General features: G+C 47.8%; 53 protein-coding genes (1 of these 53 running past the window's edge). 31 read left to right on the forward strand and 22 right to left on the reverse strand.

Annotated elements, in window-relative coordinates:
• Positions 1-78 precede the first annotated feature (78 nt).
• Positions 79-777, forward strand: a complete 699-nt coding sequence (locus CMM32_10490; GenBank protein ID MBT07320.1) for a DNA-binding response regulator — start codon at positions 79-81, stop codon at positions 775-777.
• Between the two features lie 36 nt (positions 778-813).
• Positions 814-2,100: a two-component sensor histidine kinase gene (locus CMM32_10495; GenBank protein ID MBT07321.1), complete on the forward strand. Its 1,287-nt coding sequence runs from the start codon at positions 814-816 to the stop codon at positions 2,098-2,100.
• Between the two features lie 58 nt (positions 2,101-2,158).
• Here the strand turns inward: CMM32_10495 and CMM32_10500 are convergent, their stop codons facing one another.
• Genes CMM32_10500 through CMM32_10510 form a run of 3 tightly spaced genes read right to left on the reverse strand, consistent with a single transcriptional unit; the run spans position 2,159 to position 3,974 of the window.
• A complete protein-coding gene (locus CMM32_10500; protein ID MBT07322.1) occupies positions 2,159-2,764 on the reverse strand; it encodes a hypothetical protein in 606 nt (201 codons plus the stop codon).
• Between the two features lie 37 nt (positions 2,765-2,801).
• Positions 2,802-3,638, reverse strand: a complete 837-nt coding sequence (locus CMM32_10505; GenBank protein MBT07323.1) for a pyrroline-5-carboxylate reductase — start codon at positions 3,636-3,638, stop codon at positions 2,802-2,804.
• Positions 3,639-3,974, reverse strand: a complete 336-nt coding sequence (locus CMM32_10510) for a hypothetical protein (GenBank protein MBT07324.1) — start codon at positions 3,972-3,974, stop codon at positions 3,639-3,641. It abuts the gene before it with no gap.
• 101 nt (positions 3,975-4,075) lie between these two features.
• Between CMM32_10510 and rfaD the strand changes: the two genes are divergently transcribed.
• The 5 genes from rfaD (at position 4,076) to CMM32_10535 (ending at position 8,718) form a co-directional block, all read left to right on the forward strand.
• Positions 4,076-5,077 carry an ADP-glyceromanno-heptose 6-epimerase gene (gene rfaD / locus CMM32_10515; protein ID MBT07325.1) on the forward strand — a complete coding sequence of 334 codons (1,002 nt, stop codon included), beginning with the start codon at positions 4,076-4,078 and terminating at the stop codon, positions 5,075-5,077.
• A gap of 108 nt (positions 5,078-5,185) precedes the next feature.
• A complete protein-coding gene (locus CMM32_10520; protein MBT07326.1) occupies positions 5,186-5,977 on the forward strand; it encodes a prolipoprotein diacylglyceryl transferase in 792 nt (263 codons plus the stop codon).
• Complete coding sequence (locus CMM32_10525; protein ID MBT07327.1) at positions 5,964-7,067, forward strand: methyltransferase; 1,104 nt, start codon at positions 5,964-5,966, stop codon at positions 7,065-7,067. The genes CMM32_10520 and CMM32_10525 overlap by 14 nt, the downstream gene beginning before the upstream one ends.
• A complete protein-coding gene (locus CMM32_10530; GenBank protein MBT07328.1) occupies positions 7,064-7,825 on the forward strand; it encodes a polyphenol oxidase in 762 nt (253 codons plus the stop codon). Before CMM32_10525 ends, CMM32_10530 begins: the two co-directional genes overlap by 4 nt.
• A gap of 71 nt (positions 7,826-7,896) precedes the next feature.
• Positions 7,897-8,718, forward strand: a complete 822-nt coding sequence (locus CMM32_10535; protein MBT07329.1) for a hypothetical protein — start codon at positions 7,897-7,899, stop codon at positions 8,716-8,718.
• Positions 8,719-8,724: 6 nt separating this feature from the next.
• On the opposite strand, the gene CMM32_10540 is transcribed toward CMM32_10535, so the two are convergent.
• The 4 genes from CMM32_10540 to CMM32_10555 all read right to left on the reverse strand — a co-directional run bounded on the left by CMM32_10540 (position 8,725) and on the right by CMM32_10555 (position 11,393).
• On the reverse strand, positions 8,725-9,984 hold the full coding sequence (locus tag CMM32_10540) for a hypothetical protein (GenBank protein ID MBT07330.1): 1,260 nt from the start codon (positions 9,982-9,984) through the stop codon (positions 8,725-8,727).
• Positions 9,981-10,256, reverse strand: a complete 276-nt coding sequence (locus CMM32_10545; GenBank protein MBT07331.1) for a hypothetical protein — start codon at positions 10,254-10,256, stop codon at positions 9,981-9,983. Before CMM32_10545 ends, CMM32_10540 begins: the two co-directional genes overlap by 4 nt.
• Positions 10,253-10,861 (reverse strand): CoA pyrophosphatase, encoded by a 609-nt coding sequence (locus tag CMM32_10550; protein MBT07332.1) that lies wholly within the window; start codon positions 10,859-10,861, stop codon positions 10,253-10,255. The genes CMM32_10545 and CMM32_10550 overlap by 4 nt, the downstream gene beginning before the upstream one ends.
• Positions 10,854-11,393 carry a proteophosphoglycan precursor gene (locus CMM32_10555; protein ID MBT07333.1) on the reverse strand — a complete coding sequence of 180 codons (540 nt, stop codon included), beginning with the start codon at positions 11,391-11,393 and terminating at the stop codon, positions 10,854-10,856. The genes CMM32_10550 and CMM32_10555 overlap by 8 nt, the downstream gene beginning before the upstream one ends.
• Positions 11,394-11,533: 140 nt before the next feature.
• Between CMM32_10555 and CMM32_10560 the strand changes: the two genes are divergently transcribed.
• The 4 genes from CMM32_10560 (at position 11,534) to CMM32_10575 (ending at position 18,410) form a co-directional block, all read left to right on the forward strand.
• Positions 11,534-12,544, forward strand: coding sequence for an AAA family ATPase (locus tag CMM32_10560; protein MBT07334.1), 1,011 nt, complete (start codon positions 11,534-11,536; stop codon positions 12,542-12,544).
• Positions 12,545-12,584: 40 nt separating this feature from the next.
• Positions 12,585-13,469 carry a DUF58 domain-containing protein gene (locus CMM32_10565; protein MBT07335.1) on the forward strand — a complete coding sequence of 295 codons (885 nt, stop codon included), beginning with the start codon at positions 12,585-12,587 and terminating at the stop codon, positions 13,467-13,469.
• 24 nt (positions 13,470-13,493) lie between these two features.
• The gene (locus CMM32_10570; GenBank protein ID MBT07336.1) at positions 13,494-16,328 is read left to right on the forward strand and encodes a hypothetical protein; all 2,835 of its coding nucleotides are present in this window, start codon (positions 13,494-13,496) and stop codon (positions 16,326-16,328) included.
• Between the two features lie 18 nt (positions 16,329-16,346).
• Positions 16,347-18,410 (forward strand): hypothetical protein, encoded by a 2,064-nt coding sequence (locus CMM32_10575; GenBank protein ID MBT07337.1) that lies wholly within the window; start codon positions 16,347-16,349, stop codon positions 18,408-18,410.
• Here the strand turns inward: CMM32_10575 and CMM32_10580 are convergent, their stop codons facing one another.
• Positions 18,411-19,364: a 5,10-methylenetetrahydrofolate reductase gene (locus tag CMM32_10580; protein MBT07338.1), complete on the reverse strand. Its 954-nt coding sequence runs from the start codon at positions 19,362-19,364 to the stop codon at positions 18,411-18,413. It lies immediately after the preceding gene.
• A gap of 177 nt (positions 19,365-19,541) precedes the next feature.
• Here CMM32_10580 and CMM32_10585 point away from each other — a divergent pair, with 177 nt between their 5' ends.
• The 8 genes from CMM32_10585 to CMM32_10620 all read left to right on the forward strand — a co-directional run bounded on the left by CMM32_10585 (position 19,542) and on the right by CMM32_10620 (position 30,473).
• On the forward strand, positions 19,542-20,756 hold the full coding sequence (locus CMM32_10585; GenBank protein ID MBT07339.1) for an iron-regulated protein: 1,215 nt from the start codon (positions 19,542-19,544) through the stop codon (positions 20,754-20,756).
• A 196-nt stretch (positions 20,757-20,952) separates the two neighbouring features.
• On the forward strand, positions 20,953-22,320 hold the full coding sequence (locus CMM32_10590; protein MBT07340.1) for a thiol oxidoreductase: 1,368 nt from the start codon (positions 20,953-20,955) through the stop codon (positions 22,318-22,320).
• Between the two features lie 96 nt (positions 22,321-22,416).
• Positions 22,417-23,373, forward strand: coding sequence for a riboflavin biosynthesis protein RibF (locus CMM32_10595; protein ID MBT07341.1), 957 nt, complete (start codon positions 22,417-22,419; stop codon positions 23,371-23,373).
• 81 nt (positions 23,374-23,454) lie between these two features.
• Positions 23,455-26,280, forward strand: coding sequence for an isoleucine--tRNA ligase (locus tag CMM32_10600; GenBank protein ID MBT07342.1), 2,826 nt, complete (start codon positions 23,455-23,457; stop codon positions 26,278-26,280).
• 22 nt (positions 26,281-26,302) lie between these two features.
• Positions 26,303-26,782 carry a signal peptidase II gene (gene lspA, locus CMM32_10605; GenBank protein ID MBT07343.1) on the forward strand — a complete coding sequence of 160 codons (480 nt, stop codon included), beginning with the start codon at positions 26,303-26,305 and terminating at the stop codon, positions 26,780-26,782.
• Entirely contained in the window at positions 26,779-27,324 is a 546-nt protein-coding gene (locus CMM32_10610) for a hypothetical protein (GenBank protein ID MBT07344.1), read from the forward strand. The genes lspA and CMM32_10610 overlap by 4 nt, the downstream gene beginning before the upstream one ends.
• Positions 27,325-27,349: 25 nt before the next feature.
• Positions 27,350-28,684, forward strand: coding sequence for a glucose-6-phosphate isomerase (locus CMM32_10615; protein ID MBT07345.1), 1,335 nt, complete (start codon positions 27,350-27,352; stop codon positions 28,682-28,684).
• Positions 28,674-30,473, forward strand: a complete 1,800-nt coding sequence (locus CMM32_10620; protein MBT07346.1) for a DNA mismatch repair endonuclease MutL — start codon at positions 28,674-28,676, stop codon at positions 30,471-30,473. The genes CMM32_10615 and CMM32_10620 overlap by 11 nt, the downstream gene beginning before the upstream one ends.
• 9 nt (positions 30,474-30,482) lie before the next feature.
• On the opposite strand, the gene rsmD is transcribed toward CMM32_10620, so the two are convergent.
• The 3 genes from rsmD to CMM32_10635 are packed head-to-tail and all read right to left on the reverse strand — an operon-like array spanning position 30,483 to position 32,489.
• Entirely contained in the window at positions 30,483-31,046 is a 564-nt protein-coding gene (gene rsmD, locus CMM32_10625) for a 16S rRNA (guanine(966)-N(2))-methyltransferase RsmD (GenBank protein ID MBT07347.1), read from the reverse strand.
• Positions 31,043-31,786: a pseudouridine synthase gene (locus CMM32_10630; protein ID MBT07348.1), complete on the reverse strand. Its 744-nt coding sequence runs from the start codon at positions 31,784-31,786 to the stop codon at positions 31,043-31,045. The genes rsmD and CMM32_10630 overlap by 4 nt, the downstream gene beginning before the upstream one ends.
• Entirely contained in the window at positions 31,758-32,489 is a 732-nt protein-coding gene (locus CMM32_10635) for a gamma-glutamyl-gamma-aminobutyrate hydrolase (GenBank protein MBT07349.1), read from the reverse strand. The genes CMM32_10630 and CMM32_10635 overlap by 29 nt, the downstream gene beginning before the upstream one ends.
• Positions 32,490-32,587: 98 nt before the next feature.
• On the opposite strand from CMM32_10635, the gene CMM32_10640 reads away from it, so the two are divergent.
• Entirely contained in the window at positions 32,588-33,019 is a 432-nt protein-coding gene (locus CMM32_10640) for a tRNA-specific adenosine deaminase (protein ID MBT07350.1), read from the forward strand.
• 43 nt (positions 33,020-33,062) lie between these two features.
• On the opposite strand, the gene CMM32_10645 is transcribed toward CMM32_10640, so the two are convergent.
• Positions 33,063-34,295 carry an AMP-dependent synthetase gene (locus tag CMM32_10645; protein MBT07351.1) on the reverse strand — a complete coding sequence of 411 codons (1,233 nt, stop codon included), beginning with the start codon at positions 34,293-34,295 and terminating at the stop codon, positions 33,063-33,065.
• Between the two features lie 124 nt (positions 34,296-34,419).
• Between CMM32_10645 and CMM32_10650 the strand changes: the two genes are divergently transcribed.
• Positions 34,420-36,099, forward strand: a complete 1,680-nt coding sequence (locus tag CMM32_10650; protein ID MBT07352.1) for a benzoyl-CoA-dihydrodiol lyase — start codon at positions 34,420-34,422, stop codon at positions 36,097-36,099.
• Between the two features lie 6 nt (positions 36,100-36,105).
• Positions 36,106-37,518 carry a benzoyl-CoA 2,3-epoxidase subunit BoxB gene (gene boxB, locus CMM32_10655; GenBank protein ID MBT07353.1) on the forward strand — a complete coding sequence of 471 codons (1,413 nt, stop codon included), beginning with the start codon at positions 36,106-36,108 and terminating at the stop codon, positions 37,516-37,518.
• A 41-nt stretch (positions 37,519-37,559) separates the two neighbouring features.
• Here the strand turns inward: boxB and CMM32_10660 are convergent, their stop codons facing one another.
• The 3 genes from CMM32_10660 to CMM32_10670 are packed head-to-tail and all read right to left on the reverse strand — an operon-like array spanning position 37,560 to position 41,465.
• Entirely contained in the window at positions 37,560-38,516 is a 957-nt protein-coding gene (locus CMM32_10660) for an acetyl-CoA carboxylase carboxyl transferase subunit alpha (GenBank protein MBT07354.1), read from the reverse strand.
• Positions 38,517-38,570: 54 nt separating this feature from the next.
• Positions 38,571-39,497 (reverse strand): recombinase XerD, encoded by a 927-nt coding sequence (locus CMM32_10665; GenBank protein ID MBT07355.1) that lies wholly within the window; start codon positions 39,495-39,497, stop codon positions 38,571-38,573.
• A complete protein-coding gene (locus CMM32_10670; protein MBT07356.1) occupies positions 39,498-41,465 on the reverse strand; it encodes a hypothetical protein in 1,968 nt (655 codons plus the stop codon).
• 295 nt (positions 41,466-41,760) lie between these two features.
• Here CMM32_10670 and CMM32_10675 point away from each other — a divergent pair, with 295 nt between their 5' ends.
• The 3 genes from CMM32_10675 to CMM32_10685 all read left to right on the forward strand — a co-directional run bounded on the left by CMM32_10675 (position 41,761) and on the right by CMM32_10685 (position 44,849).
• A complete protein-coding gene (locus tag CMM32_10675; GenBank protein ID MBT07357.1) occupies positions 41,761-42,333 on the forward strand; it encodes a shikimate kinase in 573 nt (190 codons plus the stop codon).
• The gene (locus CMM32_10680) at positions 42,330-43,448 is read left to right on the forward strand and encodes a 3-dehydroquinate synthase (protein ID MBT07358.1); all 1,119 of its coding nucleotides are present in this window, start codon (positions 42,330-42,332) and stop codon (positions 43,446-43,448) included. The genes CMM32_10675 and CMM32_10680 overlap by 4 nt, the downstream gene beginning before the upstream one ends.
• 108 nt (positions 43,449-43,556) lie before the next feature.
• Entirely contained in the window at positions 43,557-44,849 is a 1,293-nt protein-coding gene (locus CMM32_10685) for a hypothetical protein (protein MBT07359.1), read from the forward strand.
• Between the two features lie 19 nt (positions 44,850-44,868).
• Here the strand turns inward: CMM32_10685 and CMM32_10690 are convergent, their stop codons facing one another.
• Positions 44,869-45,120, reverse strand: a complete 252-nt coding sequence (locus CMM32_10690) for a BolA family transcriptional regulator (GenBank protein MBT07360.1) — start codon at positions 45,118-45,120, stop codon at positions 44,869-44,871.
• A gap of 141 nt (positions 45,121-45,261) precedes the next feature.
• On the opposite strand from CMM32_10690, the gene CMM32_10695 reads away from it, so the two are divergent.
• From CMM32_10695 to CMM32_10710, 4 genes are read left to right on the forward strand one after another with little or no spacing between them, the layout of a single operon-like run.
• Positions 45,262-45,807 carry a molecular chaperone DnaJ gene (locus CMM32_10695; protein MBT07361.1) on the forward strand — a complete coding sequence of 182 codons (546 nt, stop codon included), beginning with the start codon at positions 45,262-45,264 and terminating at the stop codon, positions 45,805-45,807.
• A 36-nt stretch (positions 45,808-45,843) separates the two neighbouring features.
• A complete protein-coding gene (gene cobS / locus CMM32_10700; GenBank protein ID MBT07362.1) occupies positions 45,844-46,848 on the forward strand; it encodes a cobaltochelatase subunit CobS in 1,005 nt (334 codons plus the stop codon).
• Between the two features lie 9 nt (positions 46,849-46,857).
• Positions 46,858-48,729: a cobaltochelatase subunit CobT gene (cobT, locus tag CMM32_10705; protein MBT07363.1), complete on the forward strand. Its 1,872-nt coding sequence runs from the start codon at positions 46,858-46,860 to the stop codon at positions 48,727-48,729.
• Positions 48,671-49,717 carry a hypothetical protein gene (locus CMM32_10710; protein ID MBT07364.1) on the forward strand — a complete coding sequence of 349 codons (1,047 nt, stop codon included), beginning with the start codon at positions 48,671-48,673 and terminating at the stop codon, positions 49,715-49,717. Before cobT ends, CMM32_10710 begins: the two co-directional genes overlap by 59 nt.
• Before the next feature lie 19 nt (positions 49,718-49,736).
• On the opposite strand, the gene CMM32_10715 is transcribed toward CMM32_10710, so the two are convergent.
• The 3 genes from CMM32_10715 to CMM32_10725 form a co-directional block, all read right to left on the reverse strand.
• Positions 49,737-50,021, reverse strand: a complete 285-nt coding sequence (locus CMM32_10715; protein ID MBT07365.1) for a 50S ribosomal protein L28 — start codon at positions 50,019-50,021, stop codon at positions 49,737-49,739.
• Positions 50,022-50,100: 79 nt separating this feature from the next.
• Entirely contained in the window at positions 50,101-51,090 is a 990-nt protein-coding gene (locus tag CMM32_10720; GenBank protein ID MBT07366.1) for a methylmalonyl Co-A mutase-associated GTPase MeaB, read from the reverse strand.
• Between the two features lie 56 nt (positions 51,091-51,146).
• Positions 51,147-53,300, reverse strand: coding sequence for a methylmalonyl-CoA mutase (locus CMM32_10725; GenBank protein ID MBT07367.1), 2,154 nt, complete (start codon positions 53,298-53,300; stop codon positions 51,147-51,149).
• A 112-nt stretch (positions 53,301-53,412) separates the two neighbouring features.
• Here CMM32_10725 and CMM32_10730 point away from each other — a divergent pair, with 112 nt between their 5' ends.
• Positions 53,413-54,345 (forward strand): lipase, encoded by a 933-nt coding sequence (locus tag CMM32_10730; GenBank protein ID MBT07368.1) that lies wholly within the window; start codon positions 53,413-53,415, stop codon positions 54,343-54,345.
• Positions 54,346-54,482: 137 nt separating this feature from the next.
• Here CMM32_10730 and CMM32_10735 read toward each other — a convergent pair whose 3' ends face one another.
• Together CMM32_10735 and CMM32_10740 are read right to left on the reverse strand one after the other, a co-directional pair.
• Complete coding sequence (locus CMM32_10735) at positions 54,483-55,409, reverse strand: TIGR01459 family HAD-type hydrolase (protein MBT07369.1); 927 nt, start codon at positions 55,407-55,409, stop codon at positions 54,483-54,485.
• A 23-nt stretch (positions 55,410-55,432) separates the two neighbouring features.
• Positions 55,433-56,503, reverse strand: a complete 1,071-nt coding sequence (locus CMM32_10740; protein ID MBT07370.1) for a dihydroorotate dehydrogenase (quinone) — start codon at positions 56,501-56,503, stop codon at positions 55,433-55,435.
• Between the two features lie 106 nt (positions 56,504-56,609).
• On the opposite strand from CMM32_10740, the gene CMM32_10745 reads away from it, so the two are divergent.
• Complete coding sequence (locus CMM32_10745) at positions 56,610-57,635, forward strand: hypothetical protein (protein ID MBT07371.1); 1,026 nt, start codon at positions 56,610-56,612, stop codon at positions 57,633-57,635.
• Positions 57,636-57,640: 5 nt separating this feature from the next.
• Here the strand turns inward: CMM32_10745 and CMM32_10750 are convergent, their stop codons facing one another.
• Positions 57,641-57,671, reverse strand: the 3' portion of a protein-coding gene (locus CMM32_10750; GenBank protein ID MBT07372.1) for a cyclohexadienyl dehydrogenase. 860 nt of this gene lie beyond the right edge of the window; only the last 31 of its 891 coding nucleotides appear in the window; its start codon lies off the right edge, out of view; the stop codon is at positions 57,641-57,643.

Raw genomic sequence — 57,671 nt, forward strand, 5'->3', positions numbered from 1 at the left:
AGCAGGGCGCTATACGCCCCAAGCTTCTGTGTTGCGTTTTTCATATCAGGCTGTGTGATATGGTATGGGAGTTTGTAGATGAACAATGACCTTACGCGATTGTCTGAAATGCCCCACGTTTTAGTTGTGGATGATGATCGTAGACTCAGGTCCTTGCTAAAAGATTATTTGAGTGAAAACGGATTCTTGGTGTCAGCCGCCGAGAGTGCAGGTGACGCTCGAGTAAAAATGGAATATTTTGATTTTGATATACTTGTCGTGGATGTAATGATGGAAGGCGAGACGGGAATAGAATTTATGCAAACTCTTCGATCGTGTGATGATATACCGATCCTTCTTTTGACTGCAATGGGGGAGTCCGAGGATAGAATACGTGGTTTAGCGAGCGGTGCCGACGATTACTTGGCTAAACCATTTGAGCCACAAGAGTTAGTGCTACGTCTTCAGGCCATCCTAAGGCGATCGAGTGCCTCTAAAGGTTTGTTCTCCGGAAAAATTATTTTTGGTGACTTTGTTTTTGACGATAAGCAGGGTGAGTTGCGTAAACGAGACGAGCTTATAAGTTTAACATCAGGGGAGCTCGGTCTTTTGAGAGTATTCACAAAAAATGTTGGGGTAGTGGTATCTCGGGAGACTTTAGCCTCCCGTGCCGGAATAGAGGCGCGAACAGTGGATGTGCAAATAGCGAGGCTGCGGCGCAAGATAGAACAAAACCCTCGTCTTCCGCAGTTTTTAAGCACTGTCAGGGGGGAGGGATATGTCCTTCGAGAGGGGTAGAATGAGGTGACTATCCAGAACCAACGAAAACGGATAATGCCAACTTCCCTATTCGGAAGGTCGCTGCTCATTGTAGTACTGCCGCTACTTTTGTTGCAGACGGTTTCCATGTTTATTTTTTATAATAGCCATTGGGAGGATGTGGGCCGGCGATTGGCTCTCGGACTTGGCGGTGAGATAGCCATGTTGGCTGAGGCGATAGCAAGGTATCCAGATGGCGCACAACGCGATTGGATATTATATAGAGCCCAGGCCGACTTATCTATGAGGGTTCGTGTTCTTGAGAGTGATCAAATGCCCGAAGGGAAGGGAAACTATTTTGGCGCTTTGGATAAAACGCTACGACGGGTATTGCCCGAACAAATTTCGGGGCCATTTAGCTTTGATACCTCTAAGGGGGATACCGTCACGATTTGGGTTCAGTTAAAAGAGAACGTGTTGGAAGTTCGTGTTCCCAGAAAGCGGTTATTTAGTTCTACAACATATGTTTTCTTGGCGTGGATGGTGGGAACTTCATTAATTCTTTTGACTATCGCGGTGTATTTCCTGCGACGCCAAATTCGTCCTATCCGCCGTTTGGCACAGGCGGCAGATAGTTTCGGTAAGGCTATGCAAGTTATTTCGTTTAAGCCTGAAGGTGCTAGGGAGGTGCGCCAGGCGGCGAACGCCTTTTTGCTAATGCGTGAACGAATCCGACGTCAAATTACCCAGCGTACCGAGATGCTGGCGGGGGTAAGCCATGACCTTCGAACGCCTTTGACACGGATGAAGCTTCAACTGGCGATGCTACCGGAAAGTGACTATTCCGCGGGGTTACGTAACGATGTGTTGGAGATGGAGAAAATGGTGGATGGTTATCTGGCCTTTGCACGAGGGGAGGGGAGCGAAGTGGTGGTGCCAGTTTATATAGACACCATGCTGAATGATGTTGTGGAGGAGGCTCGCCGTGGGGGAGCTGATGTGACCTTCAATGAGTTTTCTGGCGTCCAACTTATGGGTCGGCCCAACGCGTTAAAGCGAGCGGTAACTAACCTAATTGATAACGCAGTTCGATACAGCTACGAGGTCACCTTGGTAGCCCGAAAGAAGGCAGAAGCGCTTGAAATCACCGTAGATGACAATGGGCCTGGTATCCCCGAAAGTCAGAGAGATTCCGTATTCAAACCGTTTTTTCGCATGGATCAGTCCCGGAATGCAGAAACGGGGGGTGTGGGTTTGGGGCTTACAATAGCGCGCGATGTCGTTCGTAATCATGGCGGCGATTTGGTGCTGTCGGAGTCGCCTCGGGGTGGGGTAAGTGCGTTAATTCGCCTGCCTCTCTAGTTTTGTGGCCTTCCTATTTTAGCGGGATTGAGCTAGAAGGTATTGGTTCACAGTTAGCTTACTTTGTGCTGCCGCAGACACGTGCCAAGAAACGATCAGCTTCAATGAGTTTTTCATTGAGCTCTGCCATGGTTGGCCCGAGGTCGTCGCTATCGTCGGAGAACCAACGGCGGAGAACCAGCAAGTAAATAGCAGTTAAGCCGTGTGCTTGCCATGGCACTCTGGCAGTGCCTCTCCGTATTTGTGCGTAATCAAGCATGGTGGCCATAGATTTATTCAGACCAACGCAAAGTTTGAAACCTTGGATAGGTTGTTTTATGCCATAACTTGCCACAGAAGCTAGCCCAGGCTTCCATGGTTCAATGACGTCGATGCGCTCCATTAGCACTTCAAATAACCTTTCTTTAGGCGCACCCTCCGACCAATTTGGGGTTTGCCTGTCTGCAATCTGTAGGTCCGTGCGGGTTCGGAAGGCCTCCAAAATATTCCACTCAGAGGGGAAAATAGCTTTCACCTCCTGTTCCGGGAGGTCGGTTTCCCTCCCAATCTTCTGAAGGGTGACGTTGGCCCAGCCAACCTCGCCGGCCAGTGAGAGGGCGGTATCTATGATAAGGGTTTGTAGATTGCCATCTGTTTGGCGGTCTTTTCTCTTCTGATTATTCATTCAAATGTTCCTGTCCACCAAAACTGAATCGCACTTGCTAACCTGCCAACTCCCTGCTGCGGGTTACTGCTTTATTGACGGCCTGTAAAAACAGTTCTGAAAGCCGATCATTCGACATCAATACTGTCAGGGCGGCTTCTGTAGTTCCCCCAGGGCTTGTTACGTTCTGGCGTAATATACTGGGGGAAAGTGCGCTTTCTTCCGCGAGAGCTGCAGCGCCTGCTACTGTGGTGACCGCCAATTCGTTTGCTAAATCTTGATCTAAGCCCGCTTTAAGCCCAGCTTCCGCTAACACCTCTATCAATAGGAAGACATAGGCTGGTCCACTTCCGGAGACAGCTGTTACCGGATCCATCAATTCCTCATTATTAACCCAACGAACTTTTCCCACCGCACTCACAAGCGCTTGGCAGAGAGTTTTCTGTTTACTGTTTACATGATCATTGGAACAAAGAACTGTCATACCTTTCCCGATAGACGCTGGAGTATTTGGCATAGCACGAACTATGGGTGAGTTAGCTCCTAAGATTCCTTCAAAATAATCAAGCGTCTTGCCAGCAGCAATTGAGAGTATCAAAGAGCCCTGCTGAGCCAGATCTCTGTAAAGGGGTACAACGGCATCCATTGCCTGTGGTTTGATAGCAAATACCACGATAGGTTGGCCAACCCCAGTGTTGATTGCTTCTAAGGTCTCAAACGTTTGTAGAGAATACGTTTCTCTAAAATGTTTGGCACGAGCTATGTCTGGCTCAATCAGCACAAGGTCACTGGATTGAATAATTTTTCGCGTTAGCCAGGCGTCTACGAGGGCTCCACCCATCTTTCCTGCTCCGACGAGTAGGATGCGACTATTGTCTCCGGTTTGTCTGGCCATTTAATCTTCCTTAGGGCTTGGGTCGCCTTTGACAGCCGTCCTTTGTTTTTGCTGTTTTGGTCTCTTTTTTGTAGCTCTGTCTGCTAGTTGCCCTCTTAGCTGAGCCTTGAGCTCCTCAAGTTGTGTTGCCAGCGCTTCATTTTCTTTGCGAGCCCTGATCGCCATGGCTTGAACCGCCTCAAATTCATCCCGTTTCACTAAATCCATACGGACTAATATCTTTTCCAGTTTTTCATGCAGCCTGGCCTCTGCCTCATCTTTAAGAGTGGAAAAAGATGAGAATGCTCCACCCGCGATCTTTGCCAAGTCATCCAACAAACGATTTTCACTTTGCATTTCCTTCGCTCCTGAAAGGTGTCAGTGTGTTTAAGCCATTCCATGCTACTATCTGAGGCAATAGCTTGCTAGGACAAACAAGCAGCTCTATAACCCGATGAATGATTATAGTTACCGGTGGCGCAGGATTCATAGGTTCTAATGTAATAGCAGGTCTCAATGAGCGAGGCAGGCAAGACATTATTTTGTGCGATTCACTAGGGTCCGATGATAAGTGGCGTAATTTGAACGGCAAAAGTATTATAGATGTTCTCTCTCCGGGAGATTTATCGTCTTTGATGCGAAGTGGGTCGTTAGGTAGCTATGAGGGGAAAATAGAGGCAGTCTTTCATTTGGGTGCTAATTCGTCCACGGTTGAGACTGATATCGATGCTCTTTTGACAGAGAACTTTCGCTACAGTTGTGATCTATGGAGGACATGTGCGTCGAAAGGTATTCGCCTGATTTACGCTTCTTCTGCTGCTACTTATGGCAATGGAAGTGCTGGATTTACGGATGGGCTAGACGAAGAACTGTTGGCCACTTTAAGGCCGCTGAATGCCTACGGGTGGACTAAACACTTGTTTGATCAAAATGTGGCCCGCTGGGTTCAAGACCCGGGTACCCGGCCTCCACAGTATGCGGGCCTAAAGTTTTTTAATGTTTACGGGCCAAATGAATATCATAAAGGCTTTATGAAGAGTGTTGTGTGTGAAAAATACACGATGGCACACCGAGACGAGCCTATTACATTATTTAAGTCGTACAATGAAGGGTACACAGATGGAGGCCAGCTTCGTGACTTTATTTATGTTAAAGATTGTGTCGATGTTATGCTCTGGCTGTTTGATACACCAACCGTAAACGGGCTTTTTAATGTGGGGACAGGCCAGGCGCGAAGTTTTGCCGAGTTAGCGGGGGCCTTGTTCAGCGCATTAGGTAAGGAGCCAAAAATAAAATATATCGACATGCCTGAGGGTGTTCGCGAACATTATCAGTACTTTACACAGGCAGATATTACCAGTTTGCGATTAGCAGGTTTTGGGGCACCGTTTACTACTTTGGAAGACGGTATAGCAGACTATGTGCAGAGGTTTTTGCTGCAGCAAGACCCCTATAGATAAGGCTGGGTGTGATATTCACATAGGCTGTGGCCCTGGCCTGCTGTGGTAGAGTTGTTAAAAATAGGTGACAGGATTCCCTATGAGTTCAAATGAGCATAGTAAATAGGAATGACGTTCCCAGAAATAGATCCAGTTGCATTTGAATTAGGCCCGTTCGTAGTTCGTTGGTATGCGCTTGCTTACGTGGCGGGAGTTTTGGCCGGATGGCAACATGCGGCCTACTTAAGTAGAAGTGGCCGTGTTGTCATTCCGCTGAAGGCTATTGATGATCTGTTTTTGTGGGCATTGTTGGGGATAATATTAGGAGGNCGCCTTGGTTATGTGGTTTTCTATCAGGGTGTTTATTACCTGGATGAACCTCTAAAAATATTTGCTGTGTGGGAAGGGGGAATGTCTTTCCATGGAGCCTTGATTGGGGTCGGCATTGCCGTCGCCATGGTAGCCCGCAGTAACAACATTAAAGTAGCGGCTTTGGCAGACTCTATAGCGCCAATGGCTCCTCTTGGTTTGATGCTTGGGAGATTGGCAAATTTTATTAATGGTGAACTGTATGGTCGAGTTTCTGAGGTTTACTGGAGTTTGCCCTTCTCTCGCGGTGGAGATGTAAACCGTCACCCTAGTCAGTTGTACGAGGCATTTCTCGAGGGGTTTTTGCTTCTCGTAATTATGCTTTGGTTCACTTATGTGGGAAATACTCACAAGAAAGTGGGCTGCTTAACTGGAATTTTTCTGATTGGATACGGATGCGCTAGAATTTTTTCTGAGTGTTTTCGGGAGCCAGATCAACAAATTGGTCTGTTTTTGGGAGTGGCAACACTAGGCCAAATTTTATCTATTCCCATAATAGTGTTAGGAGTGGTTTTTGTTCAAAATTCCAAGGTGAGAGATGGTCGTGCATAGTGTCCGTAATCTTTCTGACTATATCGCGGCACTTATTCGGACCGGTGGACCACTGACGGTTGCTCGTTATATGAGTGAGGCTCTTAATCATCCAAAATGGGGATACTACGCTAGGAGGAATCCCCTGGGAAGTTCTGGTGATTTTATTACTGCGCCGGAAATTAGTCAGATGTTTGGGGAACTTGTTACGGCATGGTTAATAGACTGTTGGGTGAAGATGGGCCGGCCTGATCCAGCGATTGTGGTTGAATTGGGGCCAGGGAGAGGAACTTTTATTTCCGATTTGTGGCGCGTTGCACGGATGGTTCCNAGCTTTTCAAGAGCAATTAAGCTTTGTTTGGTAGAAACAAGCCCTGTGCTTCGGGAGCAACAACGACAAAAGTTGGAATTAATAGGGTGTTCTGGTGAAGTGACATGGGTCGAGAGTTTCGAGGAAGTGCCCGAGATGCCCATGCTGTTAATCGCCAACGAATTTTTCGACGCTTTGCCTGTCCATCAATATGTTCGGTTTCGCGGTAAGTGGAGAGAGCGGTTGGTGGACATAGATCCCAAATCAGACCATAGTTTTCGTTATATTCTTAACTTGCAAACTACATCGATTCCCTCGATGGGGGATGATGAGCGTTGTTTTCTTGATGCATTGGAGGTATGTCCGATCGGAGTGTTATTAGCTAGTAGAATTGGGGAGAGATTGAGCCGCTTCCCTGGTGCGGCCCTGATCATAGATTATGCGTCTGCTCATCCCGGCCTCAGCTTTCAGGCAGTCAGAGCCCATTCGTCAGTCAATCCACTCATTAGCCCCGGAGACTCCGATTTGTCGTGCGCTGTTGATTTTAAGGTGTTGGGCCAGGCGGCCGGTGTTGCCGGAGCGAAGGTTTATGGGCCGGTTCCACAAGGAAGCTTTTTAAGGTCATTAGGTATAGAGCAGCGCGCTGCAACGCTAATTAAGGAAGCAAACCCGAAAACGGCCTGTGCGGTATCACAAAGCAAGAATCGACTGATAGAACCTGAGTTTATGGGCCAATCATTTAATTCCCTGGCTATCAGTTCTCCAGATATCCGAATGGTTGAAGGATTTGATGTTAAATGATCATTTCTAGCCAATTATTGAGTGATCATGCGCATGGCTTTTTTACTCGCAATGGTGGTGTTTCAGAAGGTATTTACAGCTCACTCAATTGTGGATTGGGCAGTGGCGACAATCACGAACTGGTTGCTGAGAACCGCAAGCGGGCCATGGGGAGACTGGGACTCCAAAGCCTAAAATTGATAACCTGCTCCCAGGTGCATGGCGCTGGGGTACTCACTATCGCGAATAATGGGGTNTTGGGTAATCCAGAAAAATCAGATGCGTTAGTGTCTGGCCAAGTTGGCGTAGCAGTAGGAGTATTAACGGCAGATTGTGCGCCTGTTTTAATGGCCGACCACAACTCTGGTGTTGTTGGGGCCGTCCATGCTGGGTGGAAAGGTGCTTTGACAGGGGTCTTGGAGGCTGCTGTTAGCTCAATGGAGCGACTAGGCAGCCATATAAGCGATATAAGAGCGGTGATTGGCCCCTGTATTAGCCAAAGTTCCTATGAAGTTGGCCCAGAGTTTAGGGCGCGATTTGAGGCTTCTGGATGTAACGCAGATCTTTTCTTCAAAAGGTCATCAAATAAAAACCATTATATGTTTGATTTAGAGGGTTATATCGTAGTCCGTATGGAGGGTCTTGGCATTGGCCAAATAGAACGGAGTGGTCTAGACACATACGAAGATGTTGATAATTTTTTTAGTTACCGGCGGAGCCAACATCTTCTGGAAGGTGGTTATGGACGGAGCCTTTCATTAATTTCAGTTCATTCCTGATATGCCTTATATGGTTTTCTTCTGTGTNGCTTGTGTTGCTGGAGGCCTAGTGAGTTGTGTTCTTTTATAGGGTGTCTAATAAAGTCATATTCCTGTCTCTAATAGTATGCATGTCGTCCTGTCAGCCTGTCCCTCGGCCCTTTCAACCACTAGATAAAGCCCTATATTCGGACAGGTCTGCAATAGACCGAAACTTTAGCCTATCTCTTAGGCAGATAGAGGGCGCANGGGTTGATGTGGAGCAGCGGATTATTGCCCGATTAGGAGAGGAGCTTGCTAAGTTAAATATTCTTGCAAGCCATTCGAGCTCAAGTACTGGAAATTTTTTGCTGTACGGAAAATTGGTTATATCGGACAATAATGGCGGCCATATTTATTGGAGAATTCTTGATCCATCCGGAGATGTTGTGGCCATGTTTGAGCAAAAGGGTTATTCTCGCTGGGAAAATATAGATTGGCTTGCTGGTAACGCAGCGTTACGCATTCAATCCTTATTACGGGATCAACCAAAAAAACCCGCTGAAGTAGTTGTGTTTGTTCCTCCGGTTGATGGTGCTCCAGGCGACGGGAGGACTTCGCTGACCAATGCTGTCAGAAGTTCATTAGTTGCCTTAAATATAACTGTGGCGACGGAGCTCAAAACGGATTCTCTGAGCCTCCTGGGTAGTGTTGTTGCTACTAAGCGCGATGATAGCCAGCTGGTGGAGATACATTGGTCGCTTGTAAGTAATGACGGGCAGGAGATTGCCATGGTAACCCAAAGTAATTTGGTCCCGGCGGGTGTTCTTGATGGTGCCTGGGGCGAGCTTGCAGAGATTATAGCAAAAGCAGCGTCGGAGAGCTTGGCTTTATTGATTAGGGATCACAGGAGAAATGTAGAAGAAAGCCCATGATATTTTCTATTTCCATTGTTTACTTAAAGCCNTTAAATGGGCGAGTGTTTCTCGCCGTGAAGCTTTGAAGTTGGTGTCGACCCACCAAGTNTCTGCCTGGGTAACCATTTGCCCCACTAAAGGGCCTTCTGGGATGCCCAAGGCTAGCACATCTGCCCCAGATATGGGGCACCGCGGCGGCACCCAAGTATGGGCCATTTTGACTAAACTAATCCAATTTGAGGGCATCCTTTCAGGAAAGTTGGCGCTGGTGGTTAATAAGTTATCAAGGAACAATTGTTTCCCATTCTTATACAATATTTTGTATAAATCATGCTCTTTCGANGCCGTAGGAAATAGGTTTGAGGTTGAATTAATTCGTTTTAACCTCGTTTCAGTTGTTTTGGAGAGTTTCAACCTGCGGGCAAATTTACGCAGATCCTTATTTCCTTGGAAGAAAATGAATAGTCTCCTTATGGGGTCGTGATCCCCACATTCTTTTTCGTATTCGATTAGGTTCTTCAAGGCCGCTAATTTAGCATCGGAGGGTGCTGATCCAAACAGGTGATCAATGACCTTACAGTCTCGGCACTGGGTAAGGGAAGGGATTGGATCGCGGCTTGCCAATAATTTTAATAGTTCTGAGTATATTCGCTCTCCCGATAATTTTTGTAGGTGTGGGGCAAATTTTCTGCAGGCCGCCAATGTAGTATTATCGCTTTCAACATTGTTGAAAACAGCCTTAAACCGAAAATATCTGAGAATTCTGAGCAAGTCTTCTGAGATCCTTTTCTCAGGATCTCCGATAAATCGAATTTTATTATTTTTTAGGTCGTCAATCCCTCCCATAGGGTCGAACAAGTTTCCGCGCGGATCGCAATAAATTGAGTTGATCGTAAAGTCTCGCCGTTGCGCATCAAGTTCCCAACTATCAGTGTATTTAACTACAGCATGTCGCCCGTCGGTTTGAGTGTCCGCTCTTAGAGTGGTGATCTCAAACACTTCACCATCAACCACGGCTGTGATTGTGCCATGTTCGATGCCTGTTGGGATTTGTGTGAGTCCAGAATNTTTGAGTAGCCTCTGGANATCTTGCGGCCTGATTGGTGTGGCTATGTCTATATTTTCGGGCTCCACTTTGCCTACTAAAGTATCTCGAACGCATCCCCCAACAAATCGGGCCTCATCTCCCATGCGGGTAAGAGCCTCGATTACCTCCGACGTGGATTTCTTAGTCATCCATTTTTGAATGGGCAGAGGTGGTACGTCATTTTTGACCATGCTCATCNGTCTATTCTACCCTTCACTACTTCGCCATTCTCAAGGTGGGATGGTATATAATTGCCTCCAATTTCCTCCCCGGTAAACAACCCAATCACTATCATTCCAAAAATTAGGATGGTTAGGCTGGAAAGTATTATAGGGAGCCATGGTGCATCGGTTAGTTGATTAACTTGCGTGCCGCGCTTCCGGGCACGTTTGTGGGCGTATAATAACCACACTAGATAAATCAGAATCGGAAGCGCTAGGGGTAGAATTTTTGTCAAAAGTAGTTTCATAGGTTACTCTGTAGCAGGTTTCGAAGGTTTACTAACATTCTTGCAGTTGCCCCCCAAATATGTCTTTCTGGATAGTCGAAAATATAAAATTTTCTGGCTTTCCCATTGGGGAGCTTTACGCATTCGGTTCGATATCGGTTGTTATCCAGTAACAAGGGAAGAGGAACNTCAAAGATTTCGGAAACTTCGTCTAGNGCAAGTTTCAGAGCCAAGGGTTCCTTGACCAGGCCAACAATGGGTGTGACCTTATAACCAGTGCCGGTTAAGCATGTTTCAAGCTGACCCAAGATGTTCACTCTTTCCGGCAGAAGTCCAATCTCTTCGTGAGACTCTCTGAGTGCGGTAGCTATTGCGTCCTGGTCATTTATTTCTGCACGCCCACCCGGGAAACTTACTTGGCCTGGGTGATTTTTTAAGTTTTGGCTACGCTGAGTGAACAATATAGACAAGCCTTTTGGGCGATCGATAATAGGAATTAGCACTGAGGCGTCGATTAAATCCTTCTCGGCGGAGTTGAGAATGTCGTTATNTTGCTTTTCGTTTTTGTAGTGCCTTGAGGAGCGGGAGACAGGGAAATCGAAACATTTTAACAAGCGGTCACGCATGATTTAGCTCATGATCGTTATCTATTTGTCCTAGAATAAATTTTTGATTCGCGCTTCTTACAAAGCACTCGCCACTATTCCAGTCCTGTTCGGACCAGAGAACTAGATCATAAAATACAGGTCGTGCTATCAATCCCGTCAACCCATGGCTTAATTTAACATATGGGGAAGGTTCTCCCGTTTCTGGATTTGTTTTCACATATATGGGATGTTCAATGCCGACGGTTAGCTCTTCGCCAATATTTGTCTGGAGCCGCAGAATTTGTCTAGGGCCGGTTCCAATCCGATTTGCGTTGACGATCACAAATGGTGCATCTGCGACCGAGACGGCCACTCGCTCTACGGGGGTCACCAGCCAAAAACTTCCATCCTTCTCTCGNACTAAGATCGAGGCAAATAATTTTACCAGAGATTTGCGGTGAACTGGGGAACCGCGATAGAGCCATGTTCCATCGCGGTTGATGAAAAAGGGGGCATCAACATCACCCTCGTTGCTCTTTATCTTCTCTGTCATTAGAGTAGAAGTTGTCATGATAATAAAACCCAATCGCAGGTATAGGTAGCACTTCCACGATAAAATCAACTACTAAAGCCACCAGTCTCCGCTGTCGCCAGGACGCCAGCTCGATCTTCGTATAACGATAGTAAACGAAAAACTGGGGAAGGAACAGAATGTCTAATATGCCCCCTGAAACCGAATTGTCTGAGCAGGCCGCAGTCGCGGAAATAGAGTTAGCTGCCGATAAAATGTCGCGAGTGCGTGGTCATGTCGGAAAGTTAATCTTTGGCCAACAGGATGTATTGGATCAGGCTCTCATATCTCTGATGTCGGGTGGCAACGTTTTGTTAGTAGGGGTCCCGGGTCTTGCGAAGACAAGATTAACTGAAATTTTGGGAATTGTGCTTGGTTTGTCGGAGCAGAGGGTCCAGTTCACTCCCGACCTGATGCCAGCCGATATTCTTGGGTCGGAGGTTCTGGAGGAGAGCGATACAGGGCAACGTAGTTTTAGGTTTATCAAAGGCCCAGTTTTTAGCCAGCTTTTGATGGCTGATGAGATTAATCGTGCTAGCCCGAGAACTCAATCAGCCTTACTGCAGGCCATGCAGGAGCAGGAGGTAACTGTTGCGGGGAAGACCCACCTGCTGCCGAAACCATTTCATGTTATCGCTACTCAGAACCCAATTGAACAAGAGGGAACATATCCCCTCCCAGAAGCTCAGTTGGATCGGTTTATTATGCAGGTCAATATCGATTACCCCGACTTAGGTGATGAGAAAACCATGTTGTTGGAAACCACCGCTGCTGATAGTAAAGAGGCAGAGCCTGCCATGACCTCAGNTGACCTTCAGAAAATCCAAAGATTGGTCCGCTCAATTCCCGTGGGTGATAACGTAGTCAACTCGATTCTGCGACTAGTCCGCTCGGGACGTCCTAGTATCAGTGAGATACCATTGGTGGTTGAGAATGTTTCATGGGGTCCCGGCCCAAGGGCAGGCCAGTCCCTCATGTTGGNTACCCGTGCCCGGGCTCTTCTCGATGGTCGTTTTTCGCCGTCCATGGATGATATTTTAGCACTTGCTGCTCCAGTTCTTAGGCACAGGATGCATGTGAGCTTTGCCGCGCGAGCAGAGGGTATTGGGTTAGACCAAGTGATTGAGGAAATGTGTTCAGGGCTTATCTAAAAAACAGTATTGATAGATTAGAACGTGAGATTAGAGGGCTGTGGTTGAAATAAGTCAAAGATTACAGCAGAAGTCGGAGGCGCTCGCTCGGAAATTCCCACCCCTCTTGGTTGCGGCTTATCGGGTTGCTGATTCTGTGATGATGGGTCTTCATGGACGCAGGAGGCCAGGCAGTGGAGAGACTTTTTGGCAATTTCGACGCTATGAACCGAGTGATTCTGCTAGTCTGATCGATTGGCGCCAGTCCGCTAAGTCAGACCCTATCTATGTTAGGGAGCAGGAGTGGGAAACTTCGCAAAGTATTTGGATATGGTGCGATCACTCTAAGTCAATGGAATTTAACTCAAGTCCTGATATAGAGACAAAACGGGATAGGGCGAGATTGCTTGCGCTGTCTTTTGCTGTTCTGCTTTTGAGAGGTGGCGAGAGAGTGGGATTGTTGGGGGCNGATGCCATGATGCTGAAGGGCCTAGGTGCCCTTCCAAGGATGGTTCAAATGTTGGTATCAGGTCTTGTTAATGATGAGCGGGTGAGCCTTCCCGAACTAAGGGTTCTGCCTCGAGGCTCGCAGGTGGTTTTCATCAGTGATTTTATTGAACCCATAGAGCGTTTGGAGGATCGAATTAAATGGTACTCGAGCCGAGGGCAGCGGGGCTTGTTACTGCAAGTGTTGGATCCAGCAGAAGTCAGTTTGCCATATAAAGGGAGAGCTAGGTTCACGGGTCTAGAAGGAGAAGATGACACAGTGGTTGGGCATGTAGAGAATGTTCGGGGGGATTACGAAATGCGTGTTTCGCGTCATGTCGAAAATTTAAGGGGTTTGGCCCATCGGTTTGGTTGGTCATTCATTCCACATGGGTCGGATAGCCCCCCTGAGAGAGCATTATCAGAGTTGTATCTGTCGTTATCCCAAGAGGTCGAATAAAAACATGCTATTAAGGGGTTGTCCATGATATCGGCCGCCGGAGTGTTTACGTTTACGGCGCCATGGGCCCTTATGGGTTTCCTAGTCATTCCAGCTATATGGTGGTTGGTTCGGGTTTATCCCCCAGTGCCATCAAAAATAACCTTTCCGGCAATACGATTTCTTGTTGGTCTGGGAGGTGATGAAGCGAGCCCAAGCACGGCGCCCTGGTGGTTGTTACTATTGCGTTGCTTTATAGGCGTTTTTATTGTCCTTTCCGTGGCGGGCCCTATTGTAAACAACTCCGCTCGGTTAGACGGAACTGGTCCCCTGCTTTTGATAATCGATGATACGTGGGCTGCCGCGGAAAGTTGGGAGCTTCGTAAGCAGANAATGGTTGAGTTAATCGATACAGCGGGAAGAGAGGAACGATCAATTTTCTTGGCTTTTACTGCCCCCATCCTTTCTGCAACAGGGGACCTGGAGTTTAATATAAGCCAGGGTTTGTCGCCAACCGAAGCATTGCAAGATCTTGAGTTAGCTGTTCCTAAGCCTTGGAAGGCTGATCGCACACAACTGGTGGAGGCATTGGGAGAGCCCGAGATGAGGGCTGTTATTGGAGAAAACGCGGCCGTTAATTGGATAAGCGATGGTTTGTATATAGGTTCGCCGGGGAGTTTGAAAGATTTTGCAAATGATTTGAGGCGTTTCGGCAGTCTTACCATTTACAGTGAGGATCCTTCTGATAGAGCTCCATTGTTATTGAAACCTTTGTTGGTAGGGGATGATTTGATTGTTAGAGTGTTGAGGCCTGATGTCACTGGTACAAGGGAAATTTGGGTGCGAGCCTCGGCAGAAGAGGGACAACTCCTGGGCCGAGTGCTCTTAGCCTTTAATCCGGGTGAACGAGTGGGGACCGGCGTTCTGGCCTTGCCTGAAGAGATTAGAAAAGAAATCTTCTGCTTGGAGATAGAGGGCAGAGCTTCGGCAGGATCTATTGTGTTGTTGGATGAGCGTTGGAAACGTCGTTCTGTTGGAATATTTTCCGGCGGTGATTTCGAGAGCCGTCAACCACTTCTATCTGACCTATATTTTGTCGAGCGCGCTCTCAATCCATACAATGAAGTTCACTCGGGGGATTTTGATGTGCTGATGGAAGGTGACCTATCGGTGTTGGTGCTTACTGATACAGGGAGGTTGCCGGAGCCAAGGCGTTCAGAAGTCGAAAGCTGGGTAGAGGGTGGCGGAATTTTGATCCGTTTCGCTGGTCCAAGGTTGGCGGCCGCGGAGAATGTATTAGCTCCGGTAACTCTTCGCGGGGGTGCTGAGGCTCGGTCCATGGGCGGGGCAATGTCTTGGGAACAGCCAATGGGTTTGGGATCCCTGTCGGAGAATTCACCATTTGCTCAACTTGAAATCTCCGATGATATCGCAGTGAAACGGCAGGTGTTGGCTGAGCCATCCAGTGAAGTNATTGATAGAACATGGGCCAGACTAGCTGATGGNACACCCTTGGTCACGGGCGTACAGCGCGGCCTAGGCTGGATTGTTTTATTCCATGTTACGGCCAATACGGAATGGTCGAACTTACCACTTTCTGGACTATTTGTTGATATGCTTCAGGGGGTAGTCAAATTGGGTAAGGGCACTAACGCGACTGGCATCCCTGTCATGTTGTCGCCGCTAAAGCTAGTCGATGGCTTTGGTTCGGTAAGGGATACGGACTTGGGCATTGCACCTCTTCCTGTGGCGGCCGATGGTGGGGTCACGAGCATACCTGGTCCCAGCCACCCTCCAGGATTATATGGCGGTAGTTCCTACCGGCATGCCCTTAACTTAGGAGATTATTTTGAAGAATATCGTCCCATAGATCCCTTGTCAGGTAAGAGCCGAGAAACCCTTCTGGGAGGTAGTGGCCAGACCAAGNTGCGCCATTGGCTTCTAACAGTTGCGATGCTTCTTTTCCTAATAGACACGTTGTATGCATGGAGGTTAAGAAGTTTTCCTGGTCTACTGAGGCGGCAAGGTGGGGGAATTGCATTCGGTTTTTTGATTTCTTTTTCGGTTTTGTTGTTTCCTACGCCATCAATTAGCCAAGTGCTGGATCTAACCCCTATCCNGTCAGAGGTCACTTATGTGCAAAGCGACGAGTTTATCGTCGAGTCCACTCGTGACGTCCGCTTGGCTTACGTCCTGACAGACGANCCGGAAATAGATGTTGTCAGTCGTGCCGGCCTAATTGGCCTAAGTTGGACCCTTAGGCAACGAACAGCAATTGAGCNTTCGTTGCCTGTTGGGATCCGCTTGGATGACAGCAGCATATTGCTCTATCCCCTTGTATACTGGCCAGTGACTGGTAAAGAACTATTGCTTACAAACAAGGCATTGGAAAACCTAGATAATTATTTGAAGGTCGGGGGAATGGTGCTGTTAGATACCAGAGATCATGGTAATGGGGCCGTCGCGGTTGGGTCAGCTTCTGGTGTGAGCTTGTTTAGTCAACTGCTTAAGAGTCTAAATCCCCCAGCGCTAGTACCAATCCCGGATGGGCATGCCCTGCGTCAAGCGTTTTATCTAATTAGCAGCTTTCCGGGAAGGTGGGAAGGGGATGATGTATGGGTTGAGAGTTATGAGGGTGACGTAAACGATGGGGTCTCTTCCTTAATAATTGGTGGACACGATTGGGCGAGGGCATGGGCGTTGTCCCCCAGNGGGAATCCTTTATTTCCACTTGTTCCTGGCGGCGAGCCGCAGAGAGAAATGGCATTCCGTTTTGGGGTTAACTTGGTGATGTACGCATTAACAGGAAATTATAAGGCTGATCAAGTCCATATACCGTCCATATTGGGACGCTTGCAACGCGATGGCACGGGTCGGTAAGGGTAGGATGCACCGGGTATGTTGAGTTTAGAAATTAATCCAGTTCTACAGTGGTGGGGATTGAGTGGCATTGGTTTTTTGGTATTACTAGTCCTAGCATACGGGATAATTGTAAGGGCGCCCAGTACTTGGCCAAGAGTGATATTTCTAACAATTGGTTTTGTTGCGTTGTTAAATCCTACTGTAATACGGCAAGAGCGGGCGTATCTTCCTGACGTGGTTGCTGTCTTGGTGGATGAATCCCTAAGCCAAAGTGCAACTGGGAGATTGAACCAAGTTAGAGATGTATCCGAGGAATTGCAGCAGTTGCTCCTGGAAGAGGACGATCTCGATCTTCGCCTGAGCATTATTGGTGATCCGGACCGACAAGATGGAACCTTTTTTGTAGAGGCTCTTTCAAAAATGTTTTCAGATGTCCCCCCTGACAGGGTTGCCGGGGCATTTATTATTACTGATGGACAGCTCCATGATGATCCAAGTGACTTCATACACATTGACTATCCACTGAATTTTTTGTTGGTCGGTGATCCAGAAAAAAATGATCGGCATTTAGTTATAGAAGAGGCCCCGAGCTACGCGATCGTTGGGGAGGAGGCTATAATCCGGGTTCGTGTAGCGGGAGATTCACAGGCAGGTGCGATCGTGCCTGTAAGGCTTAGCATAAATGGACAGGTCGTGAGTGAGAGTAACGCTTCATCGGATACTCCCATTGAACTTCCAATAATTTTTGATAAGGAGGGAGTCAGTGCAGTTGAACTTCAAATCGACGAAGGAGAACAGGAGCTGACTCTTGAGAATAATCGCCTATTATTAGCAATTAACGCGGTTCGTAGTCGGTTAAGTGTTATGCTTGTTTCAGGNGCGCCGGGTCCCGGCCTGCGGAGTGTGCGTAATCTACTTAAGGCGGATCCGGCCGTTGATTTGGTGCATTTCACGGTTCTGCGGCCACCCAATAAACAGGATCTAACTCCGGTAGATGAATTGTCTCTCATACCTTTTCCAAGTGATGAGTTGTTTTCCGTTCGCTTGCGCGAATTTGATTTAATAATCTTTGACAGGTACCATAGACGTGGAATTTTTCCCGCGTCTTATCTAAATAATATCGCTGATTATGTAGTTGATGGAGGGGCCATCTTGGACATTGCGGGCCCTTCTTTTGTGACCCCGCTTAGCTTGGCGGCATCTCCTCTAGGCAAAATTTTGCCGGCTCGCCCGACAGGAGACGTCTTCGAGCAAGCTTTCGCCCCGACTGTTTCGGAACGGGGTAATCGCCACCCTGTGACGAGCGATTTAAGGAGGCTGGGGGAGACAACTGCGAACTCTACTTGGGGCAGGTGGTTTCGTTTGTTTGATTCAGAGGTTGATCGTGGGGAAGTCTTGCTGACTGGTGTTGGTGATAGACCTCTTTTAGTGTTGGATCGTGTTGGCGAGGGGCGAGTGGCTCAACTTCTTTCAGACCAGTCATGGCTTTGGGCTAGGGGTTACGAGGGCGGTGGCCCTCAACAGGTGCTAATGCGTCGGCTGGTACACTGGCTGATGAAGCAACCAGATTTGGAGGAAAACTCCCTAATGGTAGACGTAGAAAATAAAAAATTAAAGCTTGTTAGGCGGAGTTTGGATGGTGGCACAGGCCCTGTCACAATGATAGGGCCAGATGGAGTGAGTCAAGAAATCTCTCTTGCTGCCGATAAACCAGGCCTAGATACTGCCATAAGAGAAGTTTCTGAAGCAGGGATCTACAGGCTTGAGCAAGAGGATTACCAAGCAATAGCTATTGTCGGTGAAACTAAGCTTCGAGAGTTAGCAGATGTTAGGGCTACACAAGGTTTAGTTGAGCCATTGGCTACTGCGAGCGGGGGGTCCATCACATGGTTGGAAGCGGTTGGTTTGCCATCTTTAACTCGAGTTGCGAGGTCACAAATTTATGACTTGGAGGATTCTGTCGGGCTAATTAGAAACGATCAGTTTGAAGTTACGGGCTTAAACAAGGTGGCTGTGCTTCCCGGCTTTGCTTTACTATGCATATTGCTAATGAGTGCGATTTGGTCTTGGCGTCAGGAAGGACAAAAGGTGGGAGGTTGATCAGGCAATAGCTCTTGAATCCAATATGCTGGATGCTTGTATCACCTCTGCGACCGCCTGTTCGGAATTTGGTCCCATTAAGTGGGCTCCACCTACTCCATTTATCTCTGATAGTTGTCCAAGTATTTCTGCGCAGATCTTTTTTCCTTCGGCTCTCTGATCCTCAGAACTATCAATACGCTTAATTATATTTTCTGGAATTTCAACTCCATAGAGATTTTCATTCATCCAGATAGCAGATTTAGCCGAGGGAATTGGGCCAATTCCGATCAAGAATTTGGCTTGTTCTAAAAATCCTTCTGACCTTAAGCGTTGGATATATTTTTTCACCAAATCGATATCGAAACAGAATTGAGTTTGAAAGAATGAGGCTCCTGCCATTATCTTGGCGCGGACTGCCTCGGGAGACCAACCGTCGGCAGGGTCTCTTGGCGCATCAGCCGCTCCTATGAGAAATTTGGGGGTCGTGCCTGTTATGGGTCGACCATTGGCTAAGGTGCTCTTATCCCTCATATTGTGGGCTAGTTCCATTAGGCTACAGCTATCGAGGTCCATAACCATTTTAGCATTGGGTTGGTCGCCGGTGGATACATGGTCGCCAGTAAGACAGAGAATGTTTTGGACGCCTAGGGCACCAGCACCTAACAGGTCATTTTGTAACGCGAGCCTGTTTCGGTCTCGCACTGTCATCTGAAGTATAGGCTCCAAGCCAGCTTGTATCAGAAAGTTAGCTGTTACGAGGCTCGCCATATGTGATTTTGCGCCTGCGCCATCAGTAATGTTAATAGCGTCCGCATATCCAGCAAGTGGGGCAATTTTTTCTAGTACAAGGTCCCCTTCGATGCTCACGGGCGGACTCGTCTCAGCCGTGACTACGAAGGTTTCAGCTTTAAGAAGTTCTTCCAAAGTTTTTTTAGCGGGCGCGGTTGTGGTAGTTTGAGTGATAGATCCCATGAATCACCTGACGTTACCCTTAATTTCTACGAGGGAAATTTCTAGAGGGCCGGACTGGTCTGGTCAAACTAAAACTCGCCACCATGTGTATTCATTATTAATACGAATAAAAATTGCAATTGAGAATAACATTCATTATCACCTTAACTTAGAATAAAACAATATTGGTAGGGCGTGATGTTTGGCAGAAAACTAAGAATATCGTATGGGTTCAGGCTTTTGAAAATTTGTCTAATCTCTCTGTGCGTTACAAGCGTTCCCGGGGCGACGCCGGGTAGCGCNAGCGGGGGAGGGGATGGCAACCCCTTAGAATCCTACGTTTCGACCTATGTGCATCTAGTCTATGAGAATTATCTGGATAGTTGGGATCGAGCTCGGCGCCTTTCTTCTGCAATAGACAGTCTCTTGGATAATCCTAACGCTCAGACCTTGGAGTCCGCGCGCCTGGCCTGGTTCGACTCCCGAGAGCCCTATGGGCAGACAGAAGCCTTCCGATTTTATGGTGGGCCNATAGACTATTTTGATGAGGAGAAAGGGGTTGAGGGTCCGGAAGGGCGAATGAACTCCTGGCCTTTGGACGAGGCCTATATTGATTATGTGACTGGAAACCCCTCCGCCGGGATTATTAACGATTCGACTATTGTGTTGGACGGGCAAACCATTTTAGGTCTTAATCAGATCGATGACGATCGATTCGTCTCTACAGGGTATCATGCAATAGAATTTTTGTTGTGGGGTCAGGATCTCAGCCTGGATAGTACTGGGGATAGACCAGCGGAGGACTTCCTACCCGGATCCTTAGCTAACGACCGTCGCAGAGATTACATGAAAATAGTAACTACTCAACTTTTGAAAGACCACGAGTTTTTGGCCAATGAATGGGCGCCGGGAGGAGATAATTTTGCTACAAAGTTTGAGATGTTGCCGCCTCGGGTGGCGTTAGGCCAGATATTGACAGGACTTTTGACGCTGGTGCAATTTGAACTTGCATCAGAGCGCCTGGGTGTTGCCCTGGATAGTGGGGATCAGGAAGATGAGCACTCCTGCTTTAGCGATAACACTCACAATGACTTTATGTATAATGCCCGTGGGGTCGAGAATGTGTATTTTGGTCGTTATTCCTCATACCAAGGTGTAGGTTTAGACGAGTTGGTTCGGGATTTGGATCCTGACTTGGACAAAAGAATGGTGGGTGCCATTGAGGAAACCAGGCGACTGCTGAAGGGGATACATGTGCCTTTTGATGCAATGCTTGCTTCACCAATGGGAAGCCCAGGGCGGATACAAGCCGAGCAGGCCTTTGCCTCTCTCATGAGGCAGGGAGAACTCATAAAAGAGGTTGGCTTACTGTTCGGACTAGTTATACATTCAAGTGATGGGGATGCCGGTTGACTGGCGAAACCATTGAAATAGATTGTATAGGGATTAGACTTTGTCTCGCTATTTTGGCTTTGCGATCTTTTTGGTCTCTTTGATATGCGTTGCATCTTCCATGGCTGATGAGGCTTTGAGAAAGCAGGACGATGTGCCGGTTCTGCCAAAAACCCCGGAAGATGATTACGTTCCAGGCAACGGGATGCCCTATGCCATGGATTGGAATCGCTGGGTTTGGCACAACCTGGCGGATCCGGTACCCCTAGAGACCTTTCAGCCTACGGCGCTTTCTGGTGGAACCACTACTACCTATCTTGAAAATCGCGAGGCATTTTCAGCCCCTTTAGCTAACCTGGATCGCAGCCGGTTGCGCGCTTTCGCGTTTGGACGGCATCTTTTCCGGCGTAATTGGGTAATTGCCCCGGCGTCAGTTGAAAGCTTGGACGGCCTTGGNCCAACTTTCAATCGGGTTTCCTGCTCAGGCTGTCACTTAAAGGATGGGCGCGGGAGGCCGCCGAAGAGTCCTGATGAACCAATGAAGGCAATGGTGGTTAGACTTAGTATTCCTGGTGTGGCTAACAATGGGGGACCCCTTCCACATCCCAATTATGGCACTCAATTGCAGGATAAGGGTATACTCGGTGTTCCAAAAGAGGGTCGAGCCAGTATCATTTATGAAGAGGTGACAGGGTTTTTTGCGGATGGGGAGGCCTATTCGCTCCGGAGGCCCATGTATGAATTTAGCGAGTTGAGTCACGGACCCCTGGGTGAGCAAGCGCTCTATTCAGGCAGGGTTGCGCCTGCAACCCACGGACTAGGATTGTTGGAGGCTGTGGATGAGGCTTTGGTTCTCTCCAAGGCAGATCCCGAAGATATTGACGGAGATGGTATATCTGGAATTGCCAATTGGGTGTGGGATCCTGTTACCGGACAGGAGGCTTTGGGAAGATTCGGCTGGAAGGCGAATGTTGCGAGTTTACACCAACAAGTTGCAAGCGCAGCATTTGGAGATATGGGTATTACTAGCTCCGTATTTCCAGACCAAAACTGCCCGCCTGTCCAGAAGGAGTGTTTGTCTGCTCCGGGCGGTGGTGTTCCAGAGTTGGATGATGTGCGTTTGGCCAAACTAGTCTTGTACGCGCGATCTTTAGCAGTTCCAGCTCGTCGAAATGTGAATGATCCTACTGTAATGAGAGGAGAGCGGCTTTTTGCGAAAGCAGGGTGTACGGGGTGCCACNTGCCCGCATGGAAGACCGGTTCCACAGCCGTAATGCCGGAGCTTGCAGATCAAGATATCCGCCCTTATACGGACCTGCTTTTGCATGATATGGGGGAAGGATTGGCTGATGGGCGGCCGGATTTTGAGGCCACAGGCCGAGAGTGGCGAACGCCACCTCTATGGGGTATTGGGCTCGTGCATCGTGTGAATTTCCATCAATTTTTTCTCCATGATGGAAGGGCGCGGGGCCTAATGGAGGCTATACTTTGGCATGGAGGGGAGGCGGAGCGGTCCCGTGAAATTGTTTTAGAAATGGCTTCCAAAGACCGGAGGGCGCTACTGGCTTTTCTGAATTCGTTGTAACCGCTGCTGGCGGCAATGGTGTTTTCTCGGAACACACATGGTTATAACGCTATAAGTTGTGGCATTAAATCATCCTTAATATTGAAGCCAAGTTGAATGAAAATTTTTCGTAGGTTTAAGAAGTTGAAGTCTTTGTACCAAGGAGCTTCAGTGGCGCTGGGTAATTTTGATGGGCTGCATNTAGGGCATGCTGGGGTAATTAANAGGGCTGCCGATGTGGCAAATAGTAGAGGTGTCCCGCTGGGCATTGTGACATTCGAGCCCCATCCAGTCACCGTGCTCAGACCCAAATTACAGCTTCGGCGTTTGGCCCCGTTTAGAACAAAAGTGCGATTGCTAAAGGAGTTTGGCGTCGAAATACTTTACATGTTGCCGTTTTCGAAGGAATTTAGTCAGTTGTCGGCAAGTCAGTTTGTAACAGAAGTATTGGTAAAAAGACTTAACGTTTCCGATGTGGTGGTGGGCTATGACTATCGTTTTGGTAAAGAGAGGCGGGGGGATCATACTTTTTTGTTAGAGCAAGGTAAATCATTGGGGTTCGGGGTCACTGAGGTTGCCAGCATCGGGGATACTGGAGAAACATATTCATCTACACGAGTGCGCGAATTTATTGGGGCAGGAAGAATTAAACGGGCCAGCGCTGTCCTTGGCCATATATGGGAAGTCGAAGGTCGCGTTCGTCATGGGGATGCCCGTGGCAGGCAGCTCGGGTATCCAACGGCCAACATTGTCTTTGGAAGAAACCAAGTGGTTCCAGCTTACGGGATATATGCTGTGTGGTGTGGTGTNCAGAGTAATGGAGGCACTAAGTGGGTGCCCGGGGTTGCTAACGTGGGGATCCGACCAATGTTCCGACTGGAGAGCCCGCTCCTGGAGGTTCACCTTTTCGACTATGATGACGATTTGTATGGTAAATATTTAAGGGTGGCATTTTTGAGTTGGATTCGTCGGGAGCGAGACTTTGACAATGTTGAGGGTTTAGTAAGCCAGATGGGCGTAGATTGTCAGCTTGCGAGGACCATGCTTTCCAAGTCGGAGCCGCCGTCGGTGTAGTCGGGGTAACGTGTGCCCAAAAAGTCACAATTTGAGAGTGTAGTCTCGGTGATTCGTTCAGCAAGATAAAGAACAAGCAATATGAAAAATAATGATTACAAAACGACTTTATTACTGCCTCAAACAGCGTTTCCAATGAAGGGGGGGCTCCCACGAAAAGAGCCAGACTTACTAGAACGTTGGCGTAGCCTCGACCTATGGAAAAAGTTGCGAGATCAAGCATCTGGCCGAGAAAAGTTCGTGCTTCACGATGGCCCTCCATATGCTAATGGGCCGATCCATATTGGCACAGCCATGAATAAGATTCTGAAGGATATGATCAACCGGAGTTACCAAATGTTGGGAAGGGATGCTCACTATATCCCTGGCTGGGATTGTCATGGTCTCCCAATAGAATGGCAAATTGAACAAGAGTATCGAAAAAGTGGCAAATCTAAAGACGAAATCCCTGTCACACAATTTAGAGAGGAATGTAGGGCCTACGCCACCCATTGGATTTCTGAGCAAATGAAAGATTTCAAAAGGTTGGGGGTTTTAGGAGACTGGGATAACCCCTACCTAACAATGAGCTTTCCAGCGGAGGCCCAGATTGTGAGAGAGTTGGGAAAATTTTTGCTGGATGGTTCTCTCTATAAAGGTGCCAAGCCCGTAATGTGGTCGCCGGTTGAGAAGACGGCGTTGGCAGAAGCAGAGGTTGAATATAAAGATATTTNATCTACCGCAATTTATGTACGATTTCCTATAACTCAGGCCNTCGACAATAACTTGGTTGGCTCTTCTGTGGTTATTTGGACTACAACTCCATGGACTATGCCGGGTAACCAGGCCGTAGCTTTCGGCAAAGATATGGATTATGGCCACTATGCCCTTGGGAAAGTAGCTGAAGACTCTCTTCTGAAAGAAGGGGAACGTATAATTATAGCCGAGTCTTTGGCCGACCAGTTTTTTGACGTAGTCAAGGTGGAATCCTGGTCTAAGATTTCCTCTCATAAGGGCATCTCCTTCGAAGGCGTGATTACACAGCATCCGCTGTATGAACATGGGTATCCAAGGTTTGCCCCTCTGTTTCATGCGGACTTCGTCTCAGTTGATCAGGGGACAGGCTTTGTTCACGTGGCTCCTGGGCATGGAGCTGACGACTTTGATNTGGGACAAAAACATCAACTGGAGGTTTTGGATACAGTAGATGATGATGGATGTTTTTTGCCAAATATTCCTCTATTTGCGGGTGAGCATGTTTACAAGGTGAACCCAAAAGTTTTAGAGGCTTTGCAGAGTGCTGGGCGTCTTGTAGCAAGCGAGGNATATTATCATTCTTATCCCCACAGCTGGCGTTCTAAAAAGCCTGTAATTTTTAGGAATACGCCCCAATGGTTTATAAGCATGGAATCTACAGGACTAAGGGCAACTGCTCTGGAGGCGATTGATGCTACTAGATGGGTTCCAGAAACTGGCCGAAATCGAATTCGTTCAATGGTGGAGAGTAGGCCAGATTGGTGCGTCTCACGACAGAGGGCTTGGGGTGTTCCTATTCCTGTCTTTATTCATAAACGCAGCGGTGAGCCTCTGCGTGACCCAGAGGTTGTGGAGCGCACAGCATCTCTAGTTGAACAGGATGGAGCGGATGTTTGGTTCACTGAGGATTGGGCTTCATTCTTGGGGCCAACACGTGATCCAGATGACTATACACAAGTTAAAGACATCTTGGATGTATGGTTTGACTCAGGCTCTACTCATAGTTTTGTTTTGGAAAATGAGGAATCGCAACGGTGGCCAGCTGACCTGTATTTAGAGGGAACAGATCAGCATAGAGGGTGGTTTCATTCCTCTTTNCTTGAGGCTTGCGGGACTCGGGGGCGGGCACCTTACAATGAGGTGTTGACGCACGGCTTTGTGATGGATGGGGCAGGAAAGAAAATGTCTAAGTCCACGGGTAATGTGATAGCTCCCCAGAGAATTATTGAGCAAAATGGAGCGGATATACTCCGCTTATGGGTNGCAAATACTGACTATACGGAGGATATGCGGATTGGGCCGGAAATAGTAAAAGGCATGGTTGATATGTATAGGCGCCTCCGGAATACTTTNCGTTATCTTCTGGGAAACCTGTCTTCTTTTGAGGAAAGTGAGCGTCTTCCGATTGAGCAAATGCCCGAGTTAGAGCGCTGGGTATTGCATAGAGTTAGCGAGCTTGACGTGATTTTGAGAGCATCTATCGCTGACTATTCATTTCATTCCTTTTTTAGTGCAGCTCATAATTTTTGTGCTAGTGATTTATCCGCATTTTATTTCGATATTCGGAAGGATGTTTTGTATTGCGATTCGCCAACCAGTATACGGCGGCGGGCGGTGCGGACGGTTTTGGATAGGCTTTTTTATTGCCTCACCACATGGTTAGCGCCAGCCCTTGTGTTTACCTCAGAAGAGGCATGGTTATCTAGATTTCCTTCGTCAGAGGGCAGTGTTCATCTTCAAAGCTTCCCAGAGATCCCAGAGGAATATTTCGATAAAGAGTTGGCCGATAGGTGGCGAAGAATTCGTGAGATTAGGCGGGTCATAAATGGAGCATTGGAAGTCGAGCGGGCNGAAAAGCATATTGGTTCCAGTCTTGAAGCTAGCGTCCGGCTTCACTTGTCGGAAATTACAGATGTCGAAGTTGTGGGTTCAGTAGATTTGGCCGAGCTAACCATCTCCTCGGAAGTTGTGGTTATAACCGGATCAGGTCCAGAGGGAGCCTACTCACTCGACGGAGTGAAAGGGGTTTCCGTAGAAGTTGCTAAGGCACGGGGTGGAAAATGTGCTCGTTGTTGGCAATTCTCTGGCGACGTCGGCACATTTCCAGGACATCCTGATTTATGCAAACGATGTTATTCAGTAATTGAAAGCGGTGCTCTGCAATCTGATTGATTAGCTAAATTATTAGGAATCAATGATGCCCCTTGGTTTATCGTTGGCAGCAATAATAGTAGTTCTGGATCAATTTACTAAGGCCTTAGTGCTTGCTTTCTTGGAGCCGTATCAAGCCGTTGAGTGGACTTCTTTCCTCAGCTGTGTGTTGGTGTTCAATACTGGAGTTAGTTTTGGCTTATTCGCTGGNGAAACGGCATTATTGAGGTGGATTTTGATCGGGTTGGCCGTGGCTGTTTCGGTCTGGCTTATGAGTTGGTTATATAAGGAAACTAGACCGCCGGTCGTTAGTTCCCTTGGTTTAATACTGGGCGGAGCTCTTGGGAATGTGGTTGATAGAGTTTCTCGGCATGCGGTTGTGGATTTCGTCGATTTGCACATAGGCGAGTGGCATTGGCCGGCATTTAATTTGGCTGACTCTGCGATCACAGTTGGTGTTATGTTGTATTTGTATACATCGTTGCGGGATCAACGCAGAAGAAGTAAATTGAGACAGAAATGATCATGGAAAACGTATTTGGCTGNTGGGGAAAAATTTTGGGCTNTCTGCCTGTGTGCGCACTTATNGTCGGGTGTAGTGCGGAATCGGTCCGGGAAACGATGGGTATGGGGAAGCGATCGCCCGACGAGTACCTCATAGTGGAGCGTGCGCCGCTATCTATGCCCCCTAACTACGAACTGAGGCCCCCTTCGGCAAGTGATTTGGAGATCCAGTATGCTAGTCTTCGCAAGAGAGCGGAAGATATTCTTATAGGATCAGCTAGTGGGAATGAGAAACCAATGTCTGAGTCGGAGCTAGCTTTTCTCTCGGATGCGGGGGCCTTAAACTCAGACTCTGAAATCCGCCATATTATTGACACTGAAAATGGTGTCCGTTTTGTCGAAGACGATCGGTTTGTGGATGAGTTGATGTTTTGGAGTGATGAAGAGGGGAAAGATTTTATAGTCGACCCGGTTGCCGAAGCGGAACGCCTTCGGCGGAACGCTCTGTCGGGAATGCCTGTNACTTATGGAGCNTCCCCAACTATTGAGAGGAAAAACTAATCCAAACCTTTTCTCATAGACTTCGTTGTGGTTGCACAGTGTGGATCATGCCTTGGTAAACTCGGTGTTTGTGCAAGACATTGAAGGTTGTATGGCCCGCACTATTGGAAGCAATGGTATATCTGGTCAGGAGTTTCAGGAAGAATTAAGCTGTTGTGGCCAAGCTCTTACGAATTTCCGTCTTGCTTGCAAACATAGGAAAATTCCAGCTCTGGATACAGAACAAAGCATGCGGTTGTTGGAAGATTTGGCTCCTATTGCNGAAAAGATTAGTGAACAATTCAGGACGGTGTTAGTTCTAGGTGTGGGCGGCGCGAGCCTTGGTGGNAGCGCACTAGTGGATAGTTTGGGGAAACGTGCTAACAATAACACTGGCCCGGAGTTGCATTTCGTGGACAGTATCGATCCTGAAAGCGTTGAAAAACTTTTAACATCCATAAGTCTGGACACCACTTTCTTCTTGGTTATTTCTAAATCGGGGAAAACATTATCAACTCTTGCGCAATTTTTAATTTTTTGCGACTTGGTTGCTGGCTCCCTGGGACGGGAGGCAGTCTCCGACCATTTTATTGCGGTGACAGAGGCAAGTGAAAATCCTCTTAGGCGGTCCGCTGGGCGCATGGGCATAAGGGTATTGGATCATGATCCTGATATTGGCGGTCGCTTTTCTATTTTTTCTGTTGCTGGTTTGGTACCAGCTTTGATAGCAGGGGTTGACTGTCGAGGATTACTGGATGGGGTGGCCTTTGCTCTTAATACCATATTGAGTGAGGCGCCGGTTGATACTATTGAGGCGGCTCGCGGGGCTGCAGTGATAGCTGGATTGGCAAAAAGGCGAAAAATTATCACTAATGTTTTGATGCCCTACTCAGATCGTTTGCGAAGTTTTGGTTTTTGGTATCGACAACTTGTAGCAGAATCTTTAGGTAAGGGCGGAGAAGGCATCCTGCCGGTGAATGCAATGGGCACGGTTGATCAACATAGTCAGTTGCAACTGTTTCTCGACGGCCCCCCAGATAAGATGGTTACGTTTATAGGAATTTCTAGTTCAGAGCGGAGCAGGCCTATCCCCTCTCACCTCCTTGAGGGTGTGGAGAGGTTACTCTTTGTTCGGACTTCTATTGGCCATCTGTTTGAAGCCGAGTATATGGCTACTATTAAAAGCTTGACTAGCGCGGGTCGGCCCACTCGCAAATTTTCGCTCGGGAGTCTGGGGGCCGAAGACCTGGGCGGCTTGCTCACCCACTTTATGGTAGAAGTAATATTGCTTGGTGGCCGGTTCGGAGTAAATCCATTTGATCAACCCGCTGTCGAAGCTGGGAAGAAAATGGCACGAGAATTATTGTTAGATTCCCATTGAAAGTGGACACGTCGTGTTACGTTATTTGCCAGAACATCTAATTAATCAGATTGCAGCGGGCGAAGTGGTTGAGAGGCCGGCTGCGGCAATAAAAGAGCTAGTCGAAAATTCTATCGATGCCAAAGCTTCCAATATTTCAATTTCTGTCGAGGATGGCGGTCAAACATTGATTGCAGTTGTGGACGATGGTCAGGGGATAAGCGCAGAGGAATTGCCCGTGTCCGTGACCCGCCATGCAACATCAAAACTTCCNNGCGACGATTTATCAGAGATTCGTTGGTTAGGGTTTAGAGGAGAGGCCCTGCCGGCTATCGGTGCNATTAGTCATCTTAGCCTGACTAGTAGAACTGAAGGTAGTGGATCAGCAAATTTCCTAAGGGTAGATGGTGGGATATTGGGGAATTCCGGACCTGCCGCCTTGGATACTGGCACTAAAGTAGAGGTGCGCGATATTTTTTACGCGACACCTGCGCGGCTGAAATTTTTAAAGAGTGCCCGCGCTGAGGTAATGGCGATTGTTGATATTGTAAATCAGCTCTCTATGGCNCGGCCTACCATTTCTTTTGAGCTGCAAGTCGATGGCCGACAACGGTTATTGTACCAAGCTCAGGGGAGTTCAGATGAAGAGTTGAGATNGAATAGGCTAAGACAGGTTATGGGNAACGAGTTTAGTGAGAATTCTGTTAAAATTAAGGCTAATCGAAGTGATCTGCGCATTGTCGGTTATGCGGGTTTGCCAACCCTCAACAAGGGAAATACAAGATCTCAATTCTTCTTCGTAAATGGGAGGCCTGTTCGAGATAAATTAATTTATGGAGCTGTTAGAGCGGTATATCAAGATTTCCTNGCTCGGGGCCGTTATCCCGCTGTCGTCCTATTTCTTGAGGTGAATACCTCAGATGTAGACGTCAATGTTCACCCAAGTAAGGCCGAAGTGCGGTTTCGTGATCCCAGAGAAGTAAGAGGATTGATTATTGGTGCCTTGGGGCACGCTCTTGATTCGGAGGGCATCAGATCTTCATCAGAAATTTCCAATGCTGCTTTAAGCGCAATGCATTCGGACACGATGGGGGTCCCAAGAACACTGGGTGTAACGTCTAACAGGGAGGGCTTGCCGAATCTTGTAGATGCTGCCAATAATTTTCTTGCCCGCCCCTCATCCAGGGATATGGTGGAAACCCAAGGGCCCAGTCTGGAAGAGGTAAGGAGCTTTCCCTTAGGTGCTGCCTTGGGCCAGGTCAACGATACATACATAATTGCACAGACAGAGAGTGGTTTAATAATCGTTGACCAGCATGCGGCCCACGAAAGGTTGGTGTATGAACAAATGAAGATGGAACTGGAGGATAGCGGCGTAGCACGGCAGTTGCTTTTAATTCCGGAGGTTGTGGAACTTGGGCCGGAACGTGCCACCCAATTGTGCTCGCGTGCCTCTCAGTTGGCAGAATTGGGACTTGTCATAGAGCCATTTGGGGAAGGCGCTATATTAGTTAGGGAGACGCCTGCAATACTGGGGGAGACTGACAGTAGCGGGTTAGTGCATCAATTATCAGAGGCCTTAGAAAACTTCATGGATACCGTTTCTCTAAGGGCGCGGCTCGATGAAGTATGCAGTACTATGGCATGCCATGGCAGTGTTCGGGCTGGTCGGAGACTTAATATTGCTGAGATGAATGCGCTGCTGCGCGAGATGGAGCGTACTCCCCGGTCCGGTCAATGTAACCATGGGCGTCCAACATATATTGATTTGAAACTGACAGATATAGATCGTCTTTTTGGTCGTCGATAGGTGTTAGTTCTATGAGTTCTCGTTGGTAAGAAACCAGAACCCGCTATTCCCATACTCTCTATACTCTAGTTGTTGAAGGTGATGCGGGATGTGGAGTTTCTTCTTTGAAGGTGTTTCCACGATGACTAAAGCGTGGAGTGGAACCCATCCACTATAAAGCAACGCCCTGAGCGCGGTTTCAGCTAAGTTGGTGTTATAGGGCGGGTCCAGAAAGATAAGGGTTGGGTTGATTAACGGAGATCCAGGCTTTGTCGCGTCTTTGTGGAGAACTCTAGTGGTTGTCTGAGCGCCGAGCAATTTAATGTTGTTCTGGAGTAGAGCTATTGATTCGCAATCATTGTCGATGAAGAGTACGCTTGCGGCGCCGCGTGATAAACACTCTAGGCCTAGAGCGCCTGTACCGGCGAAAGTATCTAGAACTGTGCTATCCAAGATAGGCCATTTAGTATAAATTGGAGAGTGAGACAATATGTCAAAAAGGGCAGATTTTGCTCTATCCCCTGTCGGCCTAATGGGCAAGCGTTTTAATGGATGTAGCTTTCTCCCGCGCCACTTGCCACCGACAATTTTCATTGTGAACCATATGGTAACTTTTTATCCATGCCTATAACTTCATGTAAAGTGCCGGGAGCTAGAGAGCCAAGAGAGAACTGTCCATAGCTCACTCGGATTAGACGATTTACCCGAAGGTTGATTGTTGCAAGGGCATGGCGAATTTCGCGGTTTTTACCTTCCTTGAGGGCAATCGAGAGCCAGGCATTCGCGCCCACCTGCCGATCTAGGTGTGCGTGGATTGGCCCATAGTGCACCTTGCCCACGGTAATGCCCCGTTTTAGCTCTGCTAAGGCGCTTTTTTTTACTAGTCCATACACTCTCGCCTTGTAGGTTCTGGTTAAGCCTGTACGCGGGAGTTCCATCTTTCGAGCTAATTCGCCGTCATTGGTTAGTAGTAAGAGGCCTTCGGAATTTATGTCTAGGCGGCCGATTGATATCACTCGGGGTAAGGTGGTGGGCAAGGTTTGAAAAATATTGGGGCGTCCTTGGGGATCGTTATGGGTTGTTAAAAACCCTACACGCTTGTGATAGCGCCACAACCGGGTGCCTTCTGGTTCGCCAAGAAGTTTCCCATCAACTTTAATTTTACATGAGTCGGAAACATTGGTCGCGGGGCTAGTTAATTTGGTTCCATTTACGATGACCCGGCCTTGGCTAATCCATTTTTCTGCATCTCTTCGTGAGCAGAGGCCGCTCCGGGCCATTCGTTTTGCTATACGTTCCATGCCCTTACCGTCTTGGAGTGCAGGCTGAGACAAAGGCTTTGAATAGCTTCCTATCACCCTCTGAGATGTGAAATTCGGGATGCCATTGGACCCCAAGACAGAAGGGGTGGAGAGGCGATTCTATCCCCTCAATTATTCCGTCTGGAGCGTAAGCATTTTGTTTTGCGGTGGGCCCGGGATAGGCAACAGCCTGATGATGGGCACTGTTTACGCTCATCTCAGTTACGCCCACTATTTTATGGAGCAATGTTCCTTCTATAATTTTTATTCCGTGACCTGCTTCATTTCTTGGGTTTTCCTGTTCATGTTGAAGGGTCTGAAATGGACAGTCTGGTATATGCTGAATTAATTGTCCTCCAAGGGCAACAGCAAGGAGTTGCTCGCCGCCGCAGATGCCAAATATGGGGAGTTCGTGTTTTAGGCATTGCCTAGTTATGCTGAGCTCGAAGTCTGTGCGTTCCTTTTTTGTGGTTGTATAAGGTGAGAGTGCATTATCACCAAATAGTTTTGGATCAATATCAAAGGCTCCGCCTGTTATGAGGAGGCCATCTATGAGCTCTGAGCAGTAGTGGACAAGTTCCAAGTTATTAGGCAATCCCAGGGGGATGCCGCCAGCTGCGGCAATTGCCTGCATATAGTTCTCACGGATCGCGTACCATGGGAATTTGGAGTACGTCGGGTCAGTTTCTCGGTCGAGAGTGACACCGATCAAGGGTTTGTGACTGCGGTTTAGCATAGCCGCTAGGATATTATTCTATGGCCTCCTTCGCAATGACATAGGGCTTGACCCAGTCTACTTTTGATATACATGCTGGTTTAATGGAGATGGATTTCATGGAATATGCACTAGCGCAGGCAAGCGCCGCAGCTGAAAGGGGCGAGGTCCCGGTGGGCGCAGTTGTAGTTGACCCGGCGGGTAGCTTAGTAGCCGCTTCGGGCAATAGGGTTGAGGAGTTGAATGATCCTACAGCACATGCGGAAGTGCTTGCTATCCGCAAGGCTGCCGGGATGAGCGGAAGCCCGCGTCTAGTTGGGTATTCTCTTTATGTCACTTTGGAGCCTTGTGCGATGTGTGCTCAGGCTATTTCTCTTGCCCGAATTAAGCGTGTGTATTTTGGTGCTTCGGATGAAAAGTCGGGCGCAGTTGAGAATGGGGTGAGGTTGTATAATGACCCAAGTTGCCATCACATACCCGAAGTATACGGCGGGATAAACGCCGCAAAGGCCAAAGTCTTACTAAGAGATTTTTTTCGTGTAAGACGGTAATCAATTAACCTCATGCAGAATGGAGGGTGATATGCTTGCCCGATTAGGCATATGTCCTTACATCGTCAATAACCTTTCCGTCGTTCTGCAGAGATTCCAACTGCTCTAGGATGACCTCACCTTTTATTTTACAGATTGCTTGCAAGCTTTTGGCAATTTCGCTTTTGAGGTCTTCGCTCGGCTGAGGGACCTCACAATGAAGGGTCATGAAGTCAACGTGGTCTTGATTGTCCACAACGAGCCGTGCCCGACTGATTTCCACATGTCGTTCTACAACTTGTGCGATTTGCTTAGGGTGAATAAACATCCCTTTAACCTTCGTTGTTTGATCCGCCCTTCCCATCCATCCCTTAATACGAGAATTAGTTCTGCCGCATGGACTTAGACCAGGCAACAGAGTAGAAAGATCCCCCGTTGCGAATCGGATTAGGGGATAATCAGGGTTTAAAGATGTTACTACTATTTCGCCTACCTCCCCTTCTGGTACTGGGGTTCCGGTCCCCGGCCGGACTATTTCTAGTATTATGTCTTCATCGACTATCATCCCGTCAATGGCAGATGATTCGTAAGCGATAAGTCCAATATCTGCGGTTCCATAGGACTGAAGCACCTGGATATCTTTTTGCTGGAAGTATTTTCTGAGACTAGGCGGGAGTGCTTCGCCACCGACTGCGCCATGGGTGATAGATGAGACGTCGAGGTCCATAGACCCAGCCTTCTCCAGCAAGATTCGCAAAAATGAAGGGGTGCCAACATATTTTGTTGGTCTAACTTTGCTAATTACCTCAACTTGTTGCTCGGTGTTTCCAATCCCAGCAGGTATTACTGTGCAGCCACACGCATGTGCTCCAGCCTCCATCATATGTCCCGCAGGTGTGAGGTGATAAGCGAAAGTATTATGAACTAGGTCACCTTTCCGAAAACCGGCGGCATGCAGGGCGCGGCCCATCCGCCAAAAATCCCCTCTTTTTTTACCGGGTTCAAAAATTGGGCCAGGGGAACAAAAAACCCAGCTCAATTCGCCATATTGTGCAGAAGATAAGCCTCCGAAAGGAGGGTTTTTTGTCTGTCGGGCGGTTAATTCAGATTTCCGGATGATAGGCAATGTGGCCAAGGTTTCCCTCGAACTAATTTCCACAGGATCGATTTCAGAGAGAAGTTTTGCCCACCCGGGTGCGTTATTTTTAACGAAGTTTATGTGATTAGGAAGCGCGCTGAAAAGGGCTGTCTCGCGTTCTTGCGGGTTACGCCTTTCCAGTTTATCGTAATATTCCATGATAAGTCCTTCCATACATTAGTTCCGCAAGTTATTAAACCAACCATAACACTTCTTTTTAGCTTATCGTAGCTCCTGGGTTATGGTATTTCCTCAACTAACTTACCTCGTGCATAGGTATAGCATGCGAAAAGTTTTAGCATCGGGAAAGGAGGACTTACTAGTGGAAGATTCCGTGGTCGACTTTCAGACAGCGCCAGAGGATTATCAACATTGGCAGCTTTTGGTTGAACCTCCCCTTGCAACTCTATTCATGAATGTTAAGGAGGATGGCGGCCTGGGGTCAGGTTATGAACTAAAACTGAATTCTTATGATTTAGGGGTGGATATTGAACTTCATGATGCCATACAGAGGTTGCGATTCGAACATCCAAATGTTGGCGCAATAATCATAACTTCAGCGAAGCCGCGGGTATTTTCATCCGGGGCAAATATAAAAATGCTGGCCTCTGCTACCCACGCTGCGAAGGTCAATTTCTGCAAATTTACGAATGAGACGCGATGCGCGATGGAACAAGCGACGGCGCTCTCGGGCCAGTCGTATATTGCGGCGCTGAATGGAGCTGCATCAGGAGGCGGATATGAACTCGCGTTGTCCTGTGAGCATATAATTTTGATAGATGATGGTTCGTCGCGAGTAGCATTACCGGAACTTCCATTGCTTGGGGTCCTTCCGGCGACGGGTGGTCTAACCCGACTTGTGGATAAGCGTAAAATAAGACGTGATTACGCTGACATTCTTTGCACTACGGCGGAGGGCATAGGTGGAAAAAGGGCAGTCGATTGGGGTCTTGTTGATGAATTGACGGTGCCCTCCAAACTTGAGGAGGCAGCAGTATCCCGGGCGCGTTTGTTGGTTGGGGATGAGGACCGAACAAACCGGAAAGGGGTAGGATTGACCCCCTTATCTAGAAAATTTGGCGAGGACAAGTTAGAATATAGCCATTTGAGTATAGAACTTAATTCTACGACGTCTGTAGCTACCTTCACCATTTGTGGTCCAGAGAACCCATGTCCTGTTGAGTGGGAAGAGGCTCTTACGCAAGGACCTCTATTTTGGCCTCTTCAACTGGTCCGGGAACTCGACGATGCCATCCTTCATTTAAGAACAAACCGGCCCGATATTAGTTGCTGGGTTTTTAAGGTTTCTGGGACAGCGGAACTACTCAATAGCTACGACTCTTTCCTATTAGCCGAGCCTGACAATTGGTTCAGTAGGGAGATCAGACTATTCTGGGTTCGCACACTAAAACGGCTCGATGTAACTTCTCGGAGTTTAATATCCGTCATTGATAGTAGTTCCGGTTTTTCTGGCACTCTGTTTGATCTGGCACTTGCTTGCGACCGTATATACATGTTGGATGAAAAGGATGTCTGTTCTATTGGGGTGAATGAAATGAACTTTGGTGGGCTTCCGATGGCAAATGGCCTGAGTCGGTTAGAGAACCGATTTATGCAGGACCAGGAGTCTTTGGGGAAGGTACGTCGACGGGTGGGTGAAAAAATCTGGGCCGGTGACGCTAGCCAATTGGGGTTAGTTACTAGCTGTCCAGATGAAATAGACTGGGACGAAGAGTTAAGGTTAGCAATCGAGGAGCGGTCCAGTTTTTCTGGTGATGCTTTGACTGGCCTTGAAGCAAATTTGCGCTTTTCAGGCCCGGAAACAATAGAGACGAAAATATTTGGAAGACTCTCGGCGTGGCAAAACTGGGTTTTTCAGCGGCCAAATGCCGCAGGGGATGAGGGGGCGCTTCGTAGATATGGAACCGGGAAACGGCCGATTTTTGATCGAAAACGGGTATAGAAAGCAGTGACGATAGACTACAACGAGAAAATCCCGAATAACGTTGATTTGGCTAGCGATCGGCGCCTGCAAAGAGCTCTGGAAGGCTGGCAACCAAGTTTTTTGGATTGGTGGAGGGAGCGGGGGCCTAAGGGCTTTCATGATAATGAAGTGTATCTCCGTACGGCCATTAGCATTGAACCCGGTGGATGGGCTCATTTTGATCATGTTCGAATGCCAGAGTACAGATGGGGCATTTTTCTTGCTCCACCAGAGGATAATAGGGTCATCGGTTTTGGAGCAAATAAGGGTGAAGCCGTTTGGACGCAAATTCCTGGAGAATATAGGGCAGATCTCCGTAGGCTGATTGTTACACAGGCAGATACAGAACCGGCTTCAGTCGAGCAGCAATGCTTGCTTGGGCACAGCGCTCCCTCCCTATATGATTTACGCAACCTGTTTCAGGTTAATGTTGAAGAGGGGCGACATCTGTGGGCAATGGTTTATTTGCTTCATGCTTATTTTGGTAGAGATGGAAGAGATGAGGCGGCTTTGGCTTTGGAGCGTCATTCTGGCAATGCGGATCGTCCCCGCATTCTTGGGGCCTTTAATGAAGCTACGGCAGACTGGCTGGCATTTTTCATGTTTACGTATTTTACTGATAGGGATGGAAAATACCAGTTGGCCTCATTGGCGGAATCAGCCTTTGACCCATTAGCTAGGACTTGCCGCTTTATGCTGACGGAAGAAGCTCACCATATGTTTGTTGGTGAAAGTGGAGTAAAGAGGGTGATAGCGCGGACAGCGGAAGTGATGAGAAGTCATGACACAGAGGATGTTCGCGAGCTTGGTGTGATTGATCTAACTACAATCCAGAAATACATTAATTTTCACTATTCTGTATCCTTAGATTTATTTGGTGGGGAGATGTCTACTAACGCTGCGGCGTATTTTGAGTCGGGGCTGAAAGGGCGGTTTAATGAGAAAAAAATAGATGATGATCACAGTCTAAAACAAGATGTAGTGCGAGTGCCTAAATGGGTCGATGGCGGGCCTGGCTCGGTTGAAGTGCCAGCAATTAATGGGCTTAATGAGCGTTTACGTAGGGATTTTATCTCTGACTGTAACCGTGGTCTAGATCGGTGGAACAAAGTTTTGGAAGAACATGGGATTGCAAAGAAACTGTGTCTTCCCCACCATGCGTTTAATCGAAAGATTGGAGAGTTTTCCAGCTACAGTGTTGCGCCTGACGGAACGCCTGTTAGCGAGGAGGAGTGGAGCTCTCGTCATGCGGAGTGGCTCCCAACGATTGAGGATGAAAGCTTTGTGGCTAGCTTGATGAAGCCTTGTTTTGAAATCGGGAAAGTAGCGTCATGGATTACGCCACCGCATCGTGGAATAAATGGGCGTCCTGGGGATTATGAATATGTCAGGTTATGACCCTATCTGGTAGCAAAGATTACAAGTGCTCAAATACGAATTTAAAGTGACACGTTAGTGCCGGCCTGGGCGAATTTTTCCTGTCTTGCTCTCCTTAGCTCGTTAGGGTTGACCCTTTTTAGGTTGTTAAGAGCTAGTTTTAGGCTCGAACCTACGGATTCTATGGTCTGTTGTGGAGCGCGGTGTGCACCTCCTATGGGCTCATTAACAATTTCGTCTATTAAGTTCAGTTTCTGAAGATCTTGGGCTGTTAGACGAAGAGCGGAAGCGGCTTCAGCTGCTTTTCCTGAATCTCTCCACAATATTGATGCGCACCCTTCGGGAGAAATCACCGAGTAGATCGAGTTTTCCAACATGATCACATGGTTTGCAGCCGCTAACGCGATCGCTCCACCTGATCCTCCTTCTCCAATGACAACACTTACAAGTGGCACCGTTAAGCTTAGGCAGGTAGATGTGGATTGGGCGATTGCTTCAGCTTGACCTCTTTCTTCCGCTCCAATTCCTGGGTATGCACCAGGAGTGTCAACAAAAGTAACCACTGGGATACCATGATGTGCAGCTAATTTCATCAGGCGCGCCGCTTTACGGTAACCCTCTGGTTTTGCCATTCCGAAATTATACTCTACTCTTTCCTCGGTATTGCCACCTTTCTCAAGTCCAATTGCCATTACAGAGAGTCCCTCGAAACGGCCAATCCCTGACAACACTGCCTTGTCCTCACCAAAGCTACGGTCACCTGCGAGTGGGACAAAGTCACTAAATAGCGTTCTTACATAGTCGCTAGCATGGGGTCGATTTGGATGGCGGGCCACCTGAGCTTTTTGCCAAGGAGTTAGTTCCGAGTATGTTTGCTTTAAGAGTTTTTCTACTTTTGACTGAAGGGTAGACACTTCATCAACTATATTAATATGGTCGCTGTCACTGAGGTGACGTAGCTCTTTTATTTTGCCTTCAATCTCGGCGATTGGCTTCTCAAAATCAAAAAAGGTACTCATAGAGGCCAATTTATCAGTTTCGGATGCTTTATGCATCCATAAAGATTGGAGGCCTTATCTTCCGTCCAAAGGTGCATTGGCTAGGGGATGATGTTTTGCCACAAAACTATTAAGGCGGCTCTGCAAAACATGTGTGTAGATCTCGGTAGTAGAAATATCAGCATGGCCAAGGAGCAGTTGGACGCTTCGGAGATCTGCACCATTAGCAAGGAGGTGGCTTGCGAAAGCATGTCGTAACACATGGGGGGACACCTTGCCCGGCGCGATATTTGCGGCGATCGCCAATTCCTTAAGGATTTGGGCAATGCGTCGCCGGGTCAAATGGCCGCTGGCGCCTCGCGAGGGGAATAGCCAGTCTGTGTTCTCATTATTTTGAATAAAATACTGACGTACATCGAGGTAGCTTTTTAGAGCTGCGGTGGCTGGTTCTCCTATAGGCACCATCCTTTCTTTACCTCCTTTACCAAGTACCCGCAGTACCTGCTGGTTTTCGTCAAGATTGTTGAGTTTTAGACCGGCTAACTCGGAAATGCGCAGTCCAGTTGAGTATAGAAGTTCGACGATGCAGGCTATGCGAAGGCCTCCGGGTTTGGAGCTTGACTGAGAGGCATTTATGAGCTGAGTAACTTCCGCCTCTGAAAGCACTTTAGGTAAAGCCTTTCGTGCTTTGGGGCTATTAATGTTTTGACACGGATTGTCCAGGCGCTGCTCATCTGACTGTAAGAACCTATAAAATTGACGTAAAGTAGATAAGTTCCTAGCTTGAGTACTGCTGCTCCGGCCAGTCGCGGCGAGTCTTTCCAGATAGCCTTTAATTGTATTTGCGTTGGTGTTGAGCAGTGTTTCGTTTGTGCTTTCTAGGTATTGTGCAAATGTAGAAAGGTCGCGGGAATAAGCGTTAATCGTATTTTTTGTAGCCCCTCGCTCTGCAATCATCATTTCAAGATAACTTTCTATAGATGAATCGAAATCATTGCCCATCTAGAGGCCGTTATTTAGAAGAAATTCTAAAGCCAGAGTCTTAGCCTCGCTAACGAGGCCAACATGCTTGAGATGTCGGAGAGCAGATCCTATCGTAACGGGACCCGCTTCTGTAATGCCACTATGGCCTAAGGTCAAAAGAGCAAATAATAATGTATCGCCCACCCGATTAGAAAGAGCCGCATCGCGCATTCCAAAACGAACTCCAACATTCGGTACCTGCTCCACTTCTATTATTGGGCCTTGGCGAAGAAGGCTCCAGTTCTGTGTGCCGATTTCGTAGCCCAAGGCATGAAGTACAACAAAAAGGCTATTGGCCATCGATACTTTATCTAGTGGTTCCATTTCGGGAGGGAAGCTGTTCCACCATTGATCGGCCATAATTGGTTGCCATGCTATCGAACTCGCCATATTGCTAATGGCAAGTATGGGCCTAAGGGATGCGAGTTGGAGGTCGTACTCTTGATCAGTCTCTGCGTTCTCCCTCATCAACTGTAACCATTGATCTAGTCTAAGAGTAATCATTTGTTTCAGTAGCCACGGATTTTGAGGGTCTAATTGTAGAGCCTGATTGAGCGCACTCGAGGCCGCAAGTTGATCGTTCCGTCTAATAGCCTTCACCAAGATGCCTTTTAAGCCTTCCAAGGCTGTATCAGGATCCTCAAGAAGAAGTTGATAATCTTGCTCATCAGTTACACTTTCGTCGTCCAACTCAATAGTACGAAATTGATTGCTCGCGTTGATGCTTAGGAGAGCACGTATAATGGTAGGGGCCGCAAATGCAATCTCGCGATGCACCGGTAGGCTTAGCCATGCTTCCATGTTTGTCACTGCTATCGCTATAGCATTGGAAGATTCTAGGGAGCTTTTCCAGGAGTATTCAAGTAATTTGGCCCTGTTTTGGGGCAATTGCTTTTTTCGGCTCGCTTGGTGCAGCAATGCTCTAGCCCAAGGTCCTTTGTTTTCGATAATGACTTCATGCACGGCTTCAAACTCGGCCTCCTCGAAGACTATTTTTTGATAGATTTCTGCTAATGCCAATGGTGCCAAAGTGCCGGTAAGGGCTGCGTGCTCTGCTGCAATTAACCTGGTCATGAGTGGAATATTATCCGCCAAAGCAATAGACTTTTGGATGGCAGGTCCAGATTCGGAAATCCATTGTTCTGGCATACCTAAACCATTTTCTGTTAGTAGAACTAGGTTAAGAACGTCCGCCTTGGGAACAATGGAAGTCTCAGGTATTTGGCCCAATAGAACGCTGGTAAGCTCATAAAAATCATCGTCTTCTGGGCCTAATAGTTCTCTCAGTAAGTTAAGACTGAAGAGGGCTTCTTCCACGTTTCCGTTAATAGCCTGGCAGATACAAAGGGCCTTTTGCCAGAACATACGACTGGTCTCTTGGACTTCAAGTTTGGCCATTGAGCAGGCGGCTTCTAAGTCTCGCTGTAGGAACCATACCTTGCCTTGCAATTCTTGCATGACTGGAGTTTTAGAGTCTTTAGGCACCACACTATACAGCTCCCCAAAACGCTTAAACTCTCCCAATGCCGCTAACTTTTCTAGCCTGATCTCAAGTAGGTTTGGTGAATTATCATTCTTTTTTGGGACGGGGGCTGGTGCAAGCAGGAGTCTCGTCATAAGGTTATGGCTGGCAGCAGATCTTTGGGAAGCAGGCAATGACTCCAGAAGAAATTCTAGATCGGAACGCTTGCTTCCCTTCCACAGGTTTTTGCCAAGATTATGATCTAAGTCATTGACGAGTCCAAGGGACTCCATGTTGATAGAATCGAGACTATCAATAGCTATTTCGGGCTCTGTGGCTTCATCTGGACCACGCCGTTCCATGGTTTCTGGTAAGTTGGCAGCGGGGTCTTGGATCCCATCTTGGCCCCTGGTCGTCGCTCCCATCGAGATTATCAGTAGGAGTGAGACAGGTAGAATAAACCGTTTACTTAGAAAAGCGTTCATTGGCTATAACCTTCTCAATTTTTGCCGAAGGTGGTGGAATATCCCATGTGAATAAGAACATACAGCCACCAATTATAGAAAGTAGTAGCAGGGCCCCCAAAAGGCGGTATAAAAATCTCATGTTCAACCTCAGCAGTGAGTACTACTTTTTCTCTTCTGTGTTGTCTGAATGGCTAGCATCTAGGGCCATTAATTATTTAGGGTGTGGTCAACTTACCGGCTTGTAGGTTACGATTCAATGCGTGAAGATATCTATGTATAAATCTAAGGCGTTATGATCCGATTGGATGCTAATATGAAGGGAGAAACTCCCACCACTGTTGCCCTGGTTGGTTTGATGGGAGCCGGGAAAAGTGCGATTGGACGGCGCCTCGCATCACGTTTGACCGTTCCTTTCTTTGATTCTGATGCTGAAATCGAGGCTGAGACAGGGATGACTATTGCAGAAATGTTCGAGCAAGAGGGTGAGGCGGCGTTTCGCGTTGTAGAGCGGGCGGCAATTAAGCGATTATTATCTGGGCCGACACATGTTTTGGCTACAGGGGGGGGTGCATTTATCGAAACCGAAACACGAGCGGAATTGAGGGGGCGGGTCATTACGGTTTGGTTGCGGGCTGATCTAGAGGTTCTTTTTCGTCGTGTTTGCCGAAAAAATGACAGACCATTGTTAAAACAAAAGAACCCCAAGCAGGTTTTAGCGGATCTGGTTAAAGTACGTTATCCACTCTATGCCTTGGCTGATATCACCGTGGATAGTAATGATCGGCCCCATGAGGAGGTTGTAGATAGAATTATTGATCGACTGACAGTTGTTGGGTCGCCTCTAGTCGGTAGATTAGGGAAAAATCAACAGGGGGCGGAGCTATGAGCGGCTTTACCAAAGTTTCCGTTCATCCTGACGGAGGGGCTTATGAAATTCTCGTGGGCGCTGATATTATACGCGCCTCTGGTCAACAAATTGCCAATGTGCTGGGTCAACGGCGGATTTTTGTCATCACTGATGAAAACATCGCCAACTTATATAAAACTCAGTTAGAAGGTAGCCTGACTGGGGCAGGCCATGAGGTGACAACTGTCGTGGTTGCTCCTGGGGAAGGTTCTAAAGATTTTAGTTCATTGGAACAGGTCCTAGGGGACCTGCTTAGGCAGGGGATAACTAGAAATTGCGTTATAGTTGCCTTTGGCGGGGGGGTCGTCGGCGATTTGGCAGGTTTTGCGGCGAGTATAATCCTACGCGGAATAGATTATGTGCAGATACCGACTACGCTGTTGTCGCAGGTAGATAGCTCTGTGGGAGGTAAAACTGCAGTTAATACTAATTTGGGCAAAAATTTAGTTGGGACTTTTTACCAGCCTAAACTTGTGCTTGTGGACCCGGGCCTCTTAAAGAGCCTTCCTTTGAGGGAGTTGAGAGCGGGTTATGGTGAGGTGATCAAATATGGCTTATTGAGTGACGCGCCTTTATTTGAATGGTTGGAAGTTAATGGTGGGGATGTACTCCGGGTGGATGCAGAGGCTTGTCGGTATGTGATAACAGAGTGTTGCCAAATTAAGGCGGAGATTGTGAGCAACGATGAACGGGAGAAGAACTCTAGAATGCTTCTGAATTTGGGGCATACTTTCGGGCATGCTATGGAGGCCGACCTTGGGTATGATAACAGGTTGCTCCATGGAGAGGCTGTGGCTATTGGGAGTATTATTGCTTTGGAGACCTCTGCTAGATTAGGGTTTTGTGAAGCAGCCGTTCCCGTCCGTGTTCGTCGACATTTCCAATCGCTCGGTTTACCCGTGAGTCCGCCAAAGCTGAAGGATCATAGGTGGGTGCCTGAGAATTTGTTGAAACATATGGCGCGAGATAAAAAGGTGGTAGGGGGCAAGCAAATCTTGATCTTGGTGCGATCTATCGGAAATGCATTCGTTTATGAAGAAGCGACTAGGGAGATATTGGCTCAGTCTTGGGAAGAGCGCCTTGGAGGTGGATGAGTGCATGTGTGGAAATATTCATGTGGAGACGGGCATGTCCTCCTCATTTGCTGAGATATTCGGAAGTATTAGGTGTCTTGTAGACCCCTTCAACTTGAGATTTTTGGTATGGATATTGTACTAACACTAGCCGCTATTATGGTCCTTGTGGTGTTGTCGGCCTTCTTTTCTGGCTCTGAGACGGCCCTGACTGCAGCAAGGAGGTCGCGAATCCATCAATTAGAGATGGAAGGGGATAGGCGGGCAAGTCTCGCGGCGCGACTAATTGCTCGGCGTGAGAGGCTAATTGGCGCCGTTTTGCTGGGTAATAACTTAGTGAACATCTTGGCTTCAGCTCTGGCTGCAGGAGTTATGATTCACTATGTGGGAGATGCTGGTATAGCCTATGCAACAATAGCAATGACAGTTGTCGTTGTTATTTTTGCGGAGGTCTTACCGAAGACTTACGCTATTCGGCGGGCAGACAAAACGGCCTTGCTGGTGGCGCCTTTTCTGCGGCCAATAGTTGCGGCTCTAGCCCCTATTACTCTTACAATTCAACTTTTGGTTTTGCAGTTGCTGCGTGTATTAGGGGCCCACAGGGAAGAGCCCTGGAACCAATCCCTAGCGGATGAAATTCGAGGCATGATAGACTATCAGTCTCGTGAGGGGACCATGCGTAAGCACTATAGAGATATGCTGAAAAGCGTACTTGATCTGGCTGAGGTGGAAGTGGGTGAGGTCATCGTCCATCGTCGAGATATGGTAGCTCTTAATGCTGATTCGCCACCGGAGGCTTTGGTAAAGGAGGTGCTTGATGGCAGTCATACTCGCTTTCCCGTGTGGAAGGGAAATCCAGACAACATACAGGGTATACTGCATGCAAAGAGTTTGTTACGGGAAGTTGATAAGCTGAAGGGAGACGTAGAAACTCTTAAAGTTTTAGAGCTTTGCGCTGAGCCATGGTTTGTCCCGGGAAAGACCAGTTTGGCGGACCAACTAGCGGCTTTCAGGGCGAAGCGTAGCCACTTTGCGCTGGTCGTTGATGAATATGGTGCATTGCTTGGTATGGTTACTCTCGATGACATTTTGGAGGAGATCGTTGGAGATATTGCAGATGAGAACTCCATTGGCTCACCTCACTTTGCGCCCCCCATTGCGCAGGTGGAGTCTGATTTGGACGGCTCCTTTATTTTGGATGGTGTTACCACAATAAGAAACTTGAACCGGGCAATGGAGTGGTCGCTACCTGATTCTGACGCGGCGACATTGGCTGGCCTAGTAATTCATGAGGCAAAGCGAATCCCACGACCCGGCCAGGTATTTCTTTTCTTTGACTTTCGTTTTGAAATTCTTCAAAGAAAGGGGAACCGAATAACGAGGTTAAGGGTCTCCCCCAGTCCTCATAAGGTGGCAATATAGAGGTCTCTTGGAAAAAAACTTAGGTCTCGTCGGGTGCGGAGGCCGTAATTGATAGAGCGTGGATAGGCCCTTGCAAAAGCTCGTCAAGGGCCTCATGTACTGCTCGTTGACGGTCCAGTCTACTAAGGCTGGAAAATTCTTTTGCCTTAATGCTAATCCGAAAATGCGACTCACCCCCACTTGGTGCGCTCGCATGGCCTACATGCATATGGGATTCATCGTCAATGACTAGCTGAACGGGATTAAATCGTTTTTGAAGAATCTTTCTTATTTCTTTCCCTACGGATCCCAAATTTTTCACGAGACTGCTTCCTATTAATGCAAAATTAAACTGTGTTAGGTGGAATTTTTTAAGTGTATATCGTATGTGCGGTGGCTTGCTAGTATTTACTAACTAACGCATATTAGGGAGATGGGAAGGACCGAGATCAATAATCGATTAGGTGTGCAGGAGAGAAGTGAGCCAGACCCGGGACGGCGGGTTTGTGAGTGGCCTGAGTGTCATTCGGAAGGCGAGTTTAGGGCACCCCGATCACGGACAGACCTAAGAAATTTCCGCTGGTTTTGCCTCGACCATGTGCGTGTTTACAATCAAAGTTGGGACTATTTTGCTGGGTTGGACCCAAAGGAGATAGAGGACGTTTTGAAGCGAGATACTGTTTGGGATAGGCCGACATGGCCACTAGGAATAGGTCCCGGTCTCGCGGGGTTTGGGGATCCATTTGATCTACTTGGAGAGGGTCACGAGGCAAGGGTACGTCCCCATACTCCTCGTGATGCAGCACTGGCTGTCTTGGGCCTGGATTATTCGGCTTCGGCAGAGGACATCAAAATCCGCTATAAGTCTTTAGCAAAAAAACACCATCCAGATGCTAATAATGGTAGTAAAAATTCAGAGAAGAAGTTTATTGCTCTGAAAGAAGCTTACAATCTTTTGACCCGAAATCCGGAAAACTGAGTTAAATTTTCTCATTAACGATAGGATATTAGTTGTATGGCCAACACTAAAAATTTTGACGTGTCAAAATCTGTACATTCGCGCCGGCCTGATATTGAGGTATCCGCACGTGAGGTGTTCGGTATTGATAGTGACTTAAAAGTTCCAGGATTTTCCGAGGCAAACGAGTATGTACCTGTGCGGGATGAGACTTACAGGTTTGATAAGGAGACTACCTTGGCAATTCTTGCGGGTTTTGCATTTAACCGGCGGGTCTTAATTCAGGGGTACCATGGAACAGGGAAATCAACCCACATAGAACAAGTCGCAGCTCGCTTAAATTGGCCTTGTGTTCGCATCAATTTAGATAGTCATATCAGCCGCATAGATTTGATAGGTAAAGATGCGATAGTGGTACGGGATGGGAAACAGGTGACTGAATTCCGAGAGGGTATGCTTCCTTGGGCATTACAATCCTCCACGGCTCTAGTTTTCGATGAATACGATGCCGGGAGACCTGATGTAATGTTTGTAATCCAACGTGTCTTGGAGGTGGACGGTAGAATGACATTACTGGATCAAAATCGTATTATTCATCCTGACCCTTCATTCCGTCTATTTGCCACTTCGAATACGATTGGTCTTGGGGACACCACAGGTCTTTACCATGGGACCCAGCAAATAAACCAAGGGCAAATGGATAGATGGAATATTGTCGCGACATTAAATTATCTGCCACATTCCCAGGAAGTAGAGATTGTTAAAGCCAAGATTGATTCCTATAACACAGCGGAGGGTGAGAAAATCGTTTCGGCTATGGTAGATGTTGCCAGTCTTACACGCTCTGGGTTTATGAATGGTGACATTTCGACAGTTATGTCCCCGAGAACGGTGATTACTTGGGCGGAAAATTCCCAGATATTTGGAGACGTAGCTTTTGGTTTTCGGGCTACCTTCCTTAACAAGTGTGATGAAATGGAAAGAGCGTTGATCGCTGAATATTATCAGCGGTGCATGGGTGAGGAGTTGCCAGAGTCAGCAGTTTCTGCTGCCCTAGCTTAGGTAGCTTCTGTGTCTGACAAGAGAGAAGAGAGGGCGGAGAATTTTAAGCGGGCAGTTGCCGGCGCTGTGCGAGCCATCGCTGGTGTGGAAGAATTAAATGTCGGTTTCAGTGCGAGTCCGGGGGGAAGTACTAATGAGAATGCGCAGTTGCCCATGCCGCCAAGAGAGCCAGCCGCGGAAGACTTAACCCAAGTTCGGGGGGCAGGTGATTCGCTTGCTTTGCGGCTTAAATATCACGATGAAAAGCTACACTCAGCAAGAAGACCTCCGGGTCAAACAGCGCGCGCTTTATACGATGCTATTGAGCAAGTGCGATGTGAATCTTTGGGCTCTCGCCGACTAAAGGGTGTCGCAAAGAATCTAGAAGCTATGATTGATGCACAATATCGTAAGAAAGGCTTTGATCAGGTTAGTGAGCGGGATCAGGCTCCGGTCGTTGAGGCAGTGCGAATGTTAGTGCGGGAAAAGCTTACTGGACAACGGCCACCTCCAGCGGCTGATAGCTTAGTGGCACTTTGGCGACCATGGGTGGAGTCAAAAGTGGGGTCTGATTTTGGGGATTTGGCTGATGCTGTAGAAACTCAGACGGACTTTTCTAAGCTCTCGAGGCGATTAATTTCCCATCTAGAGTTTGCTGAGGAAGATGAGAATGAGGCAGATATAGAGTCTGGTGCTGAGGATGAGTCAGACGAACAAGATACTTTGGAAAGTGAAGGCGAGGATGAAGGTTCTGACACTGAGGGATTGGAGAGTATGGAGAGTGATTCTTCAGAGACGTCTGATTCGGATGGTATTGAGAGTGATGACCTGGATACAGATATGTCGGAGGATGGTGATCTCGTAGATGGTGATGACGCTGATAACTCTGAAGACCCTTGGTCACCTTCCCATGATTTGGGACAGGGCGGGCCTAGGTATCATACCTATGCAGAGGAATATGATGAAATTGTGTCTGCCGCCGAACTATGCGCTGACGAAGAATTGTCCCGATTACGGACTCATTTAGATCAGCAACTCACAAGCTTGCAAGGTGTCATTACTCGTCTCGCCAACCGCCTGCAACGGCGCCTTTTGGCAAAGCAGACGCGGTCTTGGTTATTTGACTTGGACGAGGGATTGTTGGATACAGCGAGACTGGCAAGGGTGGTTGCTAACCCAACCTATCCACTTTCATATAAGTTTGAGAAAGAGACCTCCTTTCGAGATACTGTTGTCACATTATTATTAGATAATTCAGGTTCGATGCGCGGGAGACCCATTACTGTCGCTGCGATGAGCGCGGATATCTTGGCACGGACCCTGGAACGATGTGGTGTTAAAGTTGAGATATTAGGTTTCACCACTAGGGCGTGGAAGGGGGGGCGTGCCAGGGAGCAGTGGTTGGCGGACGGAAAGCCTTCGGGTCCGGGGCGGCTGAATGAACTTCGCCATATTATATACAAACCCGCAGATAGTCCCTATCGCAGGGCGCGAAAGAATCTCGGTCTTATGCTCAGAGAGGGTCTACTAAAAGAAAACATTGATGGGGAAGCCCTCCTATGGGCGCATGAGCGTCTGCTTGGGCGACCTGAGCAGCGCCGCATATTAATGGTGATTTCCGACGGTGCGCCCGTGGATGATTCAACATTGTCTGTGAATTCGGGTAATTATCTAGATCACCACTTGAGAAAAGTAATCGAATGGATTGAAAGATCGTCTCCAGTTGAGCTTTTGGCTATTGGTATCGGCCATGACGTCACCCGCTATTATAAGCGCGCTGTAACCATTGTAGACGCAGAGCAGCTTGGGGGAACTATGACGGATAAGTTGGCAGAGCTTTTTGATGATGAAGAGCTTCTTCCTAGACGGAAGAGAAACGATCGAAGAAATGTGGCTGCCTAACGCTCTCCCTGCGCTAAAAAAAAATCGGCCAACCGCATTTATCGTGGCTTGGACTCTTTCGAGTTTTTTTACATCGGGCGATATTTCCAGTTGGAGTGAGCCATTGTCCGTGGAGGTGGTGCCATTAAATGTGGATGTTGGGGCCCGGATCGTTGGGCCCGCTGGGGCCTTGGTATACCGCGGTGGTGTGGAACTTACCTCAGAAGACCCCCGTTTTGGCGGTTGGTCTGGGCTGCTTGCGGGTGAGAAAGGGAGGCGAATGTTGGCTATTTCTGACAACGGTTGGTGGTTGCAGGGGAAATTAATTTACAACGAACGGGGTGATTTGGCTGGTGTCCAGGAGGTATCCATTTTGCCAATGCGATCATTGGAGCCAAGTGTCAATTTCACATTAGATGCTGAAGCCTTAATTCAGACTGGCGATGGCGGCCTTATCGTAGCTTATGAGAGGCAACACCGGATTTGGTCATATAGAGATGTGTGGAGTAATCCAACACCCATAAGCATGGGGGGAATGCTCTCTAAATTACCCTTAAACTCAGGAATTGAAGCTCTTGTTTTGATCGCGCCGGGAGAGCTATTGGCTATCACGGAGACGGGAACAGTGGAAAGTAATTTTGCAGCATTTCATAAAACGGAAGGTGGAATTTCTCGGGTTGAATATCCCTACCATAGTTATTTTCGCCCAAGTGATGCTGTGCGGATAGCGTCAAACAGTTTGCTGGTATTAGAGCGTGGCTATAATAAGCAAGCAGGAGTAGGCGCGCGTCTAGTGTTAGTCCAGGCGCGGGCACCTATTGGAAACTTTGAGATAACTGGAGATGTGGTGGTGGAGCTTGGCTCGCCCATACCGTTGGATAATTTTGAAGGTTTGGCAATCGTCTCACGTCCATCTTCGCCCGCCCAGATATATCTACTGTCAGATGATAATTATAGCAGTTCCCAACGAACTTTGTTGATGATGTTTGACTTGGAAATGTGGCGTTGAATCAGTTCTCTCAAACAGGCTAACTTGCTGCCGTCTTCATGATTTGCCGTTTTACCCTTCGTGCTTTCAGTGAAAGAAGATTATCCGAAGCTTTAGCAAGAAACGGGTCTAGGCCACCCCTATGTTCCACAGACCGAATGGCATAAGCGGTCGCTCGGAACTTAAAGGTCTTTTTCAGTGCGTCGCTGTAAAGTGATACGGATTGAAGGTTTGGTAGGAAGCGACGCCTAGTCCTATTGTTAGCGTGGCTTACATTGTTGCCACTCTGTACACCTTTTCCGGTCAGTTCACATTGCCGTGTCATTGTTGGGTTTCCAGCTGGTTAATCTATTAAAATCTGTTTAATTTAGGGTCCGGGCCAGAGTTCTAGGTGACTACCTGCGTTAGGTCAAGTTCTTCTTGATGAACGCATCTAAAATAAGCCTGGATCCCGCTCTGGCTGTAATCTTGCGGGTAGCCACGCGTTCTTCTAGGTCTCGGAAGATATCGGCTAACTCGGGGTGTGTTCGGATGTTCTGGCTTATAGTAGCCATGATGTCCGACCATAGCCACGAAACCGCTTGTTCATTTCGACGTTGGTTAATGGTGTCGTCCTCTAAAATAGTTCTGTGATATTTTTTTATCAGCTCACAGATCTGATCTATATTAGTGTGTAACAGGGCGGAACATGTTGCCACAGGGGTAACCCAGTTTGGGTAAAGAGGTCTAGATAGTGCCAGGGCATTTTTATAGTCAGATTGAGCTTGGTGAGCAGATTCTAATAGTGGGCCATCAGCCTTAGTTACTATCAAGAGGTCAGCCATTTCGACCACGCCTCTCTTGATCCCTTGTAGGTCATCCCCACCAGCTGGTTGGACGAGAAGAATAAACATATCCACCATGTCTCTTACAGTAACCTCCGATTGTCCTACGCCAACCGTTTCTACAATTACCACGTCGAACCCAGATGCCTCGCAGAGAAGGATTGCTTCTCTTGTGTTGGGCGAAACTCCGCCAAGCATCCCCCTGCTAGGTGTGCTTCTTATGAAGGATTTAGGGTTCGTTGATAATTTTGGCATTCGAGTTTTGTCCCCAAGAATGGAGCCGCCACTTTTACTGCTGGAAGGGTCGATGGTCAGCACCGCGACACTATGCCCTTTCTCAATAAGAGCAGTGCCAGTGGTTTCAATAAAGGTAGACTTGCCGACGCCAGGTGTTCCTGTGATCCCTAATCGAATAGAATTTCCCGTAGCAGGAAATACCGATGTTATTAGTTGGTCTGCTAATTTCTGATGATCTTCTCTGGACGACTCCACCAGAGTTATTGCTTGTGCCAGCAATCTTCGGTCACTCTTCAGCACCCCAGCTTTGAGGGCACTTATATTTTTATTCATGTCATCGATCATGAATTGCGACCTTCGCTGGGTGTATAATCACGCTTTTGGATATTTTACTCTTGGTTGTTTAACTTAGGGGCCATTAATTCAAGAATTTCTACTGCTGCTTTGGGTATATTTGTTGCTGTCCCATAGATCGCGGCCACGCCAGTTGATTTCAGGAAGTCGTGATCCTGAATTGGTATTACTCCACCGCAAATTACTAGTACATTTTTGGCATTTAACTCGTGAAGGGCTGAGGTGAGGGCTGGTACTAGGGTATTGTGCCCACCTGCTTGGCTTGAAACACCTACGATGTGAACATCGGCCTCAATCGCCTGCACGGCGGCCTCTTCAGGAGTCTGAAATAAGGGGGCTATATCTACATCGAAGCCGATATCTGCAAAAGCTGTCGCGATTACTCTTGCGCCCCTGTCATGTCCGTCCTGGCCCAATTTCACAACAAGCATCCGAGGTCTCCGTCCTTCTCTGTTGGCAAACTCTGTGACCTTTTCTTGGACGGTTCGGAACTCAGCATCTTTCTCGTACGCGGCTTTGTATACCCCAGTCACACTATTAATCCTTGCTTCATGCCTAGTAAAACTCTTCTCTAACGCGGACGAAACCTCGCCTACTGTCGCCCGTTCTCTCATGGCAGTTATAGTCAATTCTAGGAGATTCTCATCTCCATTAGTTGCTGCATCGGTTAAGCGACTGAGTGCGTCATGGCATTTTTCTGAGTTTCTCTTCGACTTAACTCTGTTAAGGCGCTCTAACTGTGCGGCCAGAACCTCGCCATTATCGACTTCCAGAATATCTAAGGGGGTGGGTGAATCAGGTTGGTATTTGTTTACACCTACCACAACTTGTTCGCCTCGCTCGATGCGTGTTTGTCGTAATGTTGCCGCTTCTTCGATTTTTTTCTTGGGAATGCCAGCCGCCACTGCTGCCGTCATTCCTCCCGCGTCCTCAATTTCTTTAATCAGTTGCCTCGCATGTTTGATCATACTAGCGGTTAGGGATTCTATAAAATAGCTTCCGCCTAGTGGATCGATCACATCGGTCAGTCCTGCTTCCTCTTGCAAGATGAGTTGGGTATTTCTAGCTACTCGAGCAGAAAATGGTGTCGGTAAGGCGACAGCCTCATCAAATGAGTTTGTGTGCAGTGACTGCGTGCCTCCTAAGGCGCCGGCCATTGCCTCCACCGTAGTTCGGACGATATTGTTGTACGCATCCTGCTCGGTCAGGCTAACGCCAGATGTCTGGCAATGTGTTCTTAAAGCATAGCTAAGCGGATTTTTAGGGGAGAACTCTTTCATTAATTCTGCCCAAAGGACTCGTGCGGCGCGTAGTTTAGCAATTTCCATAAAAAAATTCATGCCCAAACAAAAAAAGAATGATAATCGTGGGGCAAACTCATCTATTTCAAGACCTCGGCCTAGGGCGGCGCGAACGTATTCGAGGCCATCTGCTAGAGTGAAGGCAAGTTCTTGAATTACAGTAGCTCCGGCCTCCTGCATATGATAGCCCGAAATGGAGATAGAGTTAAACCGTGGCATTTTTTGTGAGGAGTATTGAATTATATCTGCGACGATTCTCATGCTCGGGTCTGGTGGATAGATATAGGTGTTTCGAACCATAAATTCTTTGAGAATATCATTTTGTATAGTCCCTGTGAGTGCCGCTTGGTCAACTCCTTGTTCCTCGGCAGATACTATATAAGCCGCAAGGACCGGGAGGACGGCGCCATTCATGGTCATGGAGACGCTCATCTGAGATAAGGGAATATCGGCAAACAAGATCTTCATGTCTTCCACTGTATCTATAGCCACGCCAGCTTTTCCGACATCACCAACGACCCGGGGGTGGTCAGAGTCGTAGCCTCTGTGTGTTGCCAGATCAAATGCAACAGAAAGAGCTCTTTGACCAGCCTTTAGATTTTCACGATAAAACTTATTTGATTCTTCCGCGGTGGAAAAGCCGGCGTATTGACGCACAGTCCAGGGCCGCCCAGCATACATAGTAGCGCGTGGGCCTCTGAGGAACGGTGGCAGACCAGGTAGAGTGTTTAGGTGTTGAATCTTTTCTAAATCCTGGGCTGTGTACAGTGGCTTAAGCGAAATTCCCTCCGGTGTATGGCGGATCAGGTCCTCGTGAGAGCGACCTTTCAGATCTTTTTTCACCTGGGCTTCCCAGCTTTCCAGGTCGGATTTGTAGTTACTAGTCATTCTGGCGTTGCATTCTCAAAGGTTCATCGCGATATTTAGAACGGAGTTTTTGCATTGTAGCTCTTTTGAGTAAAGCAGCATAGTATGGGAAACACATAGTCCAGGAGAAGAAGTGTTGGATATACACCCCCAATTACAGTCCCTATTAGAACAATTAGGGTCGGCAGGCTACCCCGATCAAACGCAAGTTAGTCCAACTGAAGCCAGGAAAATAACCGATGATCGGGCTAGGAGATTCTATGGGCCTAGTGACGATGTAGGTTCGATAGCGGATATAATGATACCCTCATCTCCCCAAGATTTGTCAGCAAGGGTATACACTCCGAGCGGCAAGGGGCCGTTTCCCATTCTGGTATATTTCCATGGGGGTGGATGGGTTTTGGGGAGTCTGGATAGTGCGGATAGGGGCGCCCGAGGTGTCACGTGTTCGGCAGGTTGCATAACTGTTTCGGTAGATTATAGGCTTGCCCCTGAAAATCCATTTCCTGCTGCGGCTAATGATTGTGTGTCTGCTTTGAACTGGATTGTTAGAAATGCGGCTGATTTTGATGGTGATCCAAGTCGGGTTGCTGTAGGAGGTGACAGCGCCGGGGGTAATTTGGCAGCGGCGGTTGCGATAGAGGCCCGTGAGGCCGGACCGGACTTATTATTTCAGCTGTTAATTTATCCAGTAGTGGATTCCGATTTGACCAGAGAATCCTATAAAAAATTTGCTAATGCTCCTATGTTGCCTGGTCACAGGATGAAGTATTTTTGGGATCAATACGTTCCTAATGTAGGGGACAGAAGTGACTGGCGTTGTTCGCCACTTCGGGCCAGTGATCATTCAGGCTTGCCGCCGGCGCTGATAATAGCGGCAGGCCTTGACCCACTGTTGGACGAGGGTAAGGAATATGCAAAAAAACTTTTGAAAGCGGGTGTCGAGGTGAATTATGAGGTTTTCCCTCGGATGACTCATGCTTTCTTTCAGGCTCCGGGATTGTTAGACGACGCGCGTGTGGCTTCTAATAAGGCGGGCTTCCATTTACGAAAGGCATTTAATTGATCTGTCGAAAAAGATTTGGTTGAGATCAATCCGTCGAGCCGTGCGCCTTTGTAAGGGAGTGATAGAGGGACCTTCATCCTTACCTAAGACGTGTGTAAGCCATTAATTATGGCCGCTCCTGTGAGCTTTTCTATTTTTTACCAAATAAACAGGGGGACTGCATAGGTGGGGATAATGCCTGCCTCCCCACAATGGGTCCGGAATGCCTTAGGTATTGGCATATCCCCCTCTGAAATGCCAAACTTTGTGGCAGTGACGCCGCCTACTACCAGAGTAGTAGCTATACCAAATTCGTTTGCACCTTTGATGTCCGTCTCTAGTGTATCTCCAATGGCCACGATACTATGCTTGGGAAGATTGCCTAATCGTTCGAAAAGGATGGAATAGATATCCTGGTGAGGTTTTCCAAAATATAGGATCTGCCCCCCGAGATTCTTATAATGGTCGGCTAATGCTCCGGCGCATAGGAGCTGCTCCCCAGTTTGCCGCACTACCACTTGGTCAGGATTTGTGCAGATCATGAGGAGTTTTTGTTCCAGAGCTTGATCAAAAAGTTTGTTATACATTTCAGGATGGTCAGTGCTTTCCCATGGTCCCGTAACAAGCAAAAAGTTGCTGGTTTTCAGGTTTGATGACTCGGTATAGTCCAGGCCCTCCAGCAATCCACGATCACGGTCTGGTCCAATATAGAAATACGTGTTTCCAAGCTTCGCGATATGTGGGTCGCTGCGCGCCGATAGGGCGAGACGGGTTGCTTCTCCTGACGAAAGAACATCGTCGTATAGCGTTGGGGGTATCCCAATCGAGTTCAATTTTTCGCCTACTAGATGGGCTTGCCGCGGGGCGTTGGAAAGCAGGATAATTTTCTTTCCGCAGTTTCGCAGGTTTTCTAAACAGTAAGCAGCCCCCGGGTAGGGGTCCAAGCCATCCATTAATACACCCCAGATATCAAGGATGAAAACTTCGTACGCTTTGGCAAGAGAGGCAATTCCCTCTATAAATTTTGTATTCATTGATAGTCCTGACGCAGGTATTGCAATTGTGAAAGCGAACCATTTGGCCATGGCCTTATATTGATTGTTTCCTTTTAATACTTAGAGACGTCAACGCCAATGGCAGATGTAATGTTTGGGAACCCATCCCTTTTTATGTATGCAGAGAGTGTCGATTTTATCTCTTCTATTAGTTCAGGGCCTTTGTAAATAAGGGCCGTGTATAACTGAATGATGCTAGCTCCAGCGCGTATTTTTTTATAGGCATCCTGTCCGGAAGCCACACCACCTATTCCGATGAGTGCTATATCCCCGTTCACCCGCTTATACATATCTGCCAATATTTGGGTTGATCGTTCAAACAGCGGTTGTCCGCTCAATCCACCGCTTTCCGCACGATTTTTGCCTATTAGGGAAGCGGGACGATCTAGGGTTGTATTAGATATCAATAATCCATCTACCTTGCACTTTATCGCGACGGCTGCAATATCTGCGCGAGATTGCCGATCTAGATCAGGGGCCAGCTTAATTAATAGGGGCACATTTTGGCCGGCATTACTTGTTAGGCCTGCTCTTTTATCCTGCAGCGTAGAAATTAATGTATGAAGGTTTTCTTTACTTTGCCATGCGCGTAATCCAGGTGTGTTTGGCGATGATATGTTCACAACCAGGTAATCGACTAATGGGGCAAGCTTTGTTAAGCAGGTGCGATAATCATCAAGTGGATTTTCGCTATTTCTGTTGGGACCTATATTAGCTCCAATTATCCCTTTGTAGGGACGGATTCGGGAAAGTCTTCGGGCAGCTATTTCGAGTCCTTCGTTATTGAATCCTAACCGGTTTATTACTGCGCCATCTTCGGGCAGACGAAACAAACGCGGTCGCGTGTTTCCTTTTTGGGCCTTCGGTGTAATAGTCCCAACTTCAACTGATCCAAAACCTTGTTTAAGGAGGGTGTTTACTCCCCTGGCGTTTTTATCAAAACCAGCAGCAAGACCCACTGGATTAGCGAAATGGAGACCAAAGCATGTTTGGGAAAGAGCGGCTGCGCTTGGCGATGGATTATTTGGACCCAGGCCAAATTCGAGAGCTTTAATAGCCAGAGCATGGGCGATCTCTGGAGGCAATCGTGATAGTATTGATCGGGCGAGATTTAGCTTTGTCATTGTTATCGATTATTTGTCCCACCTGAGTGAGCTATATTTTGTTTCAGCGACGGACTGGCTATTATGATCCACTTGGGTGGTAATTTCAAAAATTGATCGGAGTAAAATGAGCACTACTGGTAATCGGATAGGCTTGATTGTTGGTTTGTTTCTCGTCGGAGTGCTCTTGTATAGTGCTTACTGGTACCAATTAGCGCGTTCAGCAGCAAAATTCGTGCACGAATATACAGAGGCTTTGCGTAGCGAGAGAATTGAAGCAAATTTTAGTCAAATTAATATCTCTGGTTATCCTTATCGTCTGGAAGTTAGTTTGGATGACATTAAAGCTCATTTTGCTACCGATCTAAATCATGTGGCTCTGGTTATACCAAACGTAAAGTTGACGGCACACCCTTGGGGTCTTGACCACTGGGTTGGGGTTGCTCGTGCTCCGTTCCAGACCATGATTAGGCGGGGGGAGGCAGGATTGGGAATGGAAGTAGGTGACAGTAGGGCTAGCCTAGTCGTTGGTGAGCAGAAGCGGACCACGCGTTTTTCTTTGGAAATGAATGATGTAGTGTTCCGGCCTGTCTTGGGCCAGGCCTTCGCTGCATTGGATCAACTCCAGGTGCACTTCCGCAGTCCACCACTAGGACATCTATCGCGTGATATTGGTGTTTTGGCAGATGACGTGAGTATCAGAAATATTGGCACCACTCAGCAATCTTTTGACATAGACGGCGTAGTAATGGAGGCAAAATTGTCAGGCCCAACGTTTGTCGGGTGGGATGTCGCTTCGCTGGACAGGTGGCGCGCTAGCGGCGGCATAGTTGAAATTCATAATTTACAACTATCGGCGGGTAACTTAGGAGTGGCGTTCTCTGGCACGATTTCCCTGGATGCCTTGTTTCGCCCAATCGGTGCAGGCACAGTTGTAATTGATGGTTATAGAGAGGTTCTGGAAACTTTTTATAGCAGTGGATTAATTAATAATGTGGCTAAGGCAGCCGCCACTCTTACTCTAGACTTACTTTCGACTGCGTCAGACGAAACTGGTCAGAGGTCTGTGGAGGCACCCATTTCCCTACAGGAGGGTGTTTTAAGTGTAGGGCCCGTGCCTTTGATAGAAGTTAGGCCACTTATAATCCCTTAGGTAAACTACGCTTGTTCTGCATCTATAACTCGTCTT

It is taken from the genome of Rhodospirillaceae bacterium (assembly GCA_002728255.1).
GTDB lineage: Bacteria > Pseudomonadota > Alphaproteobacteria > UBA7887 > UBA7887.

What these genes read in the sequence shown, in the direction of transcription:
- CMM32_10490 (MBT07320.1), top strand. Translation starts at nt 79, where the DNA reads ATGAACAATGACCTTACGCGATTGTCTGAAATGCCCCACGTTTTAGTT.
- CMM32_10495 (MBT07321.1), top strand. Translation starts at nt 814, where the DNA reads ATGCCAACTTCCCTATTCGGAAGGTCGCTGCTCATTGTAGTACTGCCG.
- CMM32_10500 (MBT07322.1), bottom strand. Translation starts at nt 2,764, where the DNA reads ATGAATAATCAGAAGAGAAAAGACCGCCAAACAGATGGCAATCTACAA.
- CMM32_10505 (MBT07323.1), bottom strand. Translation starts at nt 3,638, where the DNA reads ATGGCCAGACAAACCGGAGACAATAGTCGCATCCTACTCGTCGGAGCA.
- CMM32_10510 (MBT07324.1), bottom strand. Translation starts at nt 3,974, where the DNA reads ATGCAAAGTGAAAATCGTTTGTTGGATGACTTGGCAAAGATCGCGGGT.
- rfaD (MBT07325.1), top strand. Translation starts at nt 4,076, where the DNA reads ATGATTATAGTTACCGGTGGCGCAGGATTCATAGGTTCTAATGTAATA.
- CMM32_10580 (MBT07338.1), bottom strand. Translation starts at nt 19,364, where the DNA reads ATGGGATCTATCACTCAAACTACCACAACCGCGCCCGCTAAAAAAACT.
- rsmD (MBT07347.1), bottom strand. Translation starts at nt 31,046, where the DNA reads ATGAAAATTGTCGGTGGCAAGTGGCGCGGGAGAAAGCTACATCCATTA.
- CMM32_10635 (MBT07349.1), bottom strand. Translation starts at nt 32,489, where the DNA reads ATGCTAAACCGCAGTCACAAACCCTTGATCGGTGTCACTCTCGACCGA.
- CMM32_10640 (MBT07350.1), top strand. Translation starts at nt 32,588, where the DNA reads ATGGAATATGCACTAGCGCAGGCAAGCGCCGCAGCTGAAAGGGGCGAG.
- CMM32_10645 (MBT07351.1), bottom strand. Translation starts at nt 34,295, where the DNA reads ATGGAATATTACGATAAACTGGAAAGGCGTAACCCGCAAGAACGCGAG.
- CMM32_10650 (MBT07352.1), top strand. Translation starts at nt 34,420, where the DNA reads ATGCGAAAAGTTTTAGCATCGGGAAAGGAGGACTTACTAGTGGAAGAT.
- CMM32_10660 (MBT07354.1), bottom strand. Translation starts at nt 38,516, where the DNA reads ATGAGTACCTTTTTTGATTTTGAGAAGCCAATCGCCGAGATTGAAGGC.
- CMM32_10665 (MBT07355.1), bottom strand. Translation starts at nt 39,497, where the DNA reads ATGGGCAATGATTTCGATTCATCTATAGAAAGTTATCTTGAAATGATG.
- CMM32_10670 (MBT07356.1), bottom strand. Translation starts at nt 41,465, where the DNA reads ATGAACGCTTTTCTAAGTAAACGGTTTATTCTACCTGTCTCACTCCTA.
- CMM32_10675 (MBT07357.1), top strand. Translation starts at nt 41,761, where the DNA reads ATGAAGGGAGAAACTCCCACCACTGTTGCCCTGGTTGGTTTGATGGGA.
- CMM32_10680 (MBT07358.1), top strand. Translation starts at nt 42,330, where the DNA reads ATGAGCGGCTTTACCAAAGTTTCCGTTCATCCTGACGGAGGGGCTTAT.
- CMM32_10685 (MBT07359.1), top strand. Translation starts at nt 43,557, where the DNA reads ATGGATATTGTACTAACACTAGCCGCTATTATGGTCCTTGTGGTGTTG.
- CMM32_10695 (MBT07361.1), top strand. Translation starts at nt 45,262, where the DNA reads ATGGGAAGGACCGAGATCAATAATCGATTAGGTGTGCAGGAGAGAAGT.
- cobS (MBT07362.1), top strand. Translation starts at nt 45,844, where the DNA reads ATGGCCAACACTAAAAATTTTGACGTGTCAAAATCTGTACATTCGCGC.
- CMM32_10710 (MBT07364.1), top strand. Translation starts at nt 48,671, where the DNA reads ATGATGAAGAGCTTCTTCCTAGACGGAAGAGAAACGATCGAAGAAATG.
- CMM32_10715 (MBT07365.1), bottom strand. Translation starts at nt 50,021, where the DNA reads ATGACACGGCAATGTGAACTGACCGGAAAAGGTGTACAGAGTGGCAAC.
- CMM32_10720 (MBT07366.1), bottom strand. Translation starts at nt 51,090, where the DNA reads ATGAATAAAAATATAAGTGCCCTCAAAGCTGGGGTGCTGAAGAGTGAC.
- CMM32_10725 (MBT07367.1), bottom strand. Translation starts at nt 53,300, where the DNA reads ATGACTAGTAACTACAAATCCGACCTGGAAAGCTGGGAAGCCCAGGTG.
- CMM32_10735 (MBT07369.1), bottom strand. Translation starts at nt 55,409, where the DNA reads ATGGCCAAATGGTTCGCTTTCACAATTGCAATACCTGCGTCAGGACTA.
- CMM32_10740 (MBT07370.1), bottom strand. Translation starts at nt 56,503, where the DNA reads ATGACAAAGCTAAATCTCGCCCGATCAATACTATCACGATTGCCTCCA.
- CMM32_10745 (MBT07371.1), top strand. Translation starts at nt 56,610, where the DNA reads ATGAGCACTACTGGTAATCGGATAGGCTTGATTGTTGGTTTGTTTCTC.